The organism is Aeromonas sp. PS2Canimalfood6 (assembly GCF_048276795.1).
In the GTDB taxonomy this organism is placed as follows: domain Bacteria; phylum Pseudomonadota; class Gammaproteobacteria; order Enterobacterales; family Aeromonadaceae; genus Aeromonas; species Aeromonas caviae.
In genome coordinates, this window is record NZ_JBLUXC010000001.1 from 1 (window position 1) to 56106 (window position 56106).

51 protein-coding genes, 2 pseudogenes and 1 CRISPR repeat array (1 of these 54 only partly in view) are annotated in these 56106 nt (G+C 61.9%); of the genes and pseudogenes, 34 read left to right on the plus strand and 19 right to left on the minus strand.

Annotated features, from left to right (window positions below; all coding sequences use genetic code 11):
* Positions 1-184: 184 nt before the first annotated feature.
* The 4 genes and pseudogenes from ACNPAA_RS00005 to coaBC form a co-directional block, all read right to left on the minus strand.
* Positions 185-268: pseudogene (locus tag ACNPAA_RS00005) on the minus strand (nucleoid occlusion factor SlmA); the annotation flags it as partial.
* A 139-nt stretch (positions 269-407) separates the two neighbouring features.
* Positions 408-1004, minus strand: a complete 597-nt coding sequence (gene slmA, locus ACNPAA_RS00010) for a nucleoid occlusion factor SlmA (protein ID WP_010676117.1) — start codon at positions 1002-1004, stop codon at positions 408-410.
* A gap of 70 nt (positions 1005-1074) precedes the next feature.
* Positions 1075-1533 (minus strand): dUTP diphosphatase, encoded by a 459-nt coding sequence (gene dut / locus ACNPAA_RS00015; protein ID WP_010676116.1) that lies wholly within the window; start codon positions 1531-1533, stop codon positions 1075-1077.
* Positions 1534-1609: 76 nt separating this feature from the next.
* Positions 1610-2812, minus strand: a complete 1203-nt coding sequence (gene coaBC / locus ACNPAA_RS00020) for a bifunctional phosphopantothenoylcysteine decarboxylase/phosphopantothenate--cysteine ligase CoaBC (protein WP_049636090.1) — start codon at positions 2810-2812, stop codon at positions 1610-1612.
* 148 nt (positions 2813-2960) lie between these two features.
* Here coaBC and radC point away from each other — a divergent pair, with 148 nt between their 5' ends.
* From radC to ACNPAA_RS00050, 6 genes and pseudogenes are all read left to right on the plus strand, one after another.
* Complete coding sequence (radC, locus tag ACNPAA_RS00025; protein WP_039040991.1) at positions 2961-3635, plus strand: RadC family protein; 675 nt, start codon at positions 2961-2963, stop codon at positions 3633-3635.
* A gap of 136 nt (positions 3636-3771) precedes the next feature.
* A complete protein-coding gene (rpmB, locus tag ACNPAA_RS00030) occupies positions 3772-4008 on the plus strand; it encodes a 50S ribosomal protein L28 (RefSeq protein WP_005307492.1) in 237 nt (78 codons plus the stop codon).
* Positions 4009-4019: 11 nt separating this feature from the next.
* Positions 4020-4187 (plus strand): 50S ribosomal protein L33, encoded by a 168-nt coding sequence (gene rpmG / locus ACNPAA_RS00035; RefSeq protein ID WP_005323752.1) that lies wholly within the window; start codon positions 4020-4022, stop codon positions 4185-4187.
* A 90-nt stretch (positions 4188-4277) separates the two neighbouring features.
* Complete coding sequence (locus ACNPAA_RS00040) at positions 4278-4733, plus strand: hypothetical protein (RefSeq protein ID WP_041212007.1); 456 nt, start codon at positions 4278-4280, stop codon at positions 4731-4733.
* Between the two features lie 14 nt (positions 4734-4747).
* Entirely contained in the window at positions 4748-5560 is an 813-nt protein-coding gene (gene mutM, locus ACNPAA_RS00045; RefSeq protein WP_417891484.1) for a bifunctional DNA-formamidopyrimidine glycosylase/DNA-(apurinic or apyrimidinic site) lyase, read from the plus strand.
* A gap of 89 nt (positions 5561-5649) precedes the next feature.
* A pseudogene (locus tag ACNPAA_RS00050) lies at positions 5650-6468 on the plus strand (VirK/YbjX family protein); the annotation flags it as partial.
* A gap of 74 nt (positions 6469-6542) precedes the next feature.
* Here the strand turns inward: ACNPAA_RS00050 and coaD are convergent.
* The gene (gene coaD, locus ACNPAA_RS00055) at positions 6543-7025 is read right to left on the minus strand and encodes a pantetheine-phosphate adenylyltransferase (RefSeq protein ID WP_010676110.1); all 483 of its coding nucleotides are present in this window, start codon (positions 7023-7025) and stop codon (positions 6543-6545) included.
* Positions 7026-7246: 221 nt separating this feature from the next.
* Here coaD and ACNPAA_RS00060 point away from each other — a divergent pair, with 221 nt between their 5' ends.
* The gene (locus ACNPAA_RS00060) at positions 7247-8290 is read left to right on the plus strand and encodes a glycosyltransferase family 9 protein (RefSeq protein WP_109112307.1); all 1044 of its coding nucleotides are present in this window, start codon (positions 7247-7249) and stop codon (positions 8288-8290) included.
* Between the two features lie 341 nt (positions 8291-8631).
* Here ACNPAA_RS00060 and ACNPAA_RS00065 read toward each other — a convergent pair whose 3' ends face one another.
* Positions 8632-9408 carry a glycosyltransferase family 2 protein gene (locus ACNPAA_RS00065; protein WP_113977698.1) on the minus strand — a complete coding sequence of 259 codons (777 nt, stop codon included), beginning with the start codon at positions 9406-9408 and terminating at the stop codon, positions 8632-8634.
* A gap of 339 nt (positions 9409-9747) precedes the next feature.
* Between ACNPAA_RS00065 and waaF the strand changes: the two genes are divergently transcribed.
* From waaF to ACNPAA_RS00080, 3 genes are all read left to right on the plus strand, one after another.
* Positions 9748-10845 carry a lipopolysaccharide heptosyltransferase II gene (gene waaF / locus ACNPAA_RS00070; protein ID WP_417891485.1) on the plus strand — a complete coding sequence of 366 codons (1098 nt, stop codon included), beginning with the start codon at positions 9748-9750 and terminating at the stop codon, positions 10843-10845.
* 1 nt (position 10846) lies between these two features.
* Positions 10847-12115, plus strand: coding sequence for a lipid IV(A) 3-deoxy-D-manno-octulosonic acid transferase (gene waaA, locus ACNPAA_RS00075; protein WP_417891486.1), 1269 nt, complete (start codon positions 10847-10849; stop codon positions 12113-12115).
* A gap of 111 nt (positions 12116-12226) precedes the next feature.
* On the plus strand, positions 12227-13105 hold the full coding sequence (locus ACNPAA_RS00080; RefSeq protein WP_043153331.1) for a DMT family transporter: 879 nt from the start codon (positions 12227-12229) through the stop codon (positions 13103-13105).
* Between the two features lie 373 nt (positions 13106-13478).
* Here the strand turns inward: ACNPAA_RS00080 and ACNPAA_RS00085 are convergent, their stop codons facing one another.
* The gene (locus ACNPAA_RS00085) at positions 13479-13919 is read right to left on the minus strand and encodes a hypothetical protein (protein WP_050485180.1); all 441 of its coding nucleotides are present in this window, start codon (positions 13917-13919) and stop codon (positions 13479-13481) included.
* Between the two features lie 678 nt (positions 13920-14597).
* Between ACNPAA_RS00085 and ACNPAA_RS00090 the strand changes: the two genes are divergently transcribed.
* Genes ACNPAA_RS00090 through cas2e form a run of 8 tightly spaced genes read left to right on the plus strand, consistent with a single transcriptional unit; the run spans position 14598 to position 22971 of the window.
* Entirely contained in the window at positions 14598-17297 is a 2700-nt protein-coding gene (locus tag ACNPAA_RS00090; RefSeq protein WP_043153334.1) for a CRISPR-associated helicase/endonuclease Cas3, read from the plus strand.
* A 14-nt stretch (positions 17298-17311) separates the two neighbouring features.
* Complete coding sequence (gene casA / locus ACNPAA_RS00095; protein ID WP_417891487.1) at positions 17312-18844, plus strand: type I-E CRISPR-associated protein Cse1/CasA; 1533 nt, start codon at positions 17312-17314, stop codon at positions 18842-18844.
* Positions 18841-19356 carry a type I-E CRISPR-associated protein Cse2/CasB gene (gene casB / locus ACNPAA_RS00100; RefSeq protein ID WP_043153340.1) on the plus strand — a complete coding sequence of 172 codons (516 nt, stop codon included), beginning with the start codon at positions 18841-18843 and terminating at the stop codon, positions 19354-19356. Before casA ends, casB begins: the two co-directional genes overlap by 4 nt.
* Positions 19357-19376: 20 nt before the next feature.
* A complete protein-coding gene (gene cas7e, locus ACNPAA_RS00105; protein WP_052816518.1) occupies positions 19377-20513 on the plus strand; it encodes a type I-E CRISPR-associated protein Cas7/Cse4/CasC in 1137 nt (378 codons plus the stop codon).
* A 1-nt stretch (position 20514) separates the two neighbouring features.
* Positions 20515-21162 (plus strand): type I-E CRISPR-associated protein Cas5/CasD, encoded by a 648-nt coding sequence (gene cas5e / locus ACNPAA_RS00110; protein ID WP_052816517.1) that lies wholly within the window; start codon positions 20515-20517, stop codon positions 21160-21162.
* Entirely contained in the window at positions 21153-21764 is a 612-nt protein-coding gene (cas6e, locus tag ACNPAA_RS00115; RefSeq protein ID WP_052816516.1) for a type I-E CRISPR-associated protein Cas6/Cse3/CasE, read from the plus strand. Before cas5e ends, cas6e begins: the two co-directional genes overlap by 10 nt.
* The gene (gene cas1e, locus ACNPAA_RS00120; RefSeq protein WP_052816515.1) at positions 21764-22678 is read left to right on the plus strand and encodes a type I-E CRISPR-associated endonuclease Cas1e; all 915 of its coding nucleotides are present in this window, start codon (positions 21764-21766) and stop codon (positions 22676-22678) included. Before cas6e ends, cas1e begins: the two co-directional genes overlap by 1 nt.
* On the plus strand, positions 22678-22971 hold the full coding sequence (gene cas2e, locus ACNPAA_RS00125; protein WP_043153355.1) for a type I-E CRISPR-associated endoribonuclease Cas2e: 294 nt from the start codon (positions 22678-22680) through the stop codon (positions 22969-22971). The genes cas1e and cas2e overlap by 1 nt, the downstream gene beginning before the upstream one ends.
* 84 nt (positions 22972-23055) lie before the next feature.
* Positions 23056-28116: a CRISPR direct-repeat array (repeat unit 29 nt; unit sequence CTGTTCCCCGCGTCCGCGGGGATGAACCG).
* Between the two features lie 388 nt (positions 28117-28504).
* Here the strand turns inward: cas2e and ACNPAA_RS00130 are convergent.
* The 7 genes from ACNPAA_RS00130 to ACNPAA_RS00160 all read right to left on the minus strand — a co-directional run bounded on the left by ACNPAA_RS00130 (position 28505) and on the right by ACNPAA_RS00160 (position 33517).
* Positions 28505-29062 carry a hypothetical protein gene (locus ACNPAA_RS00130; protein ID WP_119197172.1) on the minus strand — a complete coding sequence of 186 codons (558 nt, stop codon included), beginning with the start codon at positions 29060-29062 and terminating at the stop codon, positions 28505-28507.
* 144 nt (positions 29063-29206) lie between these two features.
* Positions 29207-29800 carry a YagK/YfjJ domain-containing protein gene (locus ACNPAA_RS00135; RefSeq protein WP_081843988.1) on the minus strand — a complete coding sequence of 198 codons (594 nt, stop codon included), beginning with the start codon at positions 29798-29800 and terminating at the stop codon, positions 29207-29209.
* A 157-nt stretch (positions 29801-29957) separates the two neighbouring features.
* Complete coding sequence (locus ACNPAA_RS00140) at positions 29958-30167, minus strand: helix-turn-helix transcriptional regulator (RefSeq protein ID WP_081843989.1); 210 nt, start codon at positions 30165-30167, stop codon at positions 29958-29960.
* A 15-nt stretch (positions 30168-30182) separates the two neighbouring features.
* The gene (locus ACNPAA_RS00145) at positions 30183-30398 is read right to left on the minus strand and encodes a helix-turn-helix transcriptional regulator (RefSeq protein ID WP_080990013.1); all 216 of its coding nucleotides are present in this window, start codon (positions 30396-30398) and stop codon (positions 30183-30185) included.
* 112 nt (positions 30399-30510) lie between these two features.
* Positions 30511-31185: a hypothetical protein gene (locus tag ACNPAA_RS00150; RefSeq protein WP_223931846.1), complete on the minus strand. Its 675-nt coding sequence runs from the start codon at positions 31183-31185 to the stop codon at positions 30511-30513.
* Between the two features lie 11 nt (positions 31186-31196).
* On the minus strand, positions 31197-32492 hold the full coding sequence (locus ACNPAA_RS00155) for a tyrosine-type recombinase/integrase (RefSeq protein WP_119197173.1): 1296 nt from the start codon (positions 32490-32492) through the stop codon (positions 31197-31199).
* Between the two features lie 161 nt (positions 32493-32653).
* Positions 32654-33517: a YicC/YloC family endoribonuclease gene (locus ACNPAA_RS00160; protein ID WP_010676104.1), complete on the minus strand. Its 864-nt coding sequence runs from the start codon at positions 33515-33517 to the stop codon at positions 32654-32656.
* Positions 33518-33663: 146 nt separating this feature from the next.
* Between ACNPAA_RS00160 and rph the strand changes: the two genes are divergently transcribed.
* From rph to ACNPAA_RS00205, 9 genes are all read left to right on the plus strand, one after another.
* On the plus strand, positions 33664-34380 hold the full coding sequence (rph, locus tag ACNPAA_RS00165; protein ID WP_024945517.1) for a ribonuclease PH: 717 nt from the start codon (positions 33664-33666) through the stop codon (positions 34378-34380).
* Between the two features lie 341 nt (positions 34381-34721).
* A complete protein-coding gene (gene pyrE, locus ACNPAA_RS00170; RefSeq protein ID WP_010676102.1) occupies positions 34722-35375 on the plus strand; it encodes an orotate phosphoribosyltransferase in 654 nt (217 codons plus the stop codon).
* Positions 35376-35554: 179 nt separating this feature from the next.
* Complete coding sequence (locus ACNPAA_RS00175) at positions 35555-37984, plus strand: heavy metal translocating P-type ATPase (RefSeq protein WP_210538748.1); 2430 nt, start codon at positions 35555-35557, stop codon at positions 37982-37984.
* A complete protein-coding gene (gene cueR, locus ACNPAA_RS00180) occupies positions 37981-38370 on the plus strand; it encodes a Cu(I)-responsive transcriptional regulator (protein WP_161469584.1) in 390 nt (129 codons plus the stop codon). The genes ACNPAA_RS00175 and cueR overlap by 4 nt, the downstream gene beginning before the upstream one ends.
* A gap of 153 nt (positions 38371-38523) precedes the next feature.
* On the plus strand, positions 38524-39678 hold the full coding sequence (locus ACNPAA_RS00185) for a diguanylate cyclase (RefSeq protein ID WP_043153375.1): 1155 nt from the start codon (positions 38524-38526) through the stop codon (positions 39676-39678).
* 30 nt (positions 39679-39708) lie between these two features.
* Entirely contained in the window at positions 39709-39972 is a 264-nt protein-coding gene (locus ACNPAA_RS00190; RefSeq protein ID WP_010676098.1) for a YihD family protein, read from the plus strand.
* A gap of 197 nt (positions 39973-40169) precedes the next feature.
* Positions 40170-41618 (plus strand): cytochrome c oxidase accessory protein CcoG, encoded by a 1449-nt coding sequence (gene ccoG, locus ACNPAA_RS00195; RefSeq protein ID WP_103243923.1) that lies wholly within the window; start codon positions 40170-40172, stop codon positions 41616-41618.
* Positions 41619-41692: 74 nt separating this feature from the next.
* On the plus strand, positions 41693-42682 hold the full coding sequence (locus ACNPAA_RS00200) for a serine/threonine protein kinase (RefSeq protein WP_039039688.1): 990 nt from the start codon (positions 41693-41695) through the stop codon (positions 42680-42682).
* A gap of 209 nt (positions 42683-42891) precedes the next feature.
* On the plus strand, positions 42892-43500 hold the full coding sequence (locus ACNPAA_RS00205) for a thiol:disulfide interchange protein DsbA/DsbL (protein ID WP_010676095.1): 609 nt from the start codon (positions 42892-42894) through the stop codon (positions 43498-43500).
* 74 nt (positions 43501-43574) lie between these two features.
* On the opposite strand, the gene pncB is transcribed toward ACNPAA_RS00205, so the two are convergent.
* A complete protein-coding gene (gene pncB / locus ACNPAA_RS00210; protein ID WP_161469583.1) occupies positions 43575-44753 on the minus strand; it encodes a nicotinate phosphoribosyltransferase in 1179 nt (392 codons plus the stop codon).
* A gap of 101 nt (positions 44754-44854) precedes the next feature.
* Positions 44855-45490, minus strand: coding sequence for a nicotinamidase (locus ACNPAA_RS00215; protein ID WP_161469582.1), 636 nt, complete (start codon positions 45488-45490; stop codon positions 44855-44857).
* Positions 45491-45564: 74 nt separating this feature from the next.
* Between ACNPAA_RS00215 and ACNPAA_RS00220 the strand changes: the two genes are divergently transcribed.
* Both ACNPAA_RS00220 and ACNPAA_RS00225 read left to right on the plus strand, forming a co-directional pair.
* A complete protein-coding gene (locus tag ACNPAA_RS00220) occupies positions 45565-46215 on the plus strand; it encodes an NUDIX hydrolase (RefSeq protein ID WP_029314880.1) in 651 nt (216 codons plus the stop codon).
* Between the two features lie 76 nt (positions 46216-46291).
* Positions 46292-46777: a DUF523 domain-containing protein gene (locus ACNPAA_RS00225; protein WP_417891488.1), complete on the plus strand. Its 486-nt coding sequence runs from the start codon at positions 46292-46294 to the stop codon at positions 46775-46777.
* Here ACNPAA_RS00225 and ACNPAA_RS00230 read toward each other — a convergent pair.
* From ACNPAA_RS00230 to ACNPAA_RS00240, 3 genes are all read right to left on the minus strand, one after another.
* The gene (locus ACNPAA_RS00230) at positions 46723-47679 is read right to left on the minus strand and encodes an acyltransferase (RefSeq protein ID WP_417891489.1); all 957 of its coding nucleotides are present in this window, start codon (positions 47677-47679) and stop codon (positions 46723-46725) included. The two genes, ACNPAA_RS00225 and ACNPAA_RS00230, sit on opposite strands and share 55 nt — an antisense overlap.
* A gap of 7 nt (positions 47680-47686) precedes the next feature.
* Positions 47687-48586 (minus strand): acyltransferase, encoded by a 900-nt coding sequence (locus ACNPAA_RS00235; protein ID WP_171864748.1) that lies wholly within the window; start codon positions 48584-48586, stop codon positions 47687-47689.
* 132 nt (positions 48587-48718) lie between these two features.
* A complete protein-coding gene (locus ACNPAA_RS00240) occupies positions 48719-50236 on the minus strand; it encodes a YifB family Mg chelatase-like AAA ATPase (protein WP_052815775.1) in 1518 nt (505 codons plus the stop codon).
* Positions 50237-50620: 384 nt separating this feature from the next.
* Between ACNPAA_RS00240 and ilvG the strand changes: the two genes are divergently transcribed.
* From ilvG to ilvA, 5 genes are all read left to right on the plus strand, one after another.
* Positions 50621-52267 (plus strand): acetolactate synthase 2 catalytic subunit, encoded by a 1647-nt coding sequence (gene ilvG, locus ACNPAA_RS00245; RefSeq protein ID WP_052815776.1) that lies wholly within the window; start codon positions 50621-50623, stop codon positions 52265-52267.
* The gene (gene ilvM / locus ACNPAA_RS00250; protein WP_052815777.1) at positions 52264-52521 is read left to right on the plus strand and encodes an acetolactate synthase 2 small subunit; all 258 of its coding nucleotides are present in this window, start codon (positions 52264-52266) and stop codon (positions 52519-52521) included. Before ilvG ends, ilvM begins: the two co-directional genes overlap by 4 nt.
* A gap of 12 nt (positions 52522-52533) precedes the next feature.
* Positions 52534-53478, plus strand: coding sequence for a branched-chain amino acid transaminase (locus tag ACNPAA_RS00255; RefSeq protein WP_052815778.1), 945 nt, complete (start codon positions 52534-52536; stop codon positions 53476-53478).
* Positions 53479-53624: 146 nt separating this feature from the next.
* Complete coding sequence (gene ilvD, locus ACNPAA_RS00260) at positions 53625-55466, plus strand: dihydroxy-acid dehydratase (protein ID WP_052815779.1); 1842 nt, start codon at positions 53625-53627, stop codon at positions 55464-55466.
* 64 nt (positions 55467-55530) lie between these two features.
* Positions 55531-56106, plus strand: partial view of a threonine ammonia-lyase, biosynthetic gene (gene ilvA / locus ACNPAA_RS00265; protein ID WP_069652401.1) — the start only. 957 nt of this gene lie beyond the right edge of the window; only the first 576 of its 1533 coding nucleotides appear in the window; its start codon is at positions 55531-55533; its stop codon lies off the right edge, out of view.

The window sequence follows — 56106 nt, forward strand, 5'->3', positions numbered from 1 at the left end:
TTCAAGTTACCCGCCCGCCGAGAACGAAGTTACCCAAGGTGCATCAAAGCCAAACCACAGAAGTATGCGACGAGAAAACCTAGTAAAAACAATGCCAGTCAGGCTTAACTGACTGGCATTAGAGGCCAAGGCCTCCCGTTTTGTCACAACCCTGCTGGCGCAGGAGCGCATCGAATGTACGCACTCAGCTTTGCAGCAGCTGGCTGCGGATGAACTGCCACTGATCCTCAAAGCCGGCAGTGGGCTTGATTGTGAACTCGGAGCGGACGTGCATTGGTTGATGCGGTCTGCTGGCTCAGCTTTGCAGCAGCTGGCTGCGGATAAACTGCCACTGATCTTCAAACCCGGCAGTGGGCTTGATTGTGAACTCGGAGCGGGACGTGCATTGGTTGATGCGGTCTGCTGGCTCAGCTTTGCAGCAGCTGGCTGCGGATAAACTGCCACTGATCTTCAAACCCGGCGGTGGGCTTGATTTTGAACTCCGAGCGGACGAACTGGCTGATGCGGCCCTCGGTATAGGCCAGCAGCAGGTTGGCCAGCATGGTCTCGTCGAGCTGGAAGCCCTGGCCTTCCCGCAGCCGTTTCTCGCGCAGTACCTGCTTGATCTGGGTCTCCAGCTTGTCGAACAGAATGCTGATGCGATCCCGCAGCCGATCGTGTTCGCCCAGCAGGGCATCGCCATTGAGAATGCGGGTGATGCCGGGGTTGCGCTCGGCAAACACCAGCAGCAGCTGCAGTATGTGATGGCAGCGGGCCATGGTGTCCTTCTCTTCGGCCATGATCAGGTTGACCCGTGACAGCAGGGAATCCTCGATAAAGTCGATCAGCCCCTCGAACATCCTCGCCTTGCTGGGAAAATGCCGGTAGAGGGCCGCCTCGGACACGCCCACCTCGGCCGCGAGGCGTGCCGTGGTGATGCGCTGGCCCGGGCTGGTTTCCAGCATGTGGGCGAGTGCCTGCAGGATCTGATCGCGCCGACTCTGTTTCTGGTTACTGCTTGCCATGGATTCCCCTAAAAAAACAATGGCTTGATTCTATTATTTGGCACGTGCCCCAGGGGGCCGTGTGGTCTTGTTATTGGCGACCAGAAGAACCAAACCCGCCTTCACCCCGTTCACTCTGATTGAATTCGTCGACCAACTGGAAGCTGGCCTGTACCACCGGCAGGATCACCAGCTGGGCGATGCGCTCGCCAGGCTGCATGGTGAAGCTGTCGTTGCCACGGTTCCAGACCGAGACCATCAACTGACCCTGGTAGTCGGAGTCGATGAGGCCGACCAGGTTGCCCAGCACGATGCCGTGCTTATGGCCGAGGCCGGAGCGGGGCAGGATGGTGGCGCACAGACCCGGATCCTGGATGTGAATGGCCAGCCCGGTCGGCACCAGAGTGGTGTCGCCCGGGGCCAGGGTCAGCGGGGCATCCAGCAGGGCGCGCAAGTCCATGCCAGCGGAGCCCGGTGTGGCGTAAGCGGGCAGCGGGAAGTCGGTGCCGATGCGGGCATCCAGGATTTTCAGTTCAATTTGTGTCGTCATGAATCTTTTTCAATTGGATCGCCTGGCGATCGGGTGGTACTGCAGGAGCCTGGGGCTCCCGGCATGTTCAATGGGCTCAGGGTCGATAATGGCGTGCAATCAGGGCGACAAGATGACGGGCGAGCGTCAGCTTATCGGCCAGGGGCAGGGCGGCTTGACCCCCTTGCCAGAAGACGGTCAGGGCGTTGTCATCGGCATTGAAACCCTGGCCTGCACGGGACACATCGTTGGCTGCGATCATGTCCAGCCGCTTACGTCGAAGTTTGTCGAGGGCGTATTGTTCCACATCCACGGTTTCGGCGGCAAATCCGACGGTGAAGGGTTTGTCTGACAACGCCCCCACATCGGCGATGATGTCGGGGTTTTTGACCAGGGTCAGCTGCATTTGGTCGTTGTCGCCGGTCTTCTTGATCTTTTGCTCGGCCACCTGGGCGGGACGGTAGTCGGCGACGGCAGCGCAGCCGATAAAGAGGTCGCACTCACCGACCCGGCTCATCACCGCTTCGTGCATCTGCAGGGCACTCTCCACATCGATGCGGGTAACGCCGGCCGGGGTGGCCAGTGCCACCGGGCCGCTCACCAGGGTCACCTCCGCGCCCGCTTCGCGCGCGGCGCGGGCGATGGCGTAGCCCATCTTGCCGGAGCTGTGGTTGCTGATATAGCGCACCGGATCCAGCGCCTCGCGGGTCGGCCCGGCTGTGAGCAGCAGCATGACGCCTGCCAGGAGTGGCTCGGCGGCGAGCTGCTGGCAGCAGCGTTCCACCAGTTCCAGGGGATCCAGCATCCGGCCCGGGCCCACATCGCCGCAGGCCTGGCTGCCGGAATCCGGCCCCCACAGCTGAATGCCGCGTTCGGCGAGGGTCTGGAGGTTGGCCTGGGTGGCGGCGTTGCGGTACATCTGCTGGTTCATGGCTGGCGCCAGGGCGACAGTCGCCGGGGTGGCCAGGCAGAGGGTGGTGAGCAGCTCGTCCGCCATGCCGGCGGCCATGCGGGCCATCAGATTGGCGCTGGCGGGGGCGATCAGCACCAGATCGGCCCACTTGGCCAGCTCGATGTGGCCCATGCCCGCCTCGGCAGCCGGGTCCAGCAGACTGTCGGCCACCGGGTGGCCTGAGACGGCTTGCAGGGTCAGCGGGGTGATGAACTCCTTGGCGGAGCGGGTCATCACCACTCGCACCTCGGCACCCTGATCTTTCAGGCGACGTACCAGTTCGGCACTCTTGTAGGCGGCGATCCCGCCACTGACACCCAACAGGATGCGTTTATCGGCCAATCTCATCTGCTGCTTCTCTTCCGGCTCACTCTGACTGGTCGGCTAAGATAGCACAGGCAATGGGTGGCGACAGAGGCTGACATGGGGGAGTTGTGGTCGGGCTCGCGGGATTCTTTGCTATGTTTTCTCTCAATAGCCATGTAGGGAGAGACAAATGAGCATCAAGGAGTGGCCGGAAGAGGAGCGCCCGAGGGAAAAGCTGCTGCGCCGAGGAGCGGCGACGCTCTCCGATGCCGAACTGCTGGCCATCTTCCTGCGCACCGGGGTCAGCGGGTTGAGTGCGGTGGACCTCTCCCGCCAGTTGTTGCAGCAGTTTGGTTCCCTGCGGGCACTGCTGGGAGCCGAGCAGCAGGATTTTTGTGGCGCTCACGGGCTGGGACCTGCCAAGTATGCCCAGTTGCAGGCGGTGCTGGAGATGGGGCGGCGCCATCTGGCCGAACAGTTGCAACGGGGAGAGGCGCTCACCTCGCCAGGGCTCACCCGTGACTTTCTGCAAGCCCAGTTGCGGGATCGGGGGCGGGAGGTGTTCGCCCTGCTGCTGCTCGACAACCAGCACAGGGTCATCCGGTTTGTCGAACTTTTTTACGGCACCCTCGACTCGGCGAGCGTCTGGCCCAGAGAAATCGTGCAGATCGCGCTCAAACATAATGCAGCCGCCGTGATTCTGGCGCATAATCACCCGTCCGGCGTGGCCGAGCCCAGTCGGGCGGACCGCCAGATCACGGATCGGATCTTGGCCGCCCTGGCCCTGGTCGATATCAGAGTGCTTGATCACCTGGTGATCGGTGATGGCATCACGGTTTCTTTCGCAGAGCGTGGTTGGTTGTGACTGGGCTCTGGCACTGTATTAGTTGATCTTTGATCACGGATGCTGTATAAAATGCCGCCTTCTGTTTGCCCCGCAATCGAAGGCCAGCGGGGCAGATATTTGCTCGAGCAATGAAGTAAGATTTGGAGAGACTGACATGTCTAGAGTATGCCAAGTAACCGGCAAGCGCCCGGCAGTTGGTAACAACCGTTCGCACGCTAACAACGCTACCAAGCGTCGTTTCCTGCCGAACCTGCACACTCACCGTTTCTGGGTTGAGAGTGAAAAACGCTTCGTGAGCCTGCGCGTATCCGCAAAAGGCATGCGTATCATCGACAAGCGCGGCGTTGAAGTGGTTCTGGCTGAACTGCGTGCCAGCGGCGTTAAGGTATAAGGAATTAGATCATGGCTAAAGGTATTCGCGATAAGATTCGCCTGAACTCCAGCGCCGGTACTGGTCACTTCTATACCACTACCAAGAACAAGCGCACCATGCCCGAAAAAATGGAGATCAAGAAATTTGATCCCGTGATTCGTCAGCATGTGATCTACAAAGAAGGCAAAATCAAGTAATTACTTGGTTTCGCTGCAAAAACCCGGCCTCGTGCCGGGTTTTTTTATGGCTGGAATTCAGTACACTGCCGATTCGAAGGGAGGCTAGCCATGTTCAAACTGAGCCGCAAAGGCTGGAACAACGTGATCATCGTGGTCGTGTTGATCGTCATTACCCTGTTGCACCGGCTGGAGCAGGCCCAGCAGGAGAACAGTGCCAAACGCGCGCGTCCGCTGTTGCCGGAGAGTGCCGTGGTGCTGACCTGGCAGGGACCGAGCTGGCAGATAGAGCGTATCGGCCAGGGCTGGCGCAGCGCGCCGGATCTGGGGCTTGGCAGCACCCAGCTGGCGGCCCGCATCGAGGCGTGGCAAGGCTGGCTGCTGCCCCCCGGCGAGCCCGTGCGCGGCACCCCGGTGACCCTCAAGATCTGGATCGCCGGACAGAGCGATCCGGTGGAAGTCGGGCTCTATCAGGACGACGGCAAGTTTGCCGCCCTGCTGCCCTCCTCGACCTGGCTCAGCCTGAGTCAGGCGCAATACCGTGACCTGATGCGTCCCATTCCCTGAACGAGAGATCGCCCATGCCTGAATTACCGGAAGTCGAAGTCAGCCGCCAGGGCATCTCCCCCTGGCTTACCGGCATCAAGGTGACCCGCGTGGTGGTGCGGGACGGCCGCCTGCGCTGGCCCGTGCCCGGCGAGATCCAGGAGCTGGTGGATCTCACCATCCACCGCGTCAGCCGCCGCGCCAAATACCTGTTGCTGGAGACCGACTTTGGCACCGCCATCCTGCATCTCGGGATGTCCGGCAGCCTGCGGGTGCTGGACATCGGCACCCCGGCCGAGAAGCACGATCATGTGGATATCGAGCTGGCCAACGGCAAGCTGCTGCGGCTCAACGATCCGCGCCGTTTTGGCGCCCTGCTGTGGACCCGCGAACCGACCGAGGCCCATGCCCTGCTCGCCAAGCTGGGGCCGGAACCCCTCACCGATGCCTTCCATGCCGATTACCTGCGGGAGCGGGCGAAGGGGCGCAGCACCGCCATCAAGCAGTTCCTGATGGACAACCACGTGGTGGTCGGGGTGGGCAACATCTACGCCAACGAGGCGCTCTATGCCGCCGGCATTCATCCCAGGCGGGCGGCAGGCAACATCAGCGCCGAGCGGCTGGGCACCCTGGTGAGCGAGATCAAGCGGGTGTTGGCCGAAGCCATTCGCCAGGGGGGCACCACCCTCAAGGATTTCACCAGCGCCGACGGCAAGCCGGTCTATTTCGTCCAGCAGCAGCAGGTTTACGGCCGTGGCGGCCAGCCCTGTTTCCACTGCCACACCCTGCTCACCGAGGTGAAGATGGGCCAGCGAACCACGGTGTTCTGCTCCCACTGCCAACGCTGAAAGTGGGATTTTTGAGCCGGAACCGGCCAAGTTGTAAGAGAGTATTTCCGGTCTGTTGAAGCGGCGTCAGCCCATGACTACTATCTCGCCAGTTCAGGCTGCGCAGTCTGCTCTACCGTGCGCAGTTGAACCGGGTATTCGAGCTGTTCCAGAGCGCCCCCCTGCGGGCGCTTCCCGCCCGCCACCCCGAGCTGCTCGACAAGCCGATGCGCCCCTATCGCTTCGCCTGCTCGACGGTGAACCAGCGGGTCAAGATGGTGGAGGATCACTACCGCCTGCTGCTGGGCCTGTACCCCGAGCTCATCGACCCGCTCTATCTGGGGGAGGGGATAGTGCTGGGCCATTATCCCGATGGCGGCTGGCGCATCGTGCTGCGTCACGACGGCACCTTCCGCAGGGAGGCGGAGCTGGCGCTCTCCATCGTCAACGCGCGGGGGGAGCGACTCTACAGCTGTGCCTTCTCCCTGGCGGGCAACGAACAGGAGCTGGCCCTGGTGATCGGGTCGGTGCAGGGGCCAGAGCCCTGTGTCGAGCAGCCCCAGGAGCAGGTGCGGGCATTGACCCGGGCGGGTCAGGGTCTGAGGCCCAAGTCGCTGGTGGTGATGCTGGTGATGGCGCTGGCCGGGGCCATGGGGGCCCACCGGGTCTGTGCGGTGCGCATGAAGGCCCACATCTTCCAGGCAAGACGGTACAGCAAGAAGAAGAAAGCCTGCCTGCAGGCGGACTACGACGAGCTGTGGCAGGAGTTTGGCGCCCTCGATCAGGACGCCAACTTCGTGCGGCTGCAACCCGTGGTGCGCAAGCCGCTGGAGGAGATCGCCTCCAAGAAGCGGGCCATGTACCGGCGCCGTTACGAGTGGCTCGATCAGCTGGAGCTGGCGATCCGCCAGCAGTTTGCCCGCAGCTAGGCGTGCAGTGCGTTGATGCAACAAGGGCTACCCGCGGGTAGCCCTTGTTCGTTTCTGCCCATCAGGGGAGGGGATTAGCGCTGCTGCCTGGCGGCGATGGCCTGAGCCACCAGGGGGTCGACGAACTGGTGGATGTCACCTCCGTGCAGCGCCACCTCCTTCACCAGGGTGGAGGAGATGAAGGAGTTCTCCTCCGCCGGGGTGAGGAAGACGCTCTCCAGGGTGGGCATCAGGCGACGGTTCATGTTGGCGAGCTGGAACTCGTATTCGAAGTCGGAGACAGCGCGCAGGCCGCGGATCAGCACGTTGGCCTGCTGCTCCCTGGCAAAATCCACCAGCAGGCCTGAGAAGCCCACCACCTTGACGTTGGGCAGGTGAGCCGTCACCTGCCGAGCCAGCTGAACGCGCTCCTCGAGATCGAACAGCGGCCGTTTGCTCGGGCTGTTGGCCACCCCGACCACCACCTCGTCGAACAGTCTGGCGGCGCGGCCAATGAGATCGGTATGGCCGTTGGTGATGGGGTCGAAGGTGCCGGGATAGATTACCTTGTTGGTCATGCTGCTGATTCCTGAAACCGGAAAACTGGTCGCATTATAGGGGCTGTTGCCGGTTTGTCGCGACCGGGATGGCGCGGATTTCTGGCGCTGATCGGCGGCCGGGGTCGCACAAATCGGAGCCCCGTGGCGTCTTCGCTTGAGAATCGCCCTGCATCAGGCAAGAATACCCGCATCGCGCATCAAGCCTCCTTCGCTGGTGACAGGGAGCATAGGGATTTTTTATGAAACGTATTCTGGTAGTCCGCAATGACAAGATTGGTGACTTCATGCTGGCGTGGCCGAGCTTTGCCATGCTCAAGCGCTCCATGGAGTGTCATGTGACTGCCCTGGTTCCCGCCTACACGGCGCCCCTGGCCCGCCTCTGCCCATGGATCGACGAGATCATCCTGGATCCTGGTGCCCGGGCCGACAAGGAGCAGCAACGCGCCCTGCTGGCGCGCATCAAGGCGGCCGCCTTCGATGCCTCCATCTGCCTCTTCTCCAACACCCGCAATGCCAAGCTGGTGTGGAAGGCGCACATTCCCTACCGGCTGGCCCCGGCCACCAAGCTGGCCCAGGTGCTCTACAACCAGCGCCTGGTGCAGCGCCGCTCCCGCTCCCAGAAGCCGGAGTACGAATACAACCTGGATCTGGTGCGCCGCTTCCTCGCCGATCAGCATCAGGCTGTGGTAGAGCCACAAGGACCCTACCTCGGCTTCGACCCCGAGAGCCTGCTGCAGGTGCGCGAGCAGGTCGCCGCCCGTCTCAGGCTCGACGCCAGCCGCCCCTGGCTGATGGTGCATGCGGGCAGCGGCGGCTCGGCCAACAACCTCTCCATCGAGCAGTACTCGCGCCTCATCATCAAGCTCAACCAGGCCTGTCCCGAGTTGCAGTGCGTGTTGACGGCAGGGCCGGGGGAGGAGGGGAAGGCGGAGCAGTTGGCGGCCGAACTGCTGGCCCATGGGGGCAACGGCTGGATCTATCGCTCCGACGAGGGGCTGCCGAAGTTCTGCCAGGTGATGGCCAACGCCGCCCTGTTCGTGGCGGGCAGCACGGGGCCCCTGCACATCGCTGCGGCCATGGACGTGCCGACCGTCGGCTTCTTCCCGGCACACCGTTCGGCAACGCCGCTGCGCTGGCGGCCGCTCAACGGCGAGGGGCGCCATCTGCCCTTCAGCCCGCCGGAAGACAGCGACCACCCGGAGGACATGAGCCAGCTCGATCCCAAGGCGATGGCGGCAGAGATCGCCCGCTGGGCGCAGCCCTTCTGGCGCGCCGAGCGCTGAGAGCGCACACAGAACATACAGACAGGGCCCCGCAGGGCCCTGTATTGTATGGGGATGCGCCTTACTGGCAGGCCAGCCTACCGGACGTGGTCCCCGACAGCCCCCTTGACGGGCCGGCCCGGGCCCCGGGCAGGGGAAACCTGTCGGTATAAGCCGGAGTCGGGTCATGTTGCCAATATCCATGCATTCGGCTTATAGCGGCCAGTTTTCGTCCGTGGCGCCCGGGTTTGCGCCGTGAGCGGCCCCGCGAGGGCTGCGCCCGCTCCATGGCAATAGGGTTTGCCCCTTGTCCCGCTGGAACAAGGGGTGAGTGATTAATGGGATGTTTGAGGCGCGATGCCCTATTTCGGCTGCTGGAGCTGCTGGCGAACCCAGAGATCGGCGTATTTGACGAAGGTGGAGTGGGCGGAGAGAATGGCCAGCAGCAGGCCCTGCTTGCCGTCGAGGAAACCGGCCTTGAGCAGGTACATCTTGAGGAAGCAGCCGACGGCGTGGACCAGCCCCTGGCCGAGGGATCCCTTCTTGCCGCGGGCGGTGCGCTGATCGGCCCATGCGCGGGCATAGCCGGCGGATTTGACCAGGTAGTGTTCCAGATCCCGGTAGGTGTAGTGGAGGAGGTCGCCCTGCAGGTTGACGATCTTCATGTTGGCGCGCACCTCCACCTTCTCGTGTACCAGCGCCTCGTTGTAGCCGGTCAGCGCCTTGGGGTAGAGGCGCAGCACCCGATCCGGGTACCAGCCGCTGTGGCGGATGAAGCGGCCGAACACCCAGGAGAGGCGCGGGATGGAGTAGATGGTGTCGCTGGCCGGGTTGGCCATGACCCCCTGGATGGCTTCCCTGAGTTCCGGGGTGAGCCGCTCGTCCGCGTCCAGCCACAGCACCCACTCCGACTGGACATGGGACTGGGCGAGGCGGCGCTGACGGCCGAAACCGGGCCAGGTGGTGTTGACGAAGAAGCGGGCGCCAAATTCGGCGGCGATGGCCGGGGTGTCATCCTGACTGCCGGAGTCGAGAATGACGATTTCATCCGCCAGGCCTTCGAGGGAGGCGAGGCAGGCACGGAGGTTGTCGGCTTCGTTCTTGACGATCAGGACGGCCGCCAGGGTCGGTTTTTTCACAGGCAAGGGACTCTTGTTGGTGCCCGGCGGGCGGGTCATGCTCGGATTGGCGCCCATTCTAGCCTAAAACCCCGCGCGGGGCATGACCCGAGGGCCCGGTGGACCCGCTTTTGAATGCGGGGGAAGGGGGATCTCTGCTACCCGGCAGTCTGTGGCCCAGGGCACGCCGTGTCCGGGTGGAAGAGGGCCTCAGGAGGGATGCGCGGGGGAGCAGATCCTGCCAGGGAGGCGTTTTGCGGGGGCAGACGGGTATCTTCTGTTATTTCTTCGGCCTTTCTTGGGGCATAATCTCGCCCAGTAACGATCAACAGCCGGGCCAGTCCCGAGAGAAGACGCGCGATGAAGATATTGGTGATCGGCCCCTCCTGGGTCGGCGACATGGTGATGTCCCAGAGCCTCTACAAGGCGCTCAAGAGCAACCACCCGGGCAGCGAGCTCCATGTGATGGCGCCGACCTGGTGCGTTGCGCTGCTGGAGCGGATGCCCGAGGTGGACAAGGCCATCCCCATGCCGCTTGGCCACGGTGACTTCAAGCTGGGGGCACGCCGTCGCCTTGGCAAGCAGTTGGCCACGGAGCAGTACGATCAGGCCATCATCCAGCCCAACTCCATGAAGTCGGCCCTCATCCCCTGGTTTGCCAGGATCCCGGTGCGCACAGGCTGGAAGGGGGAGCACCGCTTCGGTCTGCTCAACGATATGCGCAGCAACAAGCAGGCCTTCCCGCTGATGGTGGAAGGCTATGTGGCTCTGGCCTACCCCAAGGGGCAGATGAAGAGTCGGGACGACATTCCCGCTATTCCCCATCCCTCCCTGCACGTGGATCTCATCAACCAGGGCAAGGCGCTGGAGCGGCTCGGCCTGAATCGTGCCCGCCCTGTGCTGGTGCTCTGTCCGGGGGCCGAGTTCGGCCCGGCCAAACGCTGGCCGGAGGGGCACTACGCCGTGGTGGCGCAAAAGCACCTCGACGAGGGATGGCAGGTGTGGATCTTCGGTTCGGGCAAGGACGTGGACGTGGCCAACACCATCCGCGATCGGATCAACCCCCTGTCGCGCCCCAACTGCCACGTGCTGGCGGGCAAGACCAGCCTGCACGAGGCGATCGATCTGATGGCGCTGGCCGGTCGGGTCATCGCCAACGACTCGGGCCTGATGCACGTGGCGGCCGCCCTCAACCGGCCGCTGATCGGCGTCTACGGCTCCACCTCGCCGCTCTACACGCCGCCCCTGGCGGACAGGGTCGAGATCGTCCACACCGATATCGAATGCCGCCCCTGCTTCAAGCGCACCTGCAAGTTCGGCCACCTCAAGTGCCTGATCGAGCTGATGCCGGAGCAGGTCATCGAGGCTGGCAAGCGACTGGAGCGGAGCGAGCCGGAGGATCGGGTGATCGCGCTGCAGCCGGTGGCTCAGGCCGCCGACGGGGGCGAAGGCCGATAACATGATCTACCGGCTGCTCTACAACCTGCTGATCCACCTGGGGTTGCCGCTGGCACTGCTGGCGCTCTACAAGCCCAAGAAAGGCAAGCCCGGCTTCGGCAAGCGCTGGGCAGAGCACCTGGGGCGGACACCCGCCACCGGACAGGAGGCCCCGCTCTGGATCCATGCGGTGAGCGTGGGGGAGACCCTGGCCATCACCCCCTTCATCCGTGCCCTCAAGGCCGAGCTGCCTGAGCTGCCCATACTGCTCACCACCACCACCCGCACCGGTGCCGAGCAGGCGGCCAAGCTCGGGGATCTGGTGGTGCACCGCTATGCGCCGCTCGACTACCCCTGGGCCGTCTCGGCGTTTCTGAGCACCGTCAAGCCCCGCGCTCTCTGGGTGATGGAGACCGAGCTGTGGCCGAACTGGCTGGCGGCCTGCGAGGCGCGCCACCTGCCGGTGACCATCCTCAATGCCCGCCTCTCGGAGCGCTCCTGCCGGCGCTATGGCCGCTTCCAGGGCGCCTTCGATGCCCTCAGCCGGCCCCTGACCCACCTGCTCTGCCAGCACCAGGACGATGCGGACCGCTTCCATCGTCTGGGAATCGCGCGCAATCGGCTGGCGGTGACCGGCTCCATCAAGTTCGACATCCAGTTCGGCGACGAGGTGCAGGCCAGGGGCCGTGCCCTGCGCCAGCAGTTGGGGGAGGCCCGACCTGTCTGGATCGCCGCCAGTACCCACCAGGGGGAAGACGAGCAGGTGCTGGCCGCCTTCGATCGGGTGCTCAGGGCACATCCCTCCGCCCTGCTCATCCTGGTGCCGCGCCATCCCGAGCGTTTCGATCGGGTGGCCGAGCTGTGCGCTCCCTACGGTTGCGTGCGGCGCACCGCGGGCAGTGCGGTCGGCGAGAGGGACAAGATCTACCTGGGTGACACCATGGGCGAGCTGCCGCTGATGCTGGCGGCGGCGGATCTCGCCTTTGTCGGTGGCAGCCTGGTGCCCGTGGGCGGTCACAACCTGCTGGAACCGGCGGCGCTGGGCAAACCCTGCCTGACCGGCCCCGTCTATTTCAACTTCAGCGACATCACCCGCCAGCTGGTGGCCCAGGGTGGCGCCGCCGTGGTGGCGGATGCCGAGGCGCTCGGTGACAAGGTGAACGCCTTGCTCGCCGATGCGGGCGCCCGCCGCGAGATGGGGGAGCAGGCCCGTGCCGTGGTGCTGCGCAACCAGGGGGCGCTGGCGCGCACCCTCTCCCACTGCCTCGCCAGCCTGGAAGGTGACGACTGAGGCGGAGCGGTCTTGTGGCCGCCCCGCCAGCATGTCTGTCAAACCCCGGGAGACAATCCGCGCCTCTTTCCTTTATGCTCTGCCCTTTGCCCCTGACCCTGTGATGCCCCGATGAACCGCGCTCCCCTGCTGTTGATGATACTGGTCACCCTGCTGGCCGCCGCTGGCTGGCTCTTCTCGAAAGAGGCGATTCGCGAACTGCCCACCGCCGCCTTTATCGGCAGCCGCTTCCTGCTGGCCGCCCTGCTGCTGTTGCCGCTCGCCTGGTTGCGCGAGCCGCCCCCCAGTGGCTCACAACTGCTGCGCGCCGCCGGGTGCGGCACCTTGCTCGGGGCCAGCCTGCTGTTCTGGGTTACCGCCATCAGCCAGAGCGATGCGCTCGGCAGTGGCGCCTTCATCATGAGCGTGGCCACCCTGATGGCGCCGCTCGCCGCCTGGGCCGCCTTCAAGGCCAGACCCGGCCGCCACTACTGGCTCACCCTGCCCGTCGCCGTGGCTGGCCTGCTGCTGCTCTCCAGCAGCACCCACTGGGGCGTGTCGCTCTCCCTGTTCTGGTTTCTGGCGGCGGCCGCCACCCTGGGAGTCCAGCTCGCGGTGCACCGCCACTTCGCCCAGTCCATCCCTCCTACCTGGCTCACCTGCATCCAGTTGGCGGTGACCGGACTGCTCGGCACCCTGCTCTCCCTGCTGACCGAGCAGTGGCCCGCCAGCATCGGCACTGGCATCTGGGGCTGGTTTGCGGCCAGCGTCCTGATCGCCACCACATTGCGCTACTGGCTGCTCACCCACGCCCTGAGCCGGATGACCACGGCCCACGCCGCCCTGCTGATGCTGCTGGAACCGGTCTGGACCCTGATCTTAAGCACCTTCTTCTATGACGAGCCGCTGGGCCCCGCCAAGCTGGCCGGCGCCGGCCTGGTGCTGGGCGCCCTGGTGCTCTACCAGCTCCCCCTGCTGCTGCGCAGCCGAAGGCTGAAGTCACCGGTCTAGCCTGCACGGGCGGGGGATGGATCAAAAAGAAGGAGAGGGTCTGCATGGCAGACCCTCTTTGCGTGATGGCACATGTCGGGCTCCCTTTGCTAGGGGTTACCATCAGTCAGGCGGCTGAGCGCTGCGGGAAACGAGCATAAAAAAGCCCCCGCATGGCGGGGGCTGGTGCATCGATGAGGGAGATCACTCGATGTTCTGGATCTGAATATAGATTGAAATTAATAAATCATTAAAAATCATATAAATGAGTGGTTTTGTTTGTTGCGTTAAAGTGTGTTTGATACCGTTTGTGATACCGTTTGTGATACCGTTTGTGATACCGTTTGTGATACCACTTGCGTTCTATTACAGGTTGAAGCAGCAGCTCAATAGACTAAGAGCCGGCAGACCCATCCAGATCAGGATGGAAGGGAACTATGGTTCCGTCGGCCAAGACCTCCCTGTACTCGTCCTGCTTAAACGCGGGATCTTCTACAGGTTTGCAATAAAGCACTCGGTACGCATCACCCACCTCTGCTTTGAGCAGGCGGGTTAGTTGCAGGCCGCGCGCGTGAAAGGCAGCCCAATCCCAGCGGTCGGGATCAAGAGCATGGTCGTTGTACATTGTTCGATTGAATTCGAGCGCCCAAGGGGAAAACTGCCTCCAGAGTTCCTCCGAAATTGGGTCATCTTCGCAGTATCCATCGCCCTCGCACATGCAGTCGTTCACGTAACCTGGTTCATCTGGTGACTCTTTGAGCCACAGGAACGGTGCCCCTCCGTAGTCCACCATCACTGTAAGGACAGGAACAGAAGCTGGCTGATCGGTCATCATATGGTCTCCTTGGCATCACGTGGCAACAGGCTGGTGTTTGCGCCGTACAATGCCTGGTAGTTGTCTATCCCTGCCACCACTGATATGGTCTGTTTACCAAGGGCAATGCTTGCAATTGGGGTTCCGGTGGCGGGTCGGCCGGTTCGTAGTTCCAGTAGCGTAATCCTGTCAGCGTCCTCGACCCGTCCTCTTTCCTAACCTGCTCTACCGACCCCATCCACCAGCACTATTTAAATGACCCCCCGCACAATCCCGGTGTTATGCCATGGTCCCATCCAGGTCACTCTGGCAAGATAACTATCAGTTTTGACTGATTCTGGCCAGTCCATGCACTTCGCCTGTTTACCAATGGCTACGGCATCTTTGCCGGCAGCACCCTGTAGCAGGCTGAACTGCGCTTTGACTCATCCGCCGCCCCTGGGTCAGGGATATTAAGTGGCATCAGGATCAAACCCAGACCCTAGAGCCAAGCGGCCATATTCGCCTGCGCTTCCCCTACGCCGACCAGAGCGAGCTGGTGCGCTTTAGCGGCGAGCTCGAGGTGCTATCGTCCCTTGAGCTTCACCAGAGCGTGAATACCACCACGACGGCGGGACTAAAAAACACGAGACATCTGCGCCAGTGGGCCAGCCTGTGAGTGAGTGAAATAATGGGCAGCAAGGATAGAAAGGTGCCGACATGGAAGAGCTAAAAGATCCCATCCTGTTTTCATGCCTCAATCCGCAGGCCGCTATCTTCTGGGCCAAAAGCAGCGATAAGCAGGGTCACCCCTTGCTGGCTCATATGCTGGATGTGGCTGCGGTGGCCGAGTCGATCCTCGAGCTCGAACCCGTCACCACTCATCAACATTTGGCCAAGCAATTTGGCCTGGCGGCTGAGACGGCCCCCCGCTGGTTGGCGGCGCTGGCCGGGTTGCATGACGTGGGCAAGGCGATCCCGGGGTTTCAGGCCAAATGGCCCCTGGGGCTGGCGCTTGCGAAGGCGCAAGGGCTGACATTTGCCGATGCATCGCTGCGCAGTGACCGGCATGACTGGGCGACGACCGCCATTCTGGAAGAGTGGCTACCGGCGCGAACCGGCACCGATTTTTGCTGGTGTCAGCAAGTGTCTGAGGCGGTTGGCGCTCACCATGGCTATCCGCTCAAGCAGCAGGAAATTGAAAAGGGATTGCCTGCTCGTGAAGACCCCGTCTGGCCACAAGCCAGGCAGGCATTGCTCGATGCTTACTGGGCCGTGCTCTCTCCTCCGGGAGTGATCACGGCCGACACGCTGACCCTGCCCGCCATCAATTGGCTGGCAGGGCTGACTTCTATTTCCGACTGGATCGGCTCTAACCTCGAGTGGTTTCCCCTCGGTATTCGTCACGACGATCTCAGGCAACACTACTTCCATGCCAAAAGACTGGCTCATGAGGCGCTGACAGCGATCGGCTGGCGTTCCTTTTCACCTTTGCTCGCAGAACCCGTCCCACTTGATAGGCAACTTGGCCAAATGTTGGCTGCCGATAAGCCTGTCATACCACGAGCCCTGCAGAGCCAGGGTATAGAGCTGTTACAAGCGAGCCAAGGGCCCGCTTTGCTGCTGGTGGAGGCCCCCATGGGGGAGGGCAAGACAGAGCTCGCCTTTATGGCGCATCTGCACTTGCAGCGTACGAATGGCCATCGCGGCTTCTATCTGGCCTTGCCAACCCAGGCCACCGGCAATGCACTGTTTGCCCGTGCTCGCCAGTTTATGGATGCTTTTGCACACGGTTCGGCGCCCGATCTGCAACTGATCCACGGTGGCGCCGTTCGTCAGGAGATGATGGCCGCGCTCAAGGACGTGTGGGGTGAAGATGGCAAGCAGAGTGAGGGAGTAGAAGCCGCCCGCTGGTTCTCCCGTCGCAAGCGACCGCTGATCGCTCCCTATGGAGTGGGCACCATCGATCAGGCGCTCTTCTCTGTGCTGAATGTCAAACATCACTTCGTGCGGCTCTGGGGGCTGGCCAATCGAGTGGTGGTGCTCGATGAGGTACATGCCTACGACACCTATACCGAAGGGCTGATTGAAGCGCTGCTGCGCTGGCTAAAAGGCCTGGGCTGCTCAGTTATCCTGATGAGTGCCACTCTGCCAACAAAGCGTCGTGATGGTTTGCTCAAGGCATGGCGAGTTGACCCTGCAATGCTGCCAGAGCTTGCCTATCCGCGGTTGGTGCTTGCCGATGACAGGGGCCTCGACTGGGATGACCAGATAGAAAGCCGAATGATGGAGCCCGTCCGGTTGGCCGGATGCGGTACTACACCCGAGGAGTTGCTTTGCGTAGCACTTGAGGCCCTGACCCACGGAGGTTGCGGCGCCATCATCGTCAATACGGTCGAGCGAGCGCAACAGCTATATAGCCTGCTCAAGGCCAAAGCGCCGGAAGATCTCACCCTGCAGATTTTTCATGCCCGTTTCCCGTCCGATGAACGGGCACAGCGAGAAGCTGCCGTGCTCTCCACCTTTGGAAAAGAGGGGAAGCGTCCGGTTCGGGCTCTGTTGGTGGCAACCCAAGTTGTCGAGCAATCTTTGGACATTGATTTTGACTTTCTAATTAGCGATCTCGCCCCAGTCGATCTGCTATTGCAGCGGGTGGGGCGCTTGCATCGCCATCAGCGCCCCCATCGCCCCGAGCTTCATCGTCAGCCGGTGTTGACGGTAGCCGGACTCATACCCGGTGAATTACCCGATTTGGCGACCACCCGTTGGCGCTTTGTCTACGATCCCTACCTGCTCGCCATGACCTGGGTACGGCTCCTCGGCGAAACCAGCTTGCAACTGCCCCAGGATATCGATCGGCTGGTGCAGGCCGTATATGGCGATGGAGAGTTACCCGATTCGGTGAGTGAGGCGCTACGCCAATATATCGAGGAATACAGCTACGCCACTTATCTGGCTGCAGAGCAACACCAGCGGCAGCTGGCCCGCAATATTGTTATCAGGGCCGATGCGGACCTTGGTACTTATTCGAACAAACCCAGAGGCTACGAAGAGGGGGAGGGCGAGGACAAAGGCTTAATTAACTGCACCCGGCTGGGCAAACCCAGCGTCACCGTGATTCCGCTCTTTGTCTCTGACAAGGGGGTGGCCTTGACGCCTGATGCTGAGCCCTTCGCGCTCGATGCACCGCTTTCAACTGAACTGGCCTGCCAACTCTGCGCCCGCCAGCTCAACCTCTCCAATCAAGCCCTGGTTAAGGCCATCAAGCAGCAACCCGACGTGCAAGCCTTTGATCAGAGCCCGCTGCTTCGCTACAGCTACCCGCTGTTGCTCGATAGCGACGGCAGGGCGCAACTGGATGGCAGGCTGGTGGTTTGGCTCGATGGGGAGTTGGGGCTTATCTACCGGAACAGGGAATAACCAAAGGAGTGACAATGACAATGCGTTTTAATCTGCTCGACGAGCCCTGGTTGCCGGTCAGGATGCTCAGCGGCGAGGTCAGGGAGCTGGGCCTGCTGGCCCTCTTTGAGCAGGCATCGCAGATAGTGGCCTTGGCCGAGACGGCGCCGCCATCTTTGATGGCCCAGTATCGCCTGCTGCTGGCCATCACCCACAGAGCCTTAAGCGCACAGACCCCAGAGTGGGGGCAGCGAGACCTGCGCAACTGGTTTACCCAGGGGCTCCCTACTGAGGCCATGACCACCTATCTGGAAAAGTGGCGCGATCGCTTCTGGCTGTTTCACCCCGAGCATCCCTTTATGCAGGTGGCCGACTTGGCCACGGCGGCCGAAACCGGTGAAAAGTTCAAACCCTGGACCCAGATCGATCTGGCCAGCGTCAGCGGAAATGCCCCCGTGGTGTTCAACCACTCGGTGGACACTGCGCCGGGAGCCATTTCGCCGCTTCATGCCATTCGGACCCTGCTCGGCTTTTTGCAGTGTACGCCGGGTGGTCTGGTCAAGGTGTTTCGTGATGCCGACAAGGCGGGCCCGCTGGCCAATACGGCGGCCACCTTGCCACTGGGTGAGTCCCTGGCGCAGACCCTTATCCTGAGCCTGCATCCCGCCTCGCCTGACCATGAAGACTTGCCTAGCTGGGAGCGACCCGCGCTCACCGTCGCCAATCTGAAATCGTCTCCTCTACTTGCCACTGGCCCCAACGATCGCTTCACCCGCCAGACCCGCGCCGTGCTGTTTCAACGAGAGGAGGATGGCGCTATCCGCTGGCTGCGCTTTGCCGCAGGGCAGGGGCTGGAAGAGGATCCCCACGCCCCCGATCCCATGGCCAACTTCCGGGAAGGCAGCACGGGATCTGTGCGCCTTACCTTCAGTGAAGGGCGAGCCCTCTGGCGCGACCTGCCGGCGTTGCTGCCCGATGGGGGCGATAAAAAGTCGGCTCCGGCAGCGATCCTCGACAGCGCCACCCGCTTAAACAAATCGCTGGGCAAAAAACACCTTCGCCTGCTGGTGGCCGGGCTGGCCAGCGATCAAGCCAAGTTGCTGCGCTGGCGCGTAGAACACTTGGCGTTGCCATTGGCCCTTCTTGAGCAACCCGAGATAACTCGAACGGCCCGAGATATGTTGGAGATGGCCGAGACCCTGTTTGCCTCGCTCAAAAGGGCTGCCGTCCAACTGATTGCCGATACCTTGCCAGACAGCCAGCAGAAAGATACCCGCAGCCGGGCTCGAGCCCTGTTTGATGCTGGTCCCGCTGCACCGCTCTTCTTTGCCCGCGCCGAGCGCGCCCTGATGACCACCCTGGCGCAGCTTGAACAAGACCCCGATGTCGCCGAGCGGCAGTGGCAGCAGGTATTGAAAGAGGCCGCCCTGGCGGCGTGGGAGACCCTGCTGGCCAGCCAGGGAGGCGGCGCTCGCCTCTGGCGTGCCAATGCCAAGGCGCAGCCCCGCTTGTGGTCTGCCATCCGGGAGCAACTGACAGCCCTTAACGAAACAGGAGAGCTTCAATGAGTGATCAGCCTTTTGTCGACCATCTGCAGCGATTGTCACAAAGCAACCGCGGGGCCTTGGCCGAGCTGCGCCGCAGTCTCACCTTTGCCCCCGGCACGGCGCCCCGCGTCTTTCCCTACGTTGAGCCCTTTATCGCAGCCGATGAGCATCCCGACTCGGCTCGTCGCCAGTCCCACTACCTGGTGGCCGGGCTTTTTGCGCTTCATCCAAAGCACAGTGAGATGACCCTAGCCAAGGCGATGGGCGTTCTCTATCGCAAGCAGGAGCAGAGCCCATCCATCGAGGGACGCTTTATCGCCCTGCTCGAGAGCGATGGCGAGACCCTGGCCGAGCCACTGCGCCACTGCGTGACTCTGCTCAGGTCCCATGAGCTGGCCATCGATTATCAGCGCCTGCTCTGGGATCTCGCCGACTGGCTTAACCCCACTCGTCCCGAGGCGCTCGACAAGTTGCGTCGCCGTTGGGCCAGTGACTTTTACCGAGTCGCGGCCACTGCCGATTCAAACGATTAAATCTTTCAAGGAGAGAAACCATGACCCTGTTTGTTGAACTGCATCTGATCCAGAATTTTGCCCCCTCCAACCTCAACCGTGACGATACCGGGGCGCCCAAGGATGCCCTCTTCGGTGGCCAGCGCCGCGCGCGTGTCAGTAGCCAGTGTTTCAAGCGCGCCGTTCGCCTCTATAGCCGTGACCAGCAACTGATCCCGGCCGAGTATCGGGCGCTGCGTACCAAGAAGTTGCAGGCTCTGTTGCTGGAAAGACTGGCCGGGCGTGATCAGGAAGAGGCGGCAGGCAAGATTGAAGTGGCCCTCGCTGCCGCCGGGCTCAAGCTCAAGGACGATGGCAAGACCGAATATCTGCTGTTTTTGGGTGAGCGCGAGATTGCCGGTTTTGCCGCACTGATTGAAGCGCACTGGGACGCCCTGATCATCCCGGCTGTGGGTGAGAAAAAGGGGAAAAAAGAGAGCAAGGCCGCCATCCCGACCGAGTTGGCCAAGCAGGCCAAGGCGCTGCTCGATGGAGGCAAGGCGGTGGATGTCGCCCTCTTTGGCCGTATGCTGGCCGACCTGCCTCAGGTCAATCAGGATGCCGCCTGCCAGGTGGCCCATGCCATCAGCACTCACAGGGTGGAGCGTGACTTTGACTACTTCACCGCAGTGGATGATGTAGGTGGTCCCGATGAGACCGGTGCCGGCATGATTGGTCAGGTCGAGTTCAACTCTGCCACCTTCTATCGTTACGCGGCGCTCGATGTCAGCAAGTTGCTTAACAACCTGCAAGAGGACAAGGAGCTTACCGCCTCTGCCATCGAGGCCCTGATCCAGGCCATGGTGCGCGCCATCCCGACCGGCAAACAGAACAGCTTTGCCGCTCACAACCTGCCCGAGTTTATCGGGGTGAGTTTGCGTAAAAGCCCCCTCAACCTGGCCAACGCCTTCGAGCGCCCCATCCAGCCGCGCCATGACAAGAGCCTGACCGAACAGTCGGTGGCGGCGCTCGCTGACTACGAGCGCAAGCTCGCCCCCGTCTATGGGGATGCCGGCGATCGCTGGGCCCATATCGACCTCACCGGCAAGTGGCAGCTCGACAACAGCCTGTCCCGCAGCTCGGTCAGCGATCTGGCCGCCTGGGTACGCGATGCCGTCGAGACCCTGTGGGAGGAGTAAGATGCCGACACTGCTACTGCGGCTTCAGGGGCCCCTGCAATCTTGGGGCACCACCAGCCGCTTCGATGAACGCGATACCCAGCTAGAGCCCTCCAAGTCGGGGGTGCTGGGACTGGTCTGCGCCGCTCTGGGACGGGATAGGTGCGAGCCGGTCGACGATCTCGCCGCCCTCATCATGGGCGTGCGAGTAGACAGGGAAGGGGTGGTGCTGCGCGACTATCAGACCGCCACCGGCATCCTGAATGCGGCCGGTAAGGTCGACATGAATCGCACCGTGGTCAGCCCCCGCTACTACCTGAGTGATGCCGCCTTTCTGGTTGGCTTCGAGGGGGAGGCCACCCTGTTGGCGTGTATTCACCAGGCGCTGCGCCACCCCCATTGGCCCCTGAGCCTGGGCCGAAAAGGGTGTCTGCCTTCACCGCCGGTTTACCTGCCAGATGGCTTGCATGAGAGCGATCTCCTGACTGCCTTGCGCAACTATCCCGAGTTGAGCAAAGGGGCAGGGCGTCAGGTACGCCGTCTGCTGCTCGAGGCCAGTGAAGGGGCGGTGCGTCTCGACCAACCCATTGCCCCCTTTGCCGAGCGCCGCTTCGGGCCGCGTTTTGTTACCACCCAGCCCTTGGATCCGCAGGAGGCGCCATGTTCCTGAGCAAACTGATCCTCAACCCCAAAAGCCGGGAGGCGCGTCGGGATCTGGCCAATCCTTATGACCTGCATCGCACTCTGGCCCGGGCCTTCGCGCCCGATGAGCAGACGGCGCCAGAGCGATTCTTGTGGCGCCTCGAGCCCACGGCCAACTGGCAACAGCCACAGCTGTTGGTGCAGTCGCAAACCGCGGGTAACTGGGGGCCGCTGCGCGATCTTCCTTATTACCTGCAAGGAGAGGTGCAAGAGAAGCACTTTGCCCCCGAGCAGTGGCTCGAACCTGAAGGCTCCTATCGCTTTCGCCTGCAGGCCAATCCGACCGTGACCCGGGATGGCAAGCGCCGGGGCCTGTGTCACGAACAAGATCAGCTGGCCTGGCTCGCCCGCCAGGGTGAGCGCCACGGTTTTACCCTGCTACAGGGGGTGGTCAGCGGCTCGACCATGCAGCAGGGACGTAAGGGCGATAGTCGCCTGAGCGTACTGACGGCCACCTTCGAGGGTTATTTAAGGGTGAACGACACCCACGCCCTGTTGGCGGCGCTGCAAGGTGGGATTGGCCCGGCCAAGTCTCTGGGTTGTGGTCTGCTCTCACTGGGTAAAGCCTGATGTTGCCGCCCCTCAAGCCGCTGCCCATCAAGGACCGCCGGGCCATGCTGTTTCTCAAATATGGCCAGCTCGATGTGATCGACGGCGCCTTTGTGCTGGTAGATAAAGAGGGAGTACGCACTCACATCCCCATCGGCACCGTCGCCTGTTTGATGCTCGAACCTGGCACCCGGGTCTCGCACGCCGCCGTCAAGCTGGCGGCCACGGCGGGGACCCTGCTGGTCTGGGTGGGAGAGGCCGGGGTACGCCTCTATGCAGCAGGCCAGCCGGGCGGGGCTCGCTCCGACCGGCTGCTCTATCAGGCCAAGCTGGCCCTCGATGACGATTTGCGTCTCAAGGTGGTGCGCAAGATGTTTGAGCTGCGCTTTGGTGAGCCGCCCCCCAGCCGCCGCTCGGTAGATCAACTGCGCGGCATCGAAGGGGCACGGGTGCGGGAGACCTACAAGCTATTGGCCGCCCGCTATGGGGTGAAGTGGCAGGGGCGGCGCTACGACCCAAAGGATTGGGACAAGGGAGACTTGCCCAATCAATGTATCAGCGCCGCTACCTCCTGCCTCTATGGCATCACGGAGGCAGCTATCCTGGCGGCAGGGTATGCCCCCGCCATCGGCTTTATCCATAGCGGCAAGCCGCTCTCGTTTGTCTATGACATCGCCGACATTATCAAGTTTGAGACAGTGGTGCCCCAGGCTTTCGAGATTGCCGCAAGGGGGGATGCCAACCCGGATCGGGCCGTGCGCCTGGCTTGCCGTGACAGCTTCAACAAGCAGCGCACCCTGGAGAAACTCATCCCGCTTATCGAGGAGGTGCTCTCGGCCGGGGGCATCACCCCGCCAGACGCCCCTGCAGATGCCCAGCCGCCCGCCATCCCCGAACCCGTCGGCATGGGGGATGCCGGTCACAGGAGTCAGTGATGAGCATGCTGGTGGTGATCACCGAGGATGTGCCGCCGCGCCTGCGCGGCCGGCTCGCGGTCTGGTTACTCGAGGTGCGTGCCGGTGTCTATGTGGGAGAGGTGTCGCGCCGGGTGCGAGAGATGATCTGGCAGCAGTGCGAGGCTTTGGTGGAGCAGGGCAATATCGTGATGGCCTGGCCCGCTAATAACGATTCTGGTTTTGACTTTCAAACCCTGGGGACCAATCGCAGGGTGCCGGTGGACCTCGATGGTTGCCGATTGGTCTCTTTTCTACCCATTGAAAATCAATAGCTTAGCGTTCATTAACAATCTGGACTAGTCGGTGGCTTTTTCATGGTTGGAAAAAGCCATAAAAATCAATAGCATATGTTAAGTCTGTTCCCCGCGTCCGCGGGGATGAACCGGCCGAGGAAGAGGGGCGGCTACCGGCCCCAGACTGTTCCCCGCGTCCGCGGGGATGAACCGACCGTTGCCGCCTGTGCCAGCTTGGTCTTCAGCTGTTCCCCGCGTCCGCGGGGATGAACCGATGCTGGACGCCACGTTCGGACGGGATGGAATCTGTTCCCCGCGTCCGCGGGGATGAACCGAGCTGGGGCAAGAGATTGGCCTGGTCGATGCGCTGTTCCCCGCGTCCGCGGGGATGAACCGAGTGGAGCCAGGTGCTGCAGGACGAGTGGCTGCTGTTCCCCGCGTCCGCGGGGATGAACCAGCGGCATCCGCATCGCTGCCGGTGCAGATGATCTGTTCCCCGCGTCCGCGGGGATGAACCTCTTGATGAGTTGCCGCGGGGAGCGCTGGAACCTGTTCCCCGCGTCCGCGGGGATGAACCGAAGGGCACCACCCTTGGCGACATGGTCAAGACCTGTTCCCCGCGTCCGCGGGGATGAACCGCTGATTCATGGACGGTGACCCTGCCATGGCCCCTGTTCCCCGCGTCCGCGGGGATGAACCGGCTGTTCACCTGATTGCCAACCTTCCACGGACCTGTTCCCCGCGTCCGCGGGGATGAACCGTTCAACGAGTTCACCAGCCAGGTGGCCAAACTCTGTTCCCCGCGTCCGCGGGGATGAACCGCGCAAATGGCGCTTCGACTACGCCTGGCCCACCTGTTCCCCGCGTCCGCGGGGATGAACCGTCGGGGAACTTGGCCCAGGAGTCGAGCTGGCCCTGTTCCCCGCGTCCGCGGGGATGAACCGCGCCGCGCCCCCATCAATACCCTGTTTCAGGACTGTTCCCCGCGTCCGCGGGGATGAACCGATGTCCGACTCCAGCCCGTGGCGCTTGATGTTCTGTTCCCCGCGTCCGCGGGGATGAACCGGATGGATCCAGGGTGCCGAGCTTGGCGGAAATCTGTTCCCCGCGTCCGCGGGGATGAACCGGGGGAGGTCGCTCCCGTCCGTGAGTTCGAGCCTGTTCCCCGCGTCCGCGGGGATGAACCGCCATCAGTAAAACACTGCTCGCTGAGTGATGCCTGTTCCCCGCGTCCGCGGGGATGAACCGTCTCCGGCGTAGGCTATGGCATCCGCGTCATTCTGTTCCCCGCGTCCGCGGGGATGAACCGATCGCAGACGAGGTGATCATGCTGCCGAACTGCTGTTCCCCGCGTCCGCGGGGATGAACCGCGTATCCAGTCCGGCCGCTTCACGGCGACTTCCTGTTCCCCGCGTCCGCGGGGATGAACCGCCGGGGCCAGGAACGGCCTTCTGTTACGCCTGCCTGTTCCCCGCGTCCGCGGGGATGAACCGGCGTTGGCCTTCCCGGTGTATCAGTCGGTGGGCTGTTCCCCGCGTCCGCGGGGATGAACCGCTGGACCGCAGCCATCGCCACGCCCTGGGCGACTGTTCCCCGCGTCCGCGGGGATGAACCGATTGACCGCGTCCAGACCGTGGAGCGCCATATCTGTTCCCCGCGTCCGCGGGGATGAACCGTCGCTGCAGACCATCTATGATACCGTCAACACCTGTTCCCCGCGTCCGCGGGGATGAACCGGCGAACAGCGGGTCATCCGAGCAGGTGCGGTTCTGTTCCCCGCGTCCGCGGGGATGAACCGCCAACCGGGATCAGCCAGTTTGCTGCCGGGGCCTGTTCCCCGCGTCCGCGGGGATGAACCGCACCTTGAGCGCTTCCTTGATTGCCCATGGGGCTGTTCCCCGCGTCCGCGGGGATGAACCGCGGGCGTCGCGGTAGAGGTCGTCAGAGCTGATCTGTTCCCCGCGTCCGCGGGGATGAACCGCACGATCTCGGCATCCGGTACTACATCCGCTACTGTTCCCCGCGTCCGCGGGGATGAACCGTGGGTTCGCTCTCTGGTGATGGCGCTGCCGGTCCTGTTCCCCGCGTCCGCGGGGATGAACCGGATATGCGACATCGCGATTTGCTCGAGTTGATCTGTTCCCCGCGTCCGCGGGGATGAACCACCATCACCCGCCAGGACGGAGATCAGCACCGCCTGTTCCCCGCGTCCGCGGGGATGAACCGTGGCTGCTCGATGTGAGCAGCCCGGCGGTGGTCTGTTCCCCGCGTCCGCGGGGATGAACCGTACGTGGGCCCGGTAGCGGCGGGCCTTGGCGTCTGTTCCCCGCGTCCGCGGGGATGAACCGGCGGGCGAAATGCGCGGACTCAACATGGCCGACTGTTCCCCGCGTCCGCGGGGATGAACCGAACGTACGTTCGATTTTTGCCTTGCCACTCATCTGTTCCCCGCGTCCGCGGGGATGAACCGAACGTCAGCCGCGACGACCAGTTGGCCACCCACTGTTCCCCGCGTCCGCGGGGATGAACCGGTGAGTGCCAGCAGGCCATCATCAGCCACTTGCTGTTCCCCGCGTCCGCGGGGATGAACCGGTGGATCGCTGGAACACGAACCAGCCCAGGGTCTGTTCCCCGCGTCCGCGGGGATGAACCGTTCACTGATCGCGCAGAGGACCGCGGCGGCCCCTGTTCCCCGCGTCCGTGGGGATGAACCGTGGTGAACCGTGGCGAGCCGGTTGGCGCTGCCCTGTTCCCCGCGTCCGCGGGGATGAACCGTCGATGACGCCGATGGAAAGCGGGTATTGCCACTGTTCCCCGCGTCCGCGGGGATGAACCGCTCGATGGCGACCCTGTTGAACAGCGGGCGATCTGTTCCCCGCGTCCGCGGGGATGAACCGCAACCATCATCTGATGGAACAGTGAAAATCTCCTGTTCCCCGCGTCCGCGGGGATGAACCGAGCACAAACACTATCTGTTTCCACGGCGGTAACTGTTCCCCGCGTCCGCGGGGATGAACCGGCGGAGGGCGACGGATCAAACCTGGTGAACGTCTGTTCCCCGCGTCCGCGGGGATGAACCGATAGGGCTCGTATTTGATGTCGAGACACAGCACTGTTCCCCGCGTCCGCGGGGATGAACCGATGGCGACAGGCCGTGGAGCCCACTCACAGACCTGTTCCCCGCGTCCGCGGGGATGAACCGGCGGCCTTGATATCGTCAATTGCCTTGTTGATCTGTTCCCCGCGTCCGCGGGGATGAACCGCCGGTCATCGGGGAGGATGCAGGAGAGCACTACTGTTCCCCGCGTCCGCGGGGATGAACCGTCCAGGAACCCGTTGTACATAGCCAGGGTGGGCTGTTCCCCGCGTCCGCGGGGATGAACCGTAGGATTTCGGACGGCGCCAGGCATCGACCTTCTGTTCCCCGCGTCCGCGGGGATGAACCGAGTTCGAGGCGGCGGCTGCGATTGGGTGGGGGCTGTTCCCCGCGTCCGCGGGGATGAACCGCAATTGGCGGATGGCAGTCACTATGCCAAACACTGTTCCCCGCGTCCGCGGGGATGAACCGAAATCTCCTGACAGGATGGACGCTCTTGTTTGCTGTTCCCCGCGTCCGCGGGGATGAACCGCACGGGAGTCTGTATCGTGTGTTTGGGCTGCCCTGTTCCCCGCGTCCGCGGGGATGAACCGCGTGCGGTTCTGCGAGTTACCATATGCCCACGCTGTTCCCCGCGTCCGCGGGGATGAACCGCTGAGGCCCATCAAGAAGCGTTTGGATTAAAACTGTTCCCCGCGTCCGCGGGGATGAACCGCCTCGCGCTCTGGTAGCAACAGAATCTCTCTTCTGTTCCCCGCGTCCGCGGGGATGAACCGGATATCCGCCGCCGCTGGGCTGCCTGGTCACTCTGTTCCCCGCGTCCGCGGGGATGAACCGGCATGGACGTAACCCGCGCAAATCGCCGGATTCTGTTCCCCGCGTCCGCGGGGATGAACCGCGTGATTCCCTCGTGCTGGTGGCCCAGAACTGCTGTTCCCCGCGCCCGCGGGGATGAACCGGTATGGCTTGCTCCTCCAACCCTCCTCAAAGTCTGTTCCCCGCGCCCGCGGGGATGAACCGCCGCTAAGTTGGTTCCGCGAGAAGGCAAAGAGCTGTTCCCCGCGCCCGCGGGGATGAACCGGCCGTAGGGATTTCATCACCCTCGATGAACCCCTGTTCCCCGCGCCCGCGGGGATGAACCGTGGTCAGATGGCAAGGTGCGCCGGGTTTATTGCTGTTCCCCGCGCCCGCGGGGATGAACCGAACAGGCATTGGTCAGGGCGGATACCCCAGCGCCCGAGCGCGGCGGGTAACGGCTCTCAGCGCTGTTCCCCGCGCCCGCGGGGATGAACCGATGCTGCGGTGCAGTTTCAGGCGGGCACTGATCTGTTCCCCGCGCCCGCGGGGATGAACCGATGCTCAGGATCGGCGGGTTGAGAAATAAAGTCTGTTCCCCGCGCCCGCGGGGATGAACCGCAGGTTGCGGGGGAATACGCCATCGAGTTGAGCTGTTCCCCGCGCCCGCGGGGATGAACCGCGAGGCCTCTTTGTTGCTATGAGATTTTGACACTGTTCCCCGCGCCCGCGGGGATGAACCGGACGTGACGATGGCTGATGCAGCATCCCTAATCTGTTCCCCGCGCCCGCGGGGATGAACCGACGCCCGCCAAGAGGAGCTGGCGCGACGCCGTCTGTTCCCCGCGCCCGCGGGGATGAACCGCCGACCAGATTATCCGCAACGTGCAAATCGGCCTGTTCCCCGCGCCCGCGGGGATGAACCGCGCGATCTCAACGTGCCGGTGTACATCGAGGGCTGTTCCCCGCGCCCGCGGGGATGAACCGGCAACGCAGCCAGACCCCACGGGTGGCCCCAGCTGTTCCCCGCGCCTGCGGGGATGAACCGCGCGTCGAATGCTGGGGGTATAACGATGGAAACTGTTCCCCGCGCCCGCGGGGATGAACCGCCTGCTGTCGTGGCGGGTGAAGTCGCCGCCGCCTGTTCCCTGCGCTCGCGGGGATGAACTGTGGAACCAGACGTTCAGGTCCAGCATCAAGGTCTGTTCCCCGCGTCCGCGGGGATGAACCGGATGGAGTGGTGGCGAAGACGCGAATCCAGAACTGTTCCCCGCGTCCGCGGGGATGAACCGAATCTCTTCGGCATGGCATGCTCTCGATTACGTGCTAGTGTAATCGTTCTGGCTGTCATTGTTTGATCAGCAGCGAGAGCTGATAGCGGACATTTTCTAACAGAGCAGCTTTAATTTGGCGCGTCGGGTTTCGATTTTGGGTGTCATCTGATCGCGTGTGTAATCACCCGTAACGAGACAAGTGAATTTTTTGACGAGCATTGAGCGGCGGATTTACACGCCTGCGGCTTTCCCACTCAAATCACCATGATCATTACCAACCCTAGACAGGACGTGGCTTTGCTAGTCGCCAGCCTTCTAGGGATAGGTGATCAGGTAAGGCTTTTCTAATCAGATAAGGTGATCGGATCAGGCAACGCTGATCTGATCCGATGCACCTGATCACCTCTCAAATTTTCTCCAGATACCAGCCCCATGGTTCGTTTTGAGCACCTACTTGGCATGAGACGAACTGCCAGCCAAGGTGGTACAAGTCATTATTTAAACGCCGAAACACCATTCTGTGGTTTGAGCTGGGCACTCCCACGTAATCCGTCAATTGTTGACTGGTGACTCCGGGATAAGTCGCCACCGCCCAGATATGGGCACGATGAGGATGCCAGCACATTTTTATTATCAGGTGTTCCACGCAATCAATCGGCCGCAGATCTTCAAGGGCAAATCTTCTGGATAATTTATCCATAAGCCGACGGGAGCGTTGCCCGTTTTTCCTATTTATCTTAGTCACGATTTTTTGGTCGACTAAAGCAGAAGGGAATATCAACGGTTTAATAATTGTTTTCCTCTGCCGCTCTATTTGCCTTTCTAATTTCTTACGTCGCTGATAATAGTCATACTTCCACCATTCATCCTCTGTTATACGCTGGTATGCTTTCTCTCCATACATGAGGCGTAATTTTTCCTCAATCGCATATAACTCATCCGCCTCGTTCTGTTCATCACCCATTTAATCGTTCTCCAGTTTAATGGATAGTATAATGTCGCTGTACATCAAATTTTGCTGGTGGACCTCCATGCTCCTGCAACCGCAGTATCAAATTGTGTGACCCATCTTGATGGTATGGGCGATTACGGTGTTATCTTTTGGACGCTAGGTTGCCTCGTACCTGGTATAGATACCCCCGGTGGCATCAAAGCCATAGTCTCTGACCTTTTTCGGTCTGTTTCCTTTGGTTTCTGCCTTGGCGAGATAACTGAGCCGATAGACAAGCGCACAAAATCGCCCAATCTGATCACGATGGATATGATAGAAGGGCCTTGGGGGGAGGCAGAAATACCCATAGACCCAGATGCTTCTTGCAATCTTTTCGATTATCGATGGATGTTTGACAAACTGGCCGTCCACCAGCAGAACTGCGTGATAATGCTGAGCTTTGGCTTGATCCTGCTCACGAACCCAGATATAGCGGTAGTAAATATTCCCATACTGCTTGAGCAATTGGCGACGTAATTTTGCGAAGAATTCTCTGACACAAGAATTATTCTCCGTCCATTGCTTAAGGTGTAGCTCAATTCTGATTGCAATCAGTTTACTGCGCCTTTCAAAGAACTCCCTCAGAACTGTAAAGATGCTATCCATTATGTCTTTTCGGATCTGATATTTGGATATCACAGTCCAGAGCCGTCCTTGATAAAAATAGTTTGGAATAAGGGTTCTTTGATAACTATTATCAACAATTGGCATATTATTAATATCCTATCCAATTTGCCAACTTGTTCGGCCACGGAACCCTTATATCAAAAGGGGTGGCAGCGTAGCTGTCATCGCCGCGCAGTGGTAACAACGTGCTAAAAATGTCTCAAACTGTCACATTGGGCGGGGTTGGGGCTGGTTGGGACAGTTAGGATTGATTGTTCAGATACTTCATGACTTCATCCCTGTTCCACCCGATCGCTCTGCCATTTGGAGTCCGCAACGGCGGAGGCAGCTCACCTTCACTAACCCACCGATATACAGTTTGGCGGCTCCGCCCAAGCAGTGTACAGATCTCAGCCATTTTCATGATCGCTGTCGGTGCTGCTGGTACGCTAAAGTAGTCCAGAATGTTCATTTCACAGCTCCCCGCTTACTGGCGGTGAATCCAAAGGAGCAAGTCAGAAAGAAGCCAAGCACAGCTAGCTCCCAGCTTTTTGCGTTTGGGAAATGCCCCTTTTTGTTCAAGTACCCAGGCTTGGGTGCGGGAAATAGTTGTGATGGTTTTACGTTCATTTTCGCGAACCAAGCGATCTTGGTTATAGCCGTAGAGGCTGAGGATTTGCTGGCGCTCGATACTGTATGACATTGAATCCCTCCGAGTGGACATTGTTCCGGCAGATGTTGCCGGGTTCGGAGGGATTCTCAGGTGTTTATAGATGTTGGGGTATGCAGGTAGGGGGTACCTTACATTTGGATGGCTATTTTTTAGCCTTTTTACTTTTCAGTTTTAGGATGGTGCGATAAATGAACTCGAAATAATCCCGTTCCTTGGGAGCCCCAGAACCGGAGCCAACGGATTGATATCTAACAGGATCAGTTTCAATAAACGACAGAACGTCTTTCTGTATGCGAAGCGCATGAGACTTTGCTGTCTCTTTTGGGTTTTTACTTGTGTCATCCCAGTACAGCCGCTCAATCTCGTCATGAAGGGGAGCCAGCAAAGCCGCTTTTGCTTGACCCCCTTTTTTACCTTCCGCCTTGCGAGCTGACTGGTAGTTCTTGTGGGGTAAACCACTCGCGAGATTACGATCGCGTTCACCTAGTGTGATCAGATGCTTACTTAACCGCCGTAAGCCAAGTGCAGCCATACCTCTTGGAACATGCATATTCACAAACTGATAGACATCCTCCCCTTCCAATGAGCTTTTCCCGTCCATGCCCGCACTGTCTCGCATCATCAACGAAGCCGCAGCAGCGAAGTCCTTTGTGCCCAATATCTGCTCAAGTTGGCACTCAACGCCTTCAAGCCATTCCATGGCCGTTATGTATTTTGCGAGCCTTTCTCGGAGTTCTGGATACTCCTTCACGATCTGTCTGAGCTCTAAGATCAGGGAGTTGTGGCTCATAAATGCTGGATATGTGTTGGTAGACATAGATGACTATCTCAGGATGCTCTACTGATGAACGGGACTACATTGGGTTGGCTATCCACAATGGGAGCCAGTATGTCTGCCAGCTTTTCTAATGCCTCTCGTCGCTCGTCAAGGTAGTCGTGCCGGTTATAAATCCCCTCGACGCCTTTTAGTTTGTGATTCAGGCACCGCTCTGCGACATGGCTCGGAATGCCAATAGAAGCCAGCAAGCTACGGCAGGTACGACGCAAGTCGTGAATGGTGAAATGCTCTAAACCGGCTTCACCAAGCACATTGGCTAACGGCTGTTTCTTACTATCTACTTTTTGGCCAAAAAGCTTGGCAATGGCATGGTTCAAGGTGTCGTCGGAGATATAATCTCGCCGCTTGCTGGCCCGCCGTGATGGAAACACATAGGGTGATCCGCAGGCCCGTACTTTAAGTTCGGCAAACCATTCGAGGCTGGCTGCGCTTAGCGGGATAGTGATCGCGGTGGCAGTCTTACTTCGCTCGGCTGGAATGCACCACGTTCCCTCGTCAAAATCGAGCTCACTCCACATCGCCGCAATCAACTCACCTTTACGCACCCCTAGATGAACCAACAACGCGATTGCCAGGTAGTTTTCACGGACGAACTGGTCCCGGTGTTTGCGAAGAACAGTGAACAGTAAATCCAGCTCATCAAGACTAAGAATGCGCTTCCGGCTCTTTTCCTGCCCACCAGCATCCGACATGGTGAAAGCCTGGGCAGGGCTGTAGTCCAGTAGGTTCAGCTTGATCGCATGCTTGAAAAGCTGCTTGCAAACCATCAAGGCATCATTGGCAGTTGCATTGCGCCCGGAGTTGGCGACGGTATGGATGATGGCGCGAATATCGCGAGCATTAACGTCTTTCAATGCCAGTTTGCCAATGTGTGGGGCAATCTCTTTTTGGTAGAGGCGCTTGGGGATCTGCGGGTGCTTCAGCCGTCGGCTGACATCATGCTGATACCAGTCGAGAAACAGTTGCTCGACGGTTTTGATGGTTTCTTGTTGATCGCGTTTGCGCTCTGCTGATGGGTCTTTGCCATTTTCCACATCTGCGTTGAGGCGGGCGGCTTCACCGCGAGCTTGCGCGAGAGACAGGTGAGGATATGACCCTATCGTGAACCAGACCCGCTTCTTGGCGATATTGGTATAACGGAGTACCCATTTGCGGGTACCGCTGGGGAGTCTTCGAAGATACAGGCCATCGCCCACATTGATGTTATTGGTGGTGCCGAGTTTTCCCTCATTCTCATCCTCAGCATCCTGTTCTTTGATCTTCTTGGTAAGTTCACTTGCTCTCATGCGCAGTCCTTCAGCTAGTGGTATCACGTCGTATCGTGATACCAAACGTGATACCACTTTTATCGAACAATCCTGAACGATGCAAGACATGCAAAAACAACAAACCCCTGAAAATCAGGGGTTTGTGAGTCGCTTGAGACAGCGGTAAACGCCGAGAAACGTCATTCTATATTCTGGATCTGCTCGCGCATCTGCTCGATGAGCACCTTCAGCTCGACGGCGGACTGGGTCACCTCGGCGTTGATCGACTTTGAACCGAGGGTGTTCGACTCGCGGTTGAACTCCTGCATCATGAAGTCGAGGCGACGGCCGCAGGCGCCACCCTTCTTCATGATCTTGTTGGTTTCGCTGATGTGCATCTCCAGGCGATCCAGCTCTTCGGCCACGTCGATCTTCTGGGCCAGCAGCACGATCTCCTGCTCGATGCGGGCCGGGTCCAGCTCCACCTTGGCTTCGGCCAGCCGGTCGGTGAGCTTCTGGCGCTGCCACTCGATGATCTGCGGCAGGTGCTCACGCACCTTCTTCACTTCTACCTGGATGCCGGCCAGACGCTGTTCGATCAGCGCCTTGAGATTGGCCCCTTCGCTGGCGCGGGAGGCGAGGAAGTCTTCCATGGTCAGGTCGAAGCCGGCCATCAGCTCGGTGGCGACCACGTCCATGTCCTGCTCGGCGGCAGCCATGACCCCCGGCCAGCGCAGCACGTCCACCGGATTGAGCTGACCCTGGCCCGCCTCTTTCATCACCCAGTTGGCGCTCTCGATGATGAGTTTGGCCAGCTCTTCATTGATGTGCAGCTGGCTGGCGGCGGCCTGGGCGGCCTCGAAACGCAGGTTGCACTCCACCTTGCCGCGCTGCAGCTTGGCGCGGAAGCGCTCACGCAGAACCGGCTCCAGGCTGCGCAGTTGTTCCGGCAGGCGAATGTAGGTCTCCAGATAGCGCTGGTTGACCGAACGAATTTCCCAAACGGCTGTGCCCCAGTCGCCCTTGAGTTCCTTGCGGGCGTAGGCGGTCATGCTGTGAATCATTGATTGTTCCGGGCTTGATGAAGTGTGGGGCCAGTATACTCAGCCAGCCCTGCTCCGTCAGCCGACAGCGTGGTTTTAGCGGCTGATATTTGGGCTGGGATCACTTATACTCCTGCGCCAATTCAGCCAGCCCAGAGGTCCGTCCCATGTCACGTCCCAGCGATCGCACTGCCGCGCAGCTTCGTCCGGTCACCATTACCCGCCACTTCACCAAGCATGCTGAAGGGTCCGTGCTGGTGGAATTCGGCAACACCCGCGTGCTCTGCACCGCCAGCGTTGACACCAGCGTGCCTCGCTTCCTGAAAGGGAAGAACCAGGGCTGGGTGACTGCCGAATACGGCATGCTGCCGCGCTCCACCCACTCCCGGATGAACCGCGAAGCGGCCTCCGGCAAGCAGAGTGGCCGCACTCTGGAGATCTCCCGGCTGATCGCCCGCTCCCTGCGCGCCGCAGTAGACCTGACCGCGCTGGGTGAGCACTCCATTACCGTTGACTGCGACGTGCTGCAGGCCGACGGTGGCACCCGCACCGCCGCCATCACCGGTGCCTGCGTGGCGCTGGTGGATGCGCTGAACTGGATGGTCGAGAAAGGCATGCTCAAGCAGAGCCCGCTCAAGCAGATGATCGCTGCCGTCTCCGTCGGTATGTATGAAGGGGAAGCCATCTGCGATCTGGAGTACATCGAAGACTCCGCCGCCGAGACCGACATGAACGTGGTGATGACCGAAGATGGTCGCATCATCGAGGTGCAGGGTACCGCGGAGGCCGAACCCTTCACCCACGAGGAGCTGCTGGAGATGCTGGCGCTCGCCAAGGGCGGCATCGCCGACATCATTGCGCTGCAGAAGCAGTCACTTTCCTGATACCAGGACCTGTTGATGTTTCGGCACAAGTCGCGTTGCAGTGTCCAAGGATGCCAGGCTAGGCGCAGGATGCCGCCAATGGTTATTCCCTTGGCAAGTCCTGCAACAACGCATGGCATCCTTTGCCACGCAACCCGTAGGGACGGGTCTGTTTTTGTGCATAACGTCGTTATTCGATGCCTCGTTTGGATTACCAAACTTCGCATCTCATGCCTAGTTCTGCGCAAAAACCGACTCCGTCGCGGCTGTGACGAAGCGTCAACAGATCCTGCAAACGCGGCATTGACCGCGTTTTTTTATACCCCCACACAAGTAAACGACAAGCCAAGCAAGGAGCCAGAATGAAAGCCTACCAGCGTCAATTTATCGAGTTCGCCCTGGAGAAGCAGGTCCTCAAATTCGGTGAATTTACCCTGAAATCCGGTCGTAAAAGCCCCTACTTCTTCAACGCCGGTCTGTTCAACAGCGGCCGCGATCTGGCCCGTCTCGGCCGCTTCTATGCCGCCGCCCTGATGGATGCCGGCATTGAGTTCGACGTGCTGTTTGGCCCGGCCTACAAGGGGATCCCCATCGCCTCCGCCACCGCCGTGCAGCTGGTGGAGCAGCACGACGTGGACGTGCCCTGGTGCTTCAACCGCAAGGAGGCCAAGGATCATGGCGAGGGTGGCAATCTGGTGGGCAGCCCGCTCAAGGGGCGGATCATGCTGGTGGACGATGTCATCACTGCCGGCACCGCCATCCGCGAATCCATGGATCTGATCCAGGCCAACGGCGCCTCCCTGGCTGGCGTGCTGATCGCGCTGGACCGTCAGGAGAAGGGCAAGGGCGAGCTCTCCGCCATTCAGGAGGTGGAGCGTGACTACGGCGCTCACATCATCGCCATCATCCAGATGAGCGACTTGATCCAGTATCTGGAAGAGAAGCAGGCCGAACAGCCGGAGCTGGCGGCGCAACTGGCCGCCATGAAGGCTTACCGCGCCCAGTACGGTATCTGAGTCGCCGCGCATACCGCGCAATAGTTGAAGGCGGCGCCCGTTTGTTCTCTGGCAGCAAACGGGCGCCGTTTTTTCATCTGCAAAAAGTGGATCATGTGGCTTGAGCTTACCCTTACAGTAAAGGTTAGGGTTTGCCAGTCGGCGTTTTGTGGTGCCGACGGGTTCCTGGGAGGAACAACATGATCACTCATCTTCAATCACCCATTCATCTGCAGTTGCCGCTCAGCGGCATGAGCTGCGCCAATTGCGCCGGCCGCATCACGACCGCCCTCAACAAGCTCGATGGGGTATCGGCCACCGTCAACTTCGCACTGGAGCAAGCCGCCATCGAGCTGGCCAGCTCTGACCGTTTGCCGGCGGTGCTGGAGAGCATCAAGGCGCAGGGTTACGACTACGGCAGTGAGACCATATTGTTTCAAATCACCGGTATGACCTGTGCCGGTTGCTCGGCCCGCCTGCACAAGATGCTGGCGGCGCTGCCCGGCGTCATCTCCGCCGACGTCAACTTCTCCATCGAGCAGGCCCGGATTGTGCTGGTACCCGGGATGCAGACGCCCGCGGCCCTGCGCGAGCAGATCGAGGCCCTCGGCTTTGGCGCCCAACTGGCGCAAGGCTCGGCCAGCGGCCGCCGCCAGCAGTTGCTGGAGCGGGAAGCGCAGGAGGCCGCCAGCGCCCGTCAGGCGCAAACCCGGGTCATCGTCTCGGCTTTGCTTACCCTGCCGCTGCTGGCGGGGATGCTGGCCATGGCCGGGTTGTTCCCCTGGCATCTGCCCGCCTGGCTGGAGCTGCTGCTCGCCACCCCGGTGCAGTTCTGGATTGGGGCCCGCTTCTATCGCGGCGCCTGGCTCGCCATCAAGAACCGCTCCGCCAACATGGATGTGCTGGTGGCGACCGGTACCAGTGCGGCCTACTTCTACAGCCTCTATCTGCTGCTTAATCTGGGGGTGGCCGCCAGTGGCCAACTCTACTTCGAGGCGAGTGCCATCATCATTACCCTGATTTCCCTCGGAAAACTGCTGGAAGCGCGAGCCAGACGCAGCACCCAGTCCGCCATTCGCGAGTTGATGGCGCTGCGGCCGGAAACCGCCACCGTCTGGCGCGGCGAGCGCTGGCAGAGCGTCGCCATCGACGAGGTGCTGCGCGGCGACAGGCTGCGGGTGCTGGTGGGGGAACGGGTACCGGTGGACGGCAGAATCGTGAGCGGTGAGAGTGAGCTGGACGAGTCGATCCTCACCGGCGAGAGCCTGCCGGTGCCGCGCGGTGAGGGCGACAAGGTGCTGGGCGGTGCCATCAACCGCTCCGGCGTGCTGGAAATTGAAGCCACTACGGTGGGGGAGGACTCCAGCCTCAGCAAGATCATCGCCCTGGTGGAGAGTGCCCAGATGGGCAAGGCGCCGCTGCAACAGCTGGTGGACAAGGTCTCTGCCGTGTTCGTGCCGGTGGTGATGGCCATCGCCCTGTTCACCCTGCTGGTGTGGTACGCCATCAGTAACGACTTCGGTCAGGCGCTGCTGGCGGCGGTGGCCGTGCTGGTCATCGCCTGTCCCTGTGCGCTGGGGCTGGCGACGCCGGCGGCCATCGTCACCGGTACCGGGGTGGCGGCGCGCCACGGCATTCTGATCAAGGATGTCGATACCCTGCAAAAGGCCCACGCCATCAAGGCGCTCATCTTCGACAAGACCGGCACCTTGACCCAGGGCCGGCCGGTGCTGGCGAGCTGGAGCGGCAACGACGAGCAACTGCGCCTCGCTGCCGCTCTGCAGCAGGCGAGCGAACACCCGCTGGCGCTGGCCATGCGCGAGGCGGTCGACAAGGAGGCGATGCTGCCCCAGCCCGACGCGGTGGAGGTGCGGGTCGGTGCCGGTATTGTCGGTCAGGTGGCGGGCCATAGGGTCGCCATCGGCAATGGCTCTTTGCTGGCCCAGCTCGACATTGCAGTGCCACAACAGGGTGAACAAGCCGCCGACGGCGCGACCCGGGTCTGGGTGGCCATCGACGGTGTGGTGGCTGGCATTGCGGCGCTGGCCGATACCCTGCGCCCCGAGAGTCCGGATGCCATCGCCACCCTGCGTCAGCGCGGCATCGCCAGCTGGCTGGTGAGCGGTGATGCGCCGGCGCCGGTGGCCCATATCGCCGCCAAGCTGGGGCTGGACGGGGCCTTTGACTCCGTGCTGCCAGCCGGCAAGGTGGAAAAAGTCGAGGCGCTGCGGGCGCAAACCAGCGGGCTGGTCGCCATGGTGGGAGACGGGGTAAACGACGCCCCGGCGCTGGCGGCGGCGGATGTGGGTATCGCCATGGGCTCCGGCTCCGACGTGGCGATGGAGACCGCCTCCATCACTCTCATGCGATCCGACCCGCGGCTGGTGGCCGATGCCATCGACATCTCGGCGGCCACCTGGCGCACCATCCAGCAGAATCTGTTCTGGGCCTTCGTGTTCAACATCATCGGTATTCCGCTGGCGGCGCTGGGTTACCTCAGCCCCGAGCTGGCGGGGGCGGCCATGGCCCTGAGCAGCATCACCGTCTTGAGCAATTCCCTGTTATTGAAGCGCTGGCAGCCCCGGGCGGGCAGCCTGCGTGCATCTGAATCCCAAAGGAGTCATTCATGAACATCAGCAAGGTCGCCAAGGCCACCGGCCTGACCGCCAAGACCATCCGCTACTACGAGAGCATCGGCCTCATCTCGTCGCCAGTGCGCAGCGACAACGGGTATCGCAGTTATACGGATGCCTCCCTGCGGGAGCTGCGCTTCGTCAAGCGGGCGCGGGAGACCGGTTTCAATCTGGAGGAGTGTCAGGCGCTGCTGGCGCTCTATCGGGACGAGCACAGAACCAGTGCCCAGGTGAAGAAGCTGGCCCAGGAGAAAATCGTCGATCTGCGCTCCCGCATCGCCGGTTTGCAAGCCATGCTCAGCGCCCTCGAGGAGGTGGTGAGCTGCTGTCACGGAGATGCGAATCCCCAGTGCCCCATCCTCGACGAGCTGGAGAAAGGGTGAGGGAGGGCTGCGCCATTCGACCCTGCAGAAAAGGGTCTGTCGGGGCCTGTGCGAGAGAGGACGCGCTGAGTGGCAGCTTAATAGCGGTCGATTGATTGTTGAGCAGGAAAGGGGAGTGTTAAACTGTGCGGCTCTTGTACAGGGAGTACCCAGTTGACACAGAGTGTGAAATATCAGGTGCGGCGGGCCATCATGGTCCAGCTCTATACCCATGCCTCCTTCAGCCTGCCTTGCCTGGGGCTGCTGGCGATCAGCTGGAGCCTGCTGTTCCACGATTACCTGCCGGCCAGCGAGTCGCTGGGCTGGCTCGGTCTGGTCCTGCTGCTGTTGCTGGGGCGCTGGTGGCATTTGCGCTGGCGCCAGCCCAGGCTGGCGGAGCTTCCGCTGCCGGTGCTCGAGCGCGAGCTCTTTGTCGGGGTGACCATCACCTCCATCATCTGGGCACTGGGCGTGCTGCTCTATATGGACAAGCTGCCCGACACCTATCGTGCCGCCATGATGATGCTCTCCAGCCTGATCCTGACCGGCAGCGCCATCATGCTGTTCGGCAGCCGTCGTACCCTCTATGGGGCCGTGCTGCCCCTCGGGTTTGCCATGTTGTTCGAGCTCAGTGGCGGCAACACCCAGGAGCGTATCGTCTCCTGCATGCTGGCGGGGTACCTGTTCGTCTTTCTGCCGACCCTGCTGCGGCGCCTGCGGCGGGATCAGGTGGCCTCTCTCTACCACAGTTTTTCCAATGCGGACCTGGTGGCCGAGCTGAAGGCGGTCTCCGAGCACCTCAAGCTCACGTCCCGCCTCGACGGTCTGACCGGCATCGCCAACCGGGCCCATCTCGACGACTCCCTGGCGCGCGCCTGGCGTCGCTGCCACCGTGCCAGGGCGCCTCTCTCTCTGGTGCTGGTGGATGTGGACTACTTCAAGCAGTTCAATGATCACTATGGTCATCAGGTGGGGGACCAGTGCCTGCAACAGGTGGCGAGCCTGCTGGCCGAAGTGCTGCGGCGGGAAGACGATCTCGCTGCCCGTTACGGCGGAGAGGAGTTCGCCCTGCTGCTGCCTTGCACCACCTTGCAGGGGGCCATGCAGATCGCCGAGCAGGTGCGTACCTCGTTGCGAGCCCTCGGCATTCCCCACCACAAATCCCGGGTCTCGGGGCGGGTCAGTTGCAGCTTCGGGGTGGCGACCCTGGTGCCGGATCAGCATCACTCCATTGCCGAGCTTATCCAGAAAGCGGATGCGGCGCTCTATCAGGCCAAGCATAATGGCCGGGATCGTATCGAAGTAGCCTTGATGGGTAAGGTTGCCTGAGTTTCACAAGACAGATTAAAGAGGTCGTCTATGCAATGTCATCGTATCGAAGAGCTGCTGGAACTGCTGCAGCCTGCCTGGATCAAGGAGCAGGATCTCAGCCTGGTGCAGTTTGTTGCCAAACTGGCCGAGGAGGCGGGATTTGACGGTCCGCTGTCCGCACTGACCGACGACATGCTGATCTACCACCTCAAGATGCGGGAATCCGACAAGCAGGCGATGATCCCGGGGCTGGCCAAGGATCACGTGCCCGACTTCAAGGAAGCCCTGCTCAAGGCCCGCGGCATCAAGTAATCCGGGCGTCATATCGCCATCAGAGAAAGGTTTCAAGAGAATCTGTGAAAAGGCGCATAGTCAACTGGCTATGCGCCTTTTTTGTTGCCTGAAATTGCGACGGGACTCGAACTATAGATACATTTAACCCACACAATTAGCAGGTTGTTTAAGATATAATCGCTTTCATAACAATATGAGTGGAGCGATGTGTTGCAATGGCCGACAAGGACAAGATCGACATCAAGGATGTGACCGGTGACGTCACCGGGACTTTCAATCCCAACACCTTCAAGGCGGGAGATGACAGGTTCAACCCCGGCAACCGCATCTATGTCCGCTCCCAGACCGGCTACTGGCAGCGGGTGCGCAAGGCCATGGGCTGGTTCTTCGTCGCGCTCTTTGTCCTCCTGCCCTGGCTGCGTTATGACGGCCGTCAGGCGGTGCTGTTCGATCTGGAGCACCAGCAGTTCCATATCTTCGGTGCCACCATCTGGCCGCAGGATCTCACCCTGCTGGCCTGGGTCTTCATGATCGCGGCCTTCGCCCTCTTCTTTGTGACCACCTTCCTGGGCCGGGTCTGGTGCGGCTACCTCTGTCCCCAGACGGTGTGGACCTTCCTGTTCATCTGGTTCGAGGAGAAGCTGGAAGGGGCCGCCAACAAGCGTCGCAAGCTGGATGCGGCGCCCTGGAGCGGCGAGAAGCTGGCCCGTAAGGGCGCCAAGCACCTGGCCTGGATCCTGCTGTCGCTGGGCACGGGGCTGACCTTCGTCGCCTACTTCCAGGATGTCTTCCACCTGGTACCCGATTTCTTCACCCTGCAGGCGGGAGGCTGGGTCATCTTCTGGGTGCTGTTCTTTGCCGCCTGCACCTATGGCAACGCCGGCTGGATGCGCGCCATCATGTGTATCCACATGTGCCCCTATGCCCGCTTCCAGTCCGCCATGTTCGACAAGGACACCTACATCGTCGGCTATGACAGCCAGCGTGGCGAGACCCGCGGCGCCCGTGGTCGCAAGACCGATCCCAAGGCCCTGGGGCTGGGGGACTGCATCGACTGCGACCTCTGCGTGCAGGTCTGCCCGACCGGTATCGACATCCGTGACGGTCTGCAGTACGAGTGCATCAACTGCGGCGCCTGTGTCGACGCCTGCGATCAGACCATGGAGCGGATGGGGTATCCGAAAGGGCTCATCAGTTACACCACCGAGCACAAGCTGGCCCACAGTGAAACCCAGGTGGCGCGGCCCAAGCTGATTGGCTATGGCCTGGTGATGGTCGTCATGCTGGGGGTCTTCGTCTATAACGCCATGTCCATCATGCCCATGGGGCTCGATATCCTGCGGGATCGCAACCAGCTGTTCCGGGAAAACAGTGAAGGGCTCATCGAGAACACCTATACCCTGAAGATCCTCAACAAGACCCTGAACTCCCAGACCTACCGGCTGGACGTGGAAGGGCTGCCGGAGTACCAGTGGTTCGGACCCCGCGAGGTGACACTGAAGGCGGGCGAGATCTATACCCTGCCGGTGAGCCTGGCGGTGGATCCCTTCAACCTGAAGCGGCCCACTCTGGACGTCCAGTTCGTGCTCAAGCGGGAAGGCGCGGCGCCGGACGACAGCAAGGGGACGTTGCGCCAACCGAGCAAGTTTATCAGCAGGTTGTGATGGCAAGGCGCACCGCCATGCACGGCAACGGCAGACAGTGGTGATAGAATGGGGCGCAACAGCGCCCCTTTTCTATGGTGGATGACATGCGTTTCAACTATTCCGACCTCAATCCCGATCTCATCATGGATGCCATCGATCTCAGCGGCTTGCGCATCGACTCCGGCCTTATCGAGCTCAACAGTTACGAGAACCGCGTCTATCAGTTCCAGGATGAGGATCGCCGTCGCTACGTGGTGAAGTTCTACCGCCCCGGTCGCTGGAGCCGGGCCCAGATCCTGGAAGAGCACGCGTTTGCCGCTCGCCTCTGTGAAGCTGAGATCCCGGTCGCCGCTCCCATTGCCTTTGCCGGCGAGACCCTGCTGGAGCATCAGGGCTACCCGTTTGCCATCTGGCAGAGCGTCGGGGGGCGTCAGTTCGAGGTGGACAACCTGGACCAGCTGGAGTGGGTGGGGCGTTACCTCGGTCGCATCCACAGCGTCGGTGCCAGCCATGCCTTTCATCACCGGGTTCCGCTGGATGTGGAGAGCATGCTGCACGAGCCGCGTCAGTTGCTGGCGGCAGGCGAGTGGTTGCCGAGCGGGCTGGCCAAGTCCTTCTTCGGGGTGCTGGACGAGCTGATCCGGCACGTATGCGACGCCATGACCCTGGATGTGGCACGCATCTCCCTGCATGGGGACTGCCACCCGGGCAACATCCTGTGGCGTGACGGCCCCCTGTTTGTCGATCTCGACGATTGCCGCACCGGCCCCGCCATCCAGGATCTCTGGATGATGCTGAACGGGGAGCGTCATGAGCAGCAGATCCAGCTCGATACCCTGCTGGCGGGGTATGAGGAGTTCATGGAGTTCGACCCGCGGGAGCTGGCGCTCATCGAGCCGCTGCGTGCCATGCGCATCGTCCACTACATGGCCTGGCTGGCAAGACGCTGGGAAGATCCCGCCTTCCCCCGCCACTTCTCCTGGTTCAACACCGAACACTACTGGCGCCAGCAGATTGCGACCCTGCATGATCAGCTCGAGGCATTGAAGGCCCCGCCGCTCAGCCTGATGCCGCAGTGGTAGGGGCGCGAACCCGGCAGATCGCCACGCCACGGGGCGTCCGTTGGTGGTGTCGCCCGTACCATTGCCACAGCGGCAAGGTGCCCGTGGGAGGCGGGATGGCGGTCCCGCCTGTCTGCCTTTGCCATTGACGGCACGAGGGTGAGGCAATAGGCTTGGACTGCTTCGGTTCGCCGGGCGTGCCTCACAGTGATCCCTTAACAGGAAACGTCATGAAAAAAGTACTATTTTTCCTCGCTGCCATGCTGATGATCCCCATGGTTCACGCCGCCCCGCAATTCAAGGAAGGTGTCAACTATGATGTGGTCAGCCAGACCGGCAGCGCCCAGCCGGAAGTGATGGAGTTCTTCTCCTATTTCTGCCCGCACTGCGCCAAGTTCGAGCCGATTGCCGAGGATCTGAAGAAGAGCCTGCCGGAAGGCGTGCCGATGAAGAAGAACCCGGTGGCCTTCCTGGGCCGTGAAATGGGCCCCGAGATGCAGCGTGCCTACGCCGTCGCCAATCTGCTGAACGTGGAAGGCAAGCTGACCCCGGCCATCTTCGACAAGATCCACACCCAGCGCCAGATCCCCCAGAGCCGCGCCGACGTGAAGCAGGTCTTCGTGGACAATGGCGTGCCGGCCGAGGAGTTCGACGGTGCCGTCGACAGCTTCGCCGTCTCCGGCATGGTCTCCCAGTTCGATCGCAACACCGAGAGCTACAATGTGCGCGGTGTGCCGGCCTTCCTGGTCAACGGCAAATACATGGTGAAGATTGAATCCATCACTTCCCAGGAGCAGTTCAACCAGCTGGTGAAATTCCTGCTGGCCAAGAAGGACTGATAATTCCTGAGTCGATAAAAAAGCCCGCCGGTGCAAACCGGCGGGCTTTTTGTTTGGCGTCTCGCGGGCCTGACTCAGACCCCGACGTGGAAGGCCTGCTTGAGGTTGCGAATGAAGTCCGCATCCCGGCAGAGGGTCTTGCCCGGGCTGTCGGAGATCTTGGCGACCGGGCCGCCGTTGCACTCCATCAGCTTGAACACGATGTTCATTGGGTTGACGCCGGGCAGATCGCAGGTGAGCTTGGTGCCGATGCCGAAGCTGGTGTTGATGCGGCCGCGGAAGTGGCGCAGCAGCTCGACGGCCTTGTCGAGGTTGAGCCCGTCGGAGAAGACCAGCGTCTTCTCGGCAGGGTCGATGCCGAGCCGCTGATAGTGGCTGATGGCCTTCTCGCCCCACACCACGGGATCACCGGAGTCGTGGCGCAGCCCCTGGTAGCGGCTTGCCAGCTCGAAGTCGAAGTCACGCAGGAAAGCATCCATGGTGATGCAGTCGGTGAGCGCGATACCGAGGTGGTTGGTGAATTCGTCCAGCCAGCTGGTGAGGGCGGCACGCTGGCTGAGCTCCAGCGGGAAGCCGAGCTGCTGGTGGGCCTGGAACCACTCGTGGGCCTGGGTGCCCACCGCGGGCAACCGGTACTTCTGGGCCAGCAGGTAGTTGCTGGTGCCGCGAAACGCCGGCAGTCGTTCTTTGAGGCGACCCACCACGGCGTCTTGTACCGCGAGGGAGAAGCGGCGACGGGTGCCGAAGTCGATGAGGTTGAACTCGCTCATCTCCTCCCGGCTCAGCTCCCGCTCCAGCTTGTCGATCTTCTGATCGAGCCGCTCCAGTGCCTGTCTGACGCCGAACTGGGGATAGCGGAAGCGGTTGCGCATCTCGCTGATGATGGCGAGTACCGGAATCTCCCACAGGATCACGTCCTGCCAGGGGCCTTCGACCCGCACATTGATGCGGCCATCCTGCTCGAACACCTTGAGCAGGGAGGCGTCCAGCGGCTTGCGGCGCAGGTGGTCCAGGTAGTCGGGCGTGAAGAAGGGGCGTTCGGCCAGGAAGTCGAGTTCGGACCGGGTCAGGCGCAGGGAGCCAGCGAGGCGCAGTTGCTCCTCGATCTGGCCCATCATGGGCAGCAGATCTTCTTCGTTGCGGCTGTGGAACTCGGCGATGACGTTGGCATCCGGATAGCGATGGAACACCGCCTGCTGCATGTGCAGCTTGTAGGCATCGGTGTCGAGCAGGCTGTGGAGGATGGGAGGCATATCAGGCTCCTGTGATGAGTGCTGCGCGGGCAACGCACTCTGGCTGCATCTGTGACGGGTGGGCGCCGGTGTCGGGTGGGCAGTGGAAAATGGAAGGCATATCAGGCATCCAGCAGGCGTTGAATGTCGGCCAGGGTCTGGGCCAGCTCGGCGCCGGCCTCGATCATCCGGGTGCGGGCCTGGTCGATTGTCTCGGGGGCGATGCCGCGGCAGGCGTCGAGGTGGACGATGACCCGGAAACCGGCGCGACGCAGTTGCAGCACGCTGGTCTTGACGCAGTAGTCGGTGGCGAGGCCGCCGACCAGCACGGTAGTGACGCCGCGGGCGTGCAGGAACTCGATGAGCCCGGTGCTGCGCCGCTCCGCCAGGTCGTGATAGCAGGCGCCATAGGGATGCAGGTCCGGCTCGACCCCCTTCCAGACGAAGAAGTCGTAGTCGATGGGGGCGGGCAGGCCGTCGAGCAGCTCGAACCCAGGTGTGCCGGGCACGCAGTGGGCCGGCCAGGTGAGATCGGCATTCGCCAGAGCAAGGGGTTGCAACATGGCGCCGGGTTCGGTCACCACCCAGGGGGCGTTCGCGGGGTGGGCATCCTTGCTGCCGGTTCGCAGGGTGGCGAGGGCAGCCTGGGCATTGAGCGCCGCTACTATGGTATCCCCGCCAGCGACGGGCAGCTCGTTCGGGCAGAGGGGGGTGAATCCCTTCTGCGCATCAATATCCAGGCTGGCGATGATTCCCATGGATGGCTCCTTCACATAATATTCTTGTGATATTATCTACCAAACATTATTAGAAGGCGAGCAGGTCGACCAGGATGCCGAGAATGAGTCTGGATATGGTGGTGCTGCGGTTGCGCGAGGAGCGGCTCGAGCTGCTTCTCGAGACCCGGGATCGCCCCCCCTTTGCCCACTGTTGGCAGTTGCCGGCCCTGCGCATCGACGAGACCCGGGATCGGGATCTGGACGCGGCTCGCCATCGCCTTCTGGCAGAGTGGGGGCTGGAGCACTGCTACAGCGAGCAGGTCTGTACCCTCGGCAACCTGGAGCGGGATCCCCGCGGCTGGTCCACCACCCTCGTCTATCTCTGTCTGGCGGATCCCGATGGGGGGGCGGTGCGCGGTCGCTGGCATCCTCTGGACGATCTGCCCGGCCTGCAACTCGCCTTCGATCACGGCAAGCTGGTCGCCATGGGGCTGGAGCGGCTGCGCATCAAGAGCCGTTACAGCACCCTGCCGCTGCATCTGCTGGGGGCAGAATTCACCCTCTCCGAGGTGCAACGGGCGTTCGAGATCGTCCTGCAGACCCCCATGAACACGGCCGCATTTCGCAAGCGGCTCCACCGTGCCGACATCCTGGTGGACACAGGGCGCAAGCGGACCGGCAAGCAACGTCCCGCCATCCTCTATCGGCTGGAGACCCCCTGTTGCGTCATGTTCGATCAGGTGATGCACGGTGCGGAAGCATAAGCCGATGTCTGCGAAAGCCGGATTGTCACCCCATAGCGGGTCTGGTGCACTGGCACCTCACACAGGAAGTCAAAGCATGGGAGAGACGGGAATGCACAAGGTGCTGGTGAGCGCCTGTCTGCTGGGGCAGCCGGTGCGTTACGACGGCCAGAGCAAGGGGATTGTCAGCGACTGGCTGCAGGCGCTGGGAGCCGAGGGGCGGGCACTGGCCTTCTGCCCCGAAGTGGCGGGTGGCCTGCCGACGCCACGCCCCCCTGCCGAGCGCCAGGGGGAGCAGGTGGTTACCGAAAGCGGGCTGGATGTGACTGCCGAGTTCGACCGGGGCGCCGCCCTTGCGCTGGCCCTCTGTCAGCAGCAGGACATTCGCTTCGCCCTTCTGAAGGAGGGGAGCCCCTCCTGCGGCAGCGGCCGCATCTACAATGGCCGCTTCGAAGGGGTTTCACTGGCGGGAGAGGGCAAGACCACGGCTTTGCTGCGCCGCCATGGCATCGCGGTGTTCAGCGAGGATCAGCTGCCCGAGCTGGCCTCGGCGCTCGCCTTGGCTGCCTGCGGATCGGTCTGAGCCGCCGCATCGGCCGCCTGCCACTGCGCCAGCACGTCGTCTTTTTCCTTCCAGCGTGCGTTCAGCCACTCCTGGAAACCGCGTTTAAACTGCTTGTCGTTGAAGTAATCCCCCACCAGTTGCTCGTCCACCGGCAGCTCCTCGATCCGCACCCGGATGCGCTTCATCTTCCCCATCAGGAAATCCTTGAAGGGGGTGTCGGGGTTGTCCGGGTAGCTGATGGTGACGTTGATCAGGCTGTCGAACTGATCGCCCATGGCTGCCAGGGTGAAGGCGAGCCCGGCCGCCTTGGGCGGCATCAGGTGGCGATAGCGGGAGCGGGCGGCCTCGCGCTTCTGATCGGTGAAGCGGGTCCCCTCCACGAAGTTGATGACGGTGGTGGGTATGTGGCGAAACTTCTCGCAGGCGTTGCGGGTGGTCTCGATATCCTTGCCCCGCAGATGCGGATTTCTTAGCAGAAACTCTCTCGAATAGCGGCGCATAAAGGGCATGTCCAGCCCCCAGCAGGCGAGCCCCAGCAGCGGGATGTAGATGAGCTCGTGCTTCATGAAGAACTTGGGCACCGGCAGCCGGTCGCGGAAGAGATGGCCGAGCACCACGATATCGGTCCAGCTCATGTGGTTGCTGATGATGAGATACCAGCCATCCTTGCGCAGCCGGGTATTGTCCTCGATCTGCCAGTCGATGCGGGTAGTGAGGCGGATCACCAGGGCGTTGCAACCGAGCCACAGGCCCATGAAGCGATTGTTGAGCCGGCTGCAGGCGCGACCAAAGGCCGGCACGGGCAGCAGCAGTTTGGCCAGAGAAACCAGCAGGATCAGGCTGGCACACAGGGCGGTAAACAGTATGGTCAGGCCGGCGCTGATGAACAGCACCAGGGGGCCCGGGAGCAGGTTTGGCATGAGTGTCTTACTGCGTCTTGTCCGCCAGCAGCTTATCCAGGGTCTGGTCCTTCTCGTGCCAGATCCCGTTCAACCACTGTTGAAACTCTTGTTGGAACTCGGGGTCATTGAAGTAATCCCCCACCAGATTGCGTTCGATCGGCAGAAAGCGGACCCGAACCTTGATCTCCTTGACCCGACCGCACATGAAGTCCCAGTAGCTGGGGACGCCGCCGGGATAGGCGATGGTCACATCCACCAGCTTGTGCAGTTGATCCCCCATGGCCGCCAGGGTGAAGGCGATGCCCCCTGCTCTCGGGTGCAGCAGATGACGATAGGGTGCCCCTTGCTTGTCGTGCTTGCCGACGGTGAAGCGGGTCCCTTCCACGAAGTTCATCACGCTCACCGGCATATGGCGGAACTTGGCACAGGCCTGGCGCGTGGTCTCTATGTCTTTTCCCTTCAGATGCGGCTTCTTTTCCAGCAACTTGCGCGAATATCGCCGCATGAAGGGGAAATCCAGCGCCCACCAGGCCAGGCCGAGAAAAGGTACCCAAATCAGTTCTTTCTTGAGGAAAAACTTCAGGAAGGGGATTTTTTGATTAAAAATCCGCTGCAGTACCAGTATGTCGACCCAGGATTGATGGTTGGCAATCACCATATACCACTCATTCCGGCGCCCTTTGTCCACTCCGACCACATCGAAAGGGGTGTTGATGATGGTTTTCTGGATCAGATTGTTAAAACCTATCCAGTGGGTGGCACAGCCGTCCAGGAGGGTGTTGCAGAGACGTCGCGCCCCCTGGAAGGGCTGCAGCAGCTTGATGAGGCCAAGCAGCAGGACGGGGACAAACCAGAACAGGGTGTTGATGAAATATAGCAGGGTCGAGAGGCTGCCGCGCAGTCGCTCTATCAGCTTGTTGGGCATGGTGGAATCCGTCTTCGTATCGGTGGATGGCAACCAAGTGGTCAGATCTGTTGCCATAATATCAGCCGGCCCACGACTAGACCATGGTGGCGCCCTTTCCGGGTCGGGAGGTGTCTGCTGCCGTTCCCCCGCTCACTGGCCCCCGCGCAGCCGTGACAACAGCCTGTCCATGGCACGATAGCCCAGGGCTTCGATCAGATGCGCTCTCTCGATGGTGGCGTGTCCCGCCAGATCGGCGATGGTGCGCGATACCCGCAGGATGCGGTGCCAGGCCCGGATGCTGAGCCCCAGCTTCTGGATTGCACCCTCCAGAAACTCGGCATCCTGTGGCGATAATCTGCAAACATCTTCGATTTCACGACTATCCAGCAGATTGTTGAGTTTTCCGCTGCGACTCAGCATGCGCTCTCGCGCCCCCAGCACCCGTTCGCGTATCTGCTGGCTCGACTCCCCCCGCTCCGCCTTGCCGGTCAGGCTCCCCCTGGGCAAGAGCGGGACCTCTACCGTCAGATCGAACCTGTCGAGAAAGGGGCCGGAGAGCTTGCCCAGATAGCGCAGGATCTGATCCGGGCTGGAGCGGGTCTGGCCGTCGCCATAATGGCCGCAGGGGCTGGGATTCATGGCACCCACCAGCTGGAAGCGGGCGGGAAAATCCACCTGGCGGGCGGCGCGACTGATGGTAATGTGCCCGGTCTCCAGCGGCTCGCGCAGGGAGTCGAGCACCTTGCGCTCGAACTCCGGCAGTTCATCCAGAAACAGGACCCCGTTGTGGGCGAGGGAAATTTCGCCAGGCCTGGGATGGGTACCCCCGCCCACCAGCGCCACTGCCGAGGCGCTGTGATGGGGCGTGCGATACGGCCTGTGGTGCCAGTGGCCTGCGCGGGGGGTGAGGCCGCCGATGGAGTGGATGGCGGCGGTCTGCTGCGCCTCCTGTTCGCTCAGCGGTGGCAGAATGCCGGGCAGACGGCTGGCCAACATGCTCTTGCCGGTGCCGGGGGGGCCGATGAACAGCAGGTTGTGGCTGCCAGCTGCGGCGATCTCCAGCGCCCGCTTCGCCTGGGACTGACCGATCACATCCTGCAGATCCGGCACGTCGGGCAGGGTCTCCGCGCTCTGGGGTTCCGGCAGCGGCAGTTCGTACTGGCCCGCCAGCCAGGCGGTGACCGCCAGCAGCTGGTGGGCGGTGCGCACCTCGGCATCCTGTATGAGGGAAGCCTCCGGACCGTTCTCCCGTGGGACCAGCAGGGTGCGCCCTGCGTCGCGGCAGGCGAGCACCGAGGGGAGCACCCCAAGCACGGGGCGGATCTCGCCCGTCAGGGCCAATTCCCCTAAAAATTCGTGATCGAGCAGGTATTTTGCGGGTATCTGCTTGGATGCGGCGAGAATGCCGATGGCGATGGCCAGGTCGAAGCGGCCCCCCTCTTTGGGCAGATCCGCAGGGGCCAGGTTGACCGTGATGTGCTTGGCCGGAAATTCGAAATTGCCGTTGAGCAGGGCGCTGCGCACCCGATCCCGCGACTCTTTCACCGAGGTTTCCGGCAACCCCACCATGTTGAAGGCGGGCAGGCCGTTGGAGAGGTGCACCTCCACCGTGACTTGCGGCGCCGCTATCCCCAGGCTGGCACGGCTATAAACAACAGCTAATGACATAAATACCGTCCTTGGTTTGATGTATATGCTGGTTAATCGTTTTTTATTAGTTTTTTGTTCCAGTTGTCAGGTTTCAGAGCAGTTAAAATCAGAGTCTTGTCAGGTAAAAAGTGCTTGCCCAATAAAAATCACCGTGCTAGTTCTAATAGCCATTCGCGGCAAGCTCCGCTCCCATTTCACAGGATTTCCGGTTGTAACTATGAACATGGCCTCCCGTTTCGTCAGCATTATTGTGGTCCTAGTGGTGATTATTATCTCACCGCTCGGGGCTCGTTTGGCTGCACGGAACAAGGGATAGACCCACCACCGGACAGAACGAAACAAGCGACCCCCGAGCCTCACGGCCCGGGGGTTTTTTTTCGACCAAAGGACAGGATTTTCCACATGAACGGCGCGCAGTTTTTGGTACAGGCTCTCAAGAAACAGGGTGTGACCCAGGTGTTTGGTTACCCGGGCGGAGCCATCATGCCGGTCTACGACGCCCTGTATGACGGTGGCCTGGCCCATCAGCTCTGCCGCCACGAGCAGGGTGCCGCCATGGCTGCGGTGGGTTATGCCCGCGCTTCCGGTCAGGTGGGGGTCTGCATCGCTACCTCTGGCCCCGGCGCCACCAACCTGGTCACCGGCCTCGCGGAGGCACTGCTCGATTCGGTACCGCTGGTGGCCATCAGCGGCCAGGTGCCCTGCGCCGCCGTCGGTACCGATGCCTTTCAGGAAGTGGACGTGCTCGGCATGTCCCTTTCCTGCACCAAGCACTCCTTCATGGTGACGGACCCGGCGGATCTGGGACGGGTCATTGCCGAAGCCTTCGCCATCGCCACCGAAGGGCGTCCGGGTCCCGTGCTCATCGACCTGCCCAAGGATGTGCAGCTGGCCGCCGTTCCTTCTCAAAGCCCGCTGTTTGCAGTGGAGGAACCCGAGCCCCTGAATCAGGCCGAGCTGACGGCCGCCCGCACCCTGCTGGCCGGTGCCGAGCGTCCGGTACTCTACGTCGGTGGTGGGGTGGGCATGGCCAATGCCGAGCAGCAGCTGCGCGACTTTGCCGCCACCACGGGGATGCCGGCGGTCACCACCCTCAAGGGGATAGGTGCCCTCGACCCCGACAGCCCCGTTTATCTGGGCATGCTCGGCATGCACGGTACCAAGGCCGCCAACCTGGCGGTACAGCAGTGCGATCTGCTGGTGGTGGTAGGCGCCCGTTTCGATGATCGGGTGACCGGCAAGCTGGAGGAATTTGCCCCCGAGGCGAAGGTGATCCACCTGGATGTGGACGCCGCCGAGTTCGGCAAGCGCCGCGCCGCCGATGTGGGGATCACCACGGATCTCAAGCGTGTGCTGCCCGCCCTGGCGATGACGCTGACCCTCGACCCCTGGCGCGAGCACTGCGCCACCATGGCTCGGGAATACGCCTTCCGCTACGACCATCCGGGTCAGGCCATCTACGCCCCGGCTCTGCTCAAAGAGCTTTCAAGCCAGCTGCCTGACACCAGCGTGGTGGCCTGCGACGTGGGTCAGCACCAGATGTGGGTGGCCCAGCACATGCGTTTCACCAGCCCGCGCAACCACCTCTCCAGTGCCGGCCTCGGCACCATGGGCTTCGGCCTGCCCGCCGCCATCGGCGCCAAGATGTCGCGCCCCGATGACGAGGTGGTGCTGGTGAGCGGGGACGGCTCCTTCATGATGAACGTGCAGGAGCTCGGCACCATCCGCCGGGCCCGGCTAAAGGTGAAGATGGTGCTGCTGGACAACCAGCGCCTCGGCATGGTGCGCCAATGGCAGGAGCTGTTCTTCGACGGTCGCTACAGCGAGACCAATCTGTCCGACAACCCCGATTTCGTCGCCCTGGCTGCCGCCTTCGGCATTCCCGGCGAGACCATCACATGCAAGGAAGAGATAGGTCCGGCACTGGATCGCCTGCTGGCGAGCGAGAGTGCCTATCTGCTGCATGTGGCTATTTCAGAGGAAGAAAATGTCTGGCCCCTGGTTCCGCCAGGAGTCGCCAACCACAAGATGATGGAGCAACGCCCATGAACCAGCTCAATACCAGCACCCTGGAAATCCATGCCCAACCCAGACCCGAAGTGATGGAACGGGTGCTGCGGGTGGTCCGTCACCGCGGTTTCAATCTCTGCGCCCTCAACATGGAGCAGGATTGCCAACAGCTGCGGATCACGGTTACTGTCGAATCGGTACGTCCCATCCAGCAGTTGTGGTGCCAGCTGGTCAAGCTGGTGGATGTCTCCCGGGTCGATGCACTGGAACAGCAACCCCGGATCAGAGCTTAAGGAGCCAAGCCAATGTCACAGCCTTCCCAATCCGCCGCCCACCCCCAATACATCTGGTTCAACGGCAAGCTGGTCCCCTGGCAGGATGCCCAGGTGCATGTCATGAGCCATGCCCTGCACTACGGCTCCTCGGTGTTCGAGGGGGTGCGGGCCTATGACACTCCCAAGGGGACCTGCATCTTTCGCCTGCAGGAGCACACCCGACGCCTGTTCGACTCCGCCAAGATCTACTGGATGGACGTCCCCTACAGCGAGACCGAAGTGAATGAAGCCTGCCGCACCGTGGTGCGCGAGAACGGCCTGAAGAGCGGCTACCTGCGCCCGCTGGCCTTTGTCGGCAACGTGGGGCTGGGGCTGCATCCGCCGCTGGATGCCAAGGCCGACCTCATGGTCGCGGCCCTGCCCTGGGGCGCCTACCTCGGAGAAGAGGGGCTGAAAAACGGGGTGGATGTGTGCGTCACCTCCTGGAACCGGCTCGCTCCCAACACCATCCCGACCGGTGCCAAGGCGGGGGGCAACTATCTCTCTTCCCAGCTCATCAGCCGCGAGGCCAAGCGCAACGGCTTCGCCGAGGGGCTGGCGCTGGATGTGAACGGCTATCTGAGCGAAGGGGCGGGGGAGAACCTGTTTCTGGTGAAGAACGGCGTGCTGTTCACCCCGCCCGCCACCGCCGCCATCCTGCCCGGCATCACCCGCGACACCATCATGACGCTGGCGCGCGACTTGGGTTACGAGGTACGCGAGCAGGCGCTGCCCCGTGAAGCGCTGTACGTCGCAGACGAAATCTTCATGACCGGCACGGCGGCCGAGGTGACCCCGGTGCGCTCGGTGGATCGGATGAAGGTGGGCGCCGGTTGCCGTGGCCCGGTGACCGAGCAGTTGCAGAACGCCTTCTTCGGCCTGTTCAACGGCAAGACCGAAGACAAGTGGGGCTGGCTGACGCCGGTCAACGACTGATGAGAGCGGGGAGGCGTCACGCCTCCCCGAGTCGCTTCCGGTGAAGGCTCCCCGAGGTGCCTTCACCAGGATCGATTACCGATCCGCGAATCACACATTCATGTTGAAAGACAATGCGCCCCAGGGGCATTCAGGGAGTAGAGACAATGCCGAAGTTGAGATCCGCCACCACCACCCACGGACGTAACATGGCCGGGGCCCGCGCCCTCTGGCGTGCCACCGGCATGACCGATCAGGATTTCGGCAAGCCCATCATCGCCGTGGTCAACTCTTTCACCCAGTTCGTGCCGGGCCACGTCCACCTCAAGGATCTGGGCCAGCTGGTCGCCCGCGAAATCGAGGCGGCTGGCGGGGTCGCGAAGGAGTTCAACACCATCGCCGTGGATGACGGCATCGCCATGGGCCACGGTGGCATGCTCTATTCCCTGCCGTCCCGGGAGCTCATCGCCGACTCGGTGGAGTACATGGTCAACGCCCACTGCGCCGACGCCATGGTCTGCATCTCCAACTGCGACAAGATCACCCCGGGGATGCTGATGGCTGCCCTGCGCATCAACATCCCGGTGATCTTCGTCTCCGGCGGACCCATGGAAGCGGGCAAGACCAAGCTTTCCGACCAGATCATCAAGCTGGATCTGGTGGACGCCATGATCCAGGGTGCCGACCCCAAGGTCTCCGACGCCCAGAGCGACCAGATCGAGCGCAGCGCCTGCCCCACCTGCGGCTCCTGCTCCGGCATGTTCACCGCCAACTCCATGAACTGCCTGACCGAGGCACTGGGTCTCTCCCAGCCGGGCAACGGCTCCCTGCTGGCGACCCACGCCGATCGCGAGCAGCTGTTCAAGCTGGCGGGCCAGCGCATCGTCACTCTGGCCAAGCGCTGGTATGAGCAGGACGATGCCTCGGCACTGCCGCGCAACATCGCCACCAAGGCGGCGTTCGAGAACGCCATGGCGCTCGACATCGCCATGGGCGGCTCCACCAATACCGTGCTGCACCTGCTGGCGGCAGCCCAGGAGGCGGGCGTCGACTTCACCATGTCCGACATCGACCGCATGTCCCGCAAGGTGCCCCAGCTGTGCAAGGTGGCGCCTTCCACCCAGAAGTACCACATGGAAGACGTGCACCGCGCCGGCGGCGTGGTTGCCATCCTGGGTCAGCTGGAAAAAGCGGGCCTGGTGCACGGGGATACCCGCAACGTGCTGGGCACTTCCCTGGTGGAGCTGCTGGCCGAATATGACGTCAGCCGCAGCAATGACAAGGGGGTTCACGACTTCTACCGTGCAGGCCCTGCCGGCATCCGTACCACCAAGGCGTTCAGTCAGGATTGCCGCTGGCCCGAGCTGGATCTGGACCGCGCCGAGGGGTGCATCCGCTCCTTCGATCACGCCTACAGCCAGGAAGGTGGCCTGGCGGTCCTCGCTGGCAACCTCGCCCTCAACGGGGCCATCGTCAAGACCGCCGGGGTGGACGAGGAGAACCTCACCTTCCGCGGCCCGGCCCGGGTATTCGAGAGCCAGGAGAGCGCGGTGAGCGGCATTCTGGACGGCACGGTGAAAGCCGGTGAAGTGGTGGTGATCCGCTACGAGGGCCCGAAAGGGGGCCCCGGCATGCAGGAGATGCTCTATCCCACCACCTATCTCAAGTCCATGGGATTGGGCAAGGCATGCGCCCTCATCACCGACGGTCGCTTCTCCGGCGGTACCTCGGGTCTCTCCATCGGCCACGTCTCCCCGGAGGCGGCCTCCGGTGGCACTATCGGTCTGGTGGAGGATGGCGACATCATCAACATCGACATCCCGGCCCGCAGCATGGTGCTGGAGGTGGCAGACAGCGTGCTGGCTGCTCGTCGCGCCGCCGTCTCTGCCCGTGGCTGGAAGCCGGTCGATCGTCAGCGCGAGGTTTCCTTTGCCTTGCGTGCCTACGCCATGTTCGCCACCAGCGCCGACAAGGGCGCGGTGCGCGATCGCACCCTGCTGGGGGAGTGAGAGAATGAACTGTCATGATATGGGCGCATTGCGCGCCCTTCGCCACGAGACGGGGGTATAAACCATGGTCTCTGCGGCGGATTATCTACGCAAGGTACTGCTCTCCCCCGTCTACGAGGCGGCGCGGGTCACCCCTTTGCAAACCCTGAAGAAACTCTCCGAGCGGCTTGGCAATCACGTCAGCCTGAAGCGGGAGGATCTGCAACCGGTTCACTCCTTCAAGCTGCGCGGCGCCTACCACAAGATCGCCACCCTGACCCAGGAGCAGAAAGAACGCGGCGTCATCGCCGCCTCCGCCGGCAACCACGCCCAGGGGGTCGCCCTGTCGGCCGCCAAGCTCGGCATCAAGGCGATCATCGTGATGCCCAAGACCACACCGGACATCAAGATCGACGCGGTGCGCCGTCAGGGCGGCAACGTCATGCTGTTTGGCAACAGCTTCGATGAGGCCTACGGCGAGAGCCGCCGACTCGCCGAGTTGGAGGGCTACACCCTGATCCCGCCGTTCGACGACGTCGAGGTGATCGCGGGCCAGGGCACCATCGGCAAGGAGCTACTGGAGCAGGATACCCACCTCACCCACGTCTTCGTGCCGGTGGGCGGCGGCGGCCTGGCCGCCGGGGTGGCGGTCTACATCAAG

What these genes read in the sequence shown, in the direction of transcription:
- ACNPAA_RS00205 (WP_010676095.1), top strand. Translation starts at nt 42,892, where the DNA reads ATGAAAAAAGTACTATTTTTCCTCGCTGCCATGCTGATGATCCCCATG.
- ACNPAA_RS00060 (WP_109112307.1), top strand. Translation starts at nt 7,247, where the DNA reads ATGAAACGTATTCTGGTAGTCCGCAATGACAAGATTGGTGACTTCATG.
- cas2e (WP_043153355.1), top strand. Translation starts at nt 22,678, where the DNA reads ATGAGCATGCTGGTGGTGATCACCGAGGATGTGCCGCCGCGCCTGCGC.
- ACNPAA_RS00230 (WP_417891489.1), bottom strand. Translation starts at nt 47,679, where the DNA reads ATGCCAAACCTGCTCCCGGGCCCCCTGGTGCTGTTCATCAGCGCCGGC.
- rpmG (WP_005323752.1), top strand. Translation starts at nt 4,020, where the DNA reads ATGGCTAAAGGTATTCGCGATAAGATTCGCCTGAACTCCAGCGCCGGT.
- ccoG (WP_103243923.1), top strand. Translation starts at nt 40,170, where the DNA reads ATGGCCGACAAGGACAAGATCGACATCAAGGATGTGACCGGTGACGTC.
- casB (WP_043153340.1), top strand. Translation starts at nt 18,841, where the DNA reads ATGAGTGATCAGCCTTTTGTCGACCATCTGCAGCGATTGTCACAAAGC.
- ACNPAA_RS00175 (WP_210538748.1), top strand. Translation starts at nt 35,555, where the DNA reads ATGATCACTCATCTTCAATCACCCATTCATCTGCAGTTGCCGCTCAGC.
- cas7e (WP_052816518.1), top strand. Translation starts at nt 19,377, where the DNA reads ATGACCCTGTTTGTTGAACTGCATCTGATCCAGAATTTTGCCCCCTCC.
- casA (WP_417891487.1), top strand. Translation starts at nt 17,312, where the DNA reads ATGACAATGCGTTTTAATCTGCTCGACGAGCCCTGGTTGCCGGTCAGG.
- ACNPAA_RS00135 (WP_081843988.1), bottom strand. Translation starts at nt 29,800, where the DNA reads ATGCCAATTGTTGATAATAGTTATCAAAGAACCCTTATTCCAAACTAT.
- pncB (WP_161469583.1), bottom strand. Translation starts at nt 44,753, where the DNA reads ATGCCTCCCATCCTCCACAGCCTGCTCGACACCGATGCCTACAAGCTG.
- ACNPAA_RS00190 (WP_010676098.1), top strand. Translation starts at nt 39,709, where the DNA reads ATGCAATGTCATCGTATCGAAGAGCTGCTGGAACTGCTGCAGCCTGCC.
- ACNPAA_RS00240 (WP_052815775.1), bottom strand. Translation starts at nt 50,236, where the DNA reads ATGTCATTAGCTGTTGTTTATAGCCGTGCCAGCCTGGGGATAGCGGCG.
- ACNPAA_RS00160 (WP_010676104.1), bottom strand. Translation starts at nt 33,517, where the DNA reads ATGATTCACAGCATGACCGCCTACGCCCGCAAGGAACTCAAGGGCGAC.
- pyrE (WP_010676102.1), top strand. Translation starts at nt 34,722, where the DNA reads ATGAAAGCCTACCAGCGTCAATTTATCGAGTTCGCCCTGGAGAAGCAG.
- ACNPAA_RS00150 (WP_223931846.1), bottom strand. Translation starts at nt 31,185, where the DNA reads ATGTCTACCAACACATATCCAGCATTTATGAGCCACAACTCCCTGATC.
- ACNPAA_RS00220 (WP_029314880.1), top strand. Translation starts at nt 45,565, where the DNA reads ATGCCGAGAATGAGTCTGGATATGGTGGTGCTGCGGTTGCGCGAGGAG.
- waaF (WP_417891485.1), top strand. Translation starts at nt 9,748, where the DNA reads ATGAAGATATTGGTGATCGGCCCCTCCTGGGTCGGCGACATGGTGATG.
- ACNPAA_RS00080 (WP_043153331.1), top strand. Translation starts at nt 12,227, where the DNA reads ATGAACCGCGCTCCCCTGCTGTTGATGATACTGGTCACCCTGCTGGCC.
- ilvD (WP_052815779.1), top strand. Translation starts at nt 53,625, where the DNA reads ATGCCGAAGTTGAGATCCGCCACCACCACCCACGGACGTAACATGGCC.
- mutM (WP_417891484.1), top strand. Translation starts at nt 4,748, where the DNA reads ATGCCTGAATTACCGGAAGTCGAAGTCAGCCGCCAGGGCATCTCCCCC.
- slmA (WP_010676117.1), bottom strand. Translation starts at nt 1,004, where the DNA reads ATGGCAAGCAGTAACCAGAAACAGAGTCGGCGCGATCAGATCCTGCAG.
- ilvG (WP_052815776.1), top strand. Translation starts at nt 50,621, where the DNA reads ATGAACGGCGCGCAGTTTTTGGTACAGGCTCTCAAGAAACAGGGTGTG.
- ACNPAA_RS00200 (WP_039039688.1), top strand. Translation starts at nt 41,693, where the DNA reads ATGGTGGATGACATGCGTTTCAACTATTCCGACCTCAATCCCGATCTC.
- ACNPAA_RS00140 (WP_081843989.1), bottom strand. Translation starts at nt 30,167, where the DNA reads ATGAACATTCTGGACTACTTTAGCGTACCAGCAGCACCGACAGCGATC.
- cas5e (WP_052816517.1), top strand. Translation starts at nt 20,515, where the DNA reads ATGCCGACACTGCTACTGCGGCTTCAGGGGCCCCTGCAATCTTGGGGC.
- ACNPAA_RS00255 (WP_052815778.1), top strand. Translation starts at nt 52,534, where the DNA reads ATGTCACAGCCTTCCCAATCCGCCGCCCACCCCCAATACATCTGGTTC.
- ACNPAA_RS00130 (WP_119197172.1), bottom strand. Translation starts at nt 29,062, where the DNA reads ATGGGTGATGAACAGAACGAGGCGGATGAGTTATATGCGATTGAGGAA.
- waaA (WP_417891486.1), top strand. Translation starts at nt 10,847, where the DNA reads ATGATCTACCGGCTGCTCTACAACCTGCTGATCCACCTGGGGTTGCCG.
- cueR (WP_161469584.1), top strand. Translation starts at nt 37,981, where the DNA reads ATGAACATCAGCAAGGTCGCCAAGGCCACCGGCCTGACCGCCAAGACC.
- ACNPAA_RS00040 (WP_041212007.1), top strand. Translation starts at nt 4,278, where the DNA reads ATGTTCAAACTGAGCCGCAAAGGCTGGAACAACGTGATCATCGTGGTC.
- dut (WP_010676116.1), bottom strand. Translation starts at nt 1,533, where the DNA reads ATGACGACACAAATTGAACTGAAAATCCTGGATGCCCGCATCGGCACC.
- coaBC (WP_049636090.1), bottom strand. Translation starts at nt 2,812, where the DNA reads ATGAGATTGGCCGATAAACGCATCCTGTTGGGTGTCAGTGGCGGGATC.
- cas6e (WP_052816516.1), top strand. Translation starts at nt 21,153, where the DNA reads ATGTTCCTGAGCAAACTGATCCTCAACCCCAAAAGCCGGGAGGCGCGT.
- ACNPAA_RS00215 (WP_161469582.1), bottom strand. Translation starts at nt 45,490, where the DNA reads ATGGGAATCATCGCCAGCCTGGATATTGATGCGCAGAAGGGATTCACC.
- ACNPAA_RS00145 (WP_080990013.1), bottom strand. Translation starts at nt 30,398, where the DNA reads ATGTCATACAGTATCGAGCGCCAGCAAATCCTCAGCCTCTACGGCTAT.
- rph (WP_024945517.1), top strand. Translation starts at nt 33,664, where the DNA reads ATGTCACGTCCCAGCGATCGCACTGCCGCGCAGCTTCGTCCGGTCACC.
- coaD (WP_010676110.1), bottom strand. Translation starts at nt 7,025, where the DNA reads ATGACCAACAAGGTAATCTATCCCGGCACCTTCGACCCCATCACCAAC.
- ilvM (WP_052815777.1), top strand. Translation starts at nt 52,264, where the DNA reads ATGAACCAGCTCAATACCAGCACCCTGGAAATCCATGCCCAACCCAGA.
- rpmB (WP_005307492.1), top strand. Translation starts at nt 3,772, where the DNA reads ATGTCTAGAGTATGCCAAGTAACCGGCAAGCGCCCGGCAGTTGGTAAC.
- ACNPAA_RS00085 (WP_050485180.1), bottom strand. Translation starts at nt 13,919, where the DNA reads ATGATGACCGATCAGCCAGCTTCTGTTCCTGTCCTTACAGTGATGGTG.
- ACNPAA_RS00090 (WP_043153334.1), top strand. Translation starts at nt 14,598, where the DNA reads ATGGAAGAGCTAAAAGATCCCATCCTGTTTTCATGCCTCAATCCGCAG.
- ACNPAA_RS00155 (WP_119197173.1), bottom strand. Translation starts at nt 32,492, where the DNA reads ATGAGAGCAAGTGAACTTACCAAGAAGATCAAAGAACAGGATGCTGAG.
- ACNPAA_RS00225 (WP_417891488.1), top strand. Translation starts at nt 46,292, where the DNA reads ATGGGAGAGACGGGAATGCACAAGGTGCTGGTGAGCGCCTGTCTGCTG.
- radC (WP_039040991.1), top strand. Translation starts at nt 2,961, where the DNA reads ATGAGCATCAAGGAGTGGCCGGAAGAGGAGCGCCCGAGGGAAAAGCTG.
- ACNPAA_RS00235 (WP_171864748.1), bottom strand. Translation starts at nt 48,586, where the DNA reads ATGCCCAACAAGCTGATAGAGCGACTGCGCGGCAGCCTCTCGACCCTG.
- cas1e (WP_052816515.1), top strand. Translation starts at nt 21,764, where the DNA reads ATGTTGCCGCCCCTCAAGCCGCTGCCCATCAAGGACCGCCGGGCCATG.